The sequence below is a fragment of the Thalassospira profundimaris genome, from assembly GCF_003326675.1.
GTDB lineage: Bacteria > Pseudomonadota > Alphaproteobacteria > Rhodospirillales > Thalassospiraceae > Thalassospira > Thalassospira aquimaris.
In genome coordinates, this window is the sequence record NZ_JPWF01000003.1 from 173,015 (window position 1) to 230,685 (window position 57,671).

Annotated in this window: 45 protein-coding genes and 1 tRNA gene (1 of these 46 cut by a window edge); 32 read left to right on the forward strand and 14 right to left on the reverse strand. The window is 53.6% G+C overall.

Features of this window, described 5'->3' with window-relative positions:
- The 8 genes from TH19_RS05670 to TH19_RS05705 form a co-directional block, all read left to right on the forward strand.
- Window positions 1-291, forward strand: the 3' end of a protein-coding gene (locus TH19_RS05670) for a methyl-accepting chemotaxis protein (protein WP_114101372.1). The gene continues 1,671 nt to the left of window position 1, outside the view; the window shows 291 of its 1,962 coding nt (coding positions 1,672-1,962); its start codon lies off the left edge, out of view; it ends in the stop codon at window positions 289-291.
- Window positions 292-428: 137 nt separating this feature from the next.
- Complete coding sequence (locus tag TH19_RS05675) at window positions 429-938, forward strand: winged helix DNA-binding protein (RefSeq protein ID WP_114101373.1); 510 nt, start codon at window positions 429-431, stop codon at window positions 936-938.
- Between the two features lie 353 nt (window positions 939-1,291).
- The gene (locus TH19_RS05680) at window positions 1,292-2,266 is read left to right on the forward strand and encodes a TRAP transporter substrate-binding protein (protein WP_114101374.1); all 975 of its coding nucleotides are present in this window, start codon (window positions 1,292-1,294) and stop codon (window positions 2,264-2,266) included.
- A 133-nt stretch (window positions 2,267-2,399) separates the two neighbouring features.
- Window positions 2,400-2,912, forward strand: coding sequence for a TRAP transporter small permease (locus TH19_RS05685; protein ID WP_114101375.1), 513 nt, complete (start codon window positions 2,400-2,402; stop codon window positions 2,910-2,912).
- A 9-nt stretch (window positions 2,913-2,921) separates the two neighbouring features.
- Window positions 2,922-4,223, forward strand: a complete 1,302-nt coding sequence (locus TH19_RS05690; RefSeq protein ID WP_114101376.1) for a TRAP transporter large permease — start codon at window positions 2,922-2,924, stop codon at window positions 4,221-4,223.
- Between the two features lie 67 nt (window positions 4,224-4,290).
- Entirely contained in the window at window positions 4,291-7,932 is a 3,642-nt protein-coding gene (locus tag TH19_RS05695; protein ID WP_114101377.1) for a hydantoinase B/oxoprolinase family protein, read from the forward strand.
- A gap of 310 nt (window positions 7,933-8,242) precedes the next feature.
- A complete protein-coding gene (locus TH19_RS05700; protein WP_114101548.1) occupies window positions 8,243-9,916 on the forward strand; it encodes an FMN-binding glutamate synthase family protein in 1,674 nt (557 codons plus the stop codon).
- A 14-nt stretch (window positions 9,917-9,930) separates the two neighbouring features.
- Window positions 9,931-10,284: a VOC family protein gene (locus tag TH19_RS05705; RefSeq protein WP_114101378.1), complete on the forward strand. Its 354-nt coding sequence runs from the start codon at window positions 9,931-9,933 to the stop codon at window positions 10,282-10,284.
- A gap of 32 nt (window positions 10,285-10,316) precedes the next feature.
- Here TH19_RS05705 and TH19_RS05710 read toward each other — a convergent pair whose 3' ends face one another.
- The 4 genes from TH19_RS05710 to TH19_RS05725 all read right to left on the reverse strand — a co-directional run bounded on the left by TH19_RS05710 (window position 10,317) and on the right by TH19_RS05725 (window position 13,952).
- Window positions 10,317-10,574, reverse strand: coding sequence for a YjhX family toxin (locus tag TH19_RS05710; protein WP_114101379.1), 258 nt, complete (start codon window positions 10,572-10,574; stop codon window positions 10,317-10,319).
- Window positions 10,575-10,796: 222 nt separating this feature from the next.
- Window positions 10,797-11,273, reverse strand: coding sequence for a GNAT family N-acetyltransferase (locus tag TH19_RS05715; RefSeq protein WP_114101380.1), 477 nt, complete (start codon window positions 11,271-11,273; stop codon window positions 10,797-10,799).
- A gap of 165 nt (window positions 11,274-11,438) precedes the next feature.
- Window positions 11,439-12,434, reverse strand: a complete 996-nt coding sequence (locus tag TH19_RS05720; protein ID WP_258547839.1) for a sensor domain-containing diguanylate cyclase — start codon at window positions 12,432-12,434, stop codon at window positions 11,439-11,441.
- A gap of 75 nt (window positions 12,435-12,509) precedes the next feature.
- On the reverse strand, window positions 12,510-13,952 hold the full coding sequence (locus tag TH19_RS05725) for a branched-chain amino acid ABC transporter permease (protein ID WP_147250719.1): 1,443 nt from the start codon (window positions 13,950-13,952) through the stop codon (window positions 12,510-12,512).
- 174 nt (window positions 13,953-14,126) lie between these two features.
- Between TH19_RS05725 and TH19_RS05730 the strand changes: the two genes are divergently transcribed.
- Entirely contained in the window at window positions 14,127-14,834 is a 708-nt protein-coding gene (locus TH19_RS05730) for a TIGR00266 family protein (protein WP_114101382.1), read from the forward strand.
- A 53-nt stretch (window positions 14,835-14,887) separates the two neighbouring features.
- Here the strand turns inward: TH19_RS05730 and TH19_RS05735 are convergent, their stop codons facing one another.
- Complete coding sequence (locus TH19_RS05735) at window positions 14,888-17,731, reverse strand: glycine betaine ABC transporter substrate-binding protein (RefSeq protein WP_114101383.1); 2,844 nt, start codon at window positions 17,729-17,731, stop codon at window positions 14,888-14,890.
- A gap of 254 nt (window positions 17,732-17,985) precedes the next feature.
- On the opposite strand from TH19_RS05735, the gene TH19_RS05740 reads away from it, so the two are divergent.
- Window positions 17,986-19,389 (forward strand): FAD-linked oxidase C-terminal domain-containing protein, encoded by a 1,404-nt coding sequence (locus TH19_RS05740; protein ID WP_114101384.1) that lies wholly within the window; start codon window positions 17,986-17,988, stop codon window positions 19,387-19,389.
- Between the two features lie 60 nt (window positions 19,390-19,449).
- Here TH19_RS05740 and TH19_RS05745 read toward each other — a convergent pair whose 3' ends face one another.
- Window positions 19,450-20,478 carry a lipid A deacylase LpxR family protein gene (locus tag TH19_RS05745; protein ID WP_258547840.1) on the reverse strand — a complete coding sequence of 343 codons (1,029 nt, stop codon included), beginning with the start codon at window positions 20,476-20,478 and terminating at the stop codon, window positions 19,450-19,452.
- A gap of 322 nt (window positions 20,479-20,800) precedes the next feature.
- Window positions 20,801-21,637, reverse strand: coding sequence for a DUF2189 domain-containing protein (locus TH19_RS05750; protein WP_114101386.1), 837 nt, complete (start codon window positions 21,635-21,637; stop codon window positions 20,801-20,803).
- Window positions 21,638-22,097: 460 nt separating this feature from the next.
- Between TH19_RS05750 and TH19_RS05755 the strand changes: the two genes are divergently transcribed.
- The 10 genes from TH19_RS05755 (at window position 22,098) to queG (ending at window position 36,780) form a co-directional block, all read left to right on the forward strand.
- Window positions 22,098-25,691, forward strand: coding sequence for an AsmA family protein (locus TH19_RS05755; RefSeq protein WP_114101387.1), 3,594 nt, complete (start codon window positions 22,098-22,100; stop codon window positions 25,689-25,691).
- Window positions 25,692-25,862: 171 nt separating this feature from the next.
- The gene (locus TH19_RS05760) at window positions 25,863-27,389 is read left to right on the forward strand and encodes an inorganic phosphate transporter (RefSeq protein WP_181846324.1); all 1,527 of its coding nucleotides are present in this window, start codon (window positions 25,863-25,865) and stop codon (window positions 27,387-27,389) included.
- Window positions 27,390-27,621: 232 nt separating this feature from the next.
- Window positions 27,622-28,167 carry a VUT family protein gene (locus TH19_RS05765; protein WP_114101550.1) on the forward strand — a complete coding sequence of 182 codons (546 nt, stop codon included), beginning with the start codon at window positions 27,622-27,624 and terminating at the stop codon, window positions 28,165-28,167.
- A 90-nt stretch (window positions 28,168-28,257) separates the two neighbouring features.
- On the forward strand, window positions 28,258-29,310 hold the full coding sequence (gene queA, locus TH19_RS05770) for a tRNA preQ1(34) S-adenosylmethionine ribosyltransferase-isomerase QueA (protein WP_114101389.1): 1,053 nt from the start codon (window positions 28,258-28,260) through the stop codon (window positions 29,308-29,310).
- Window positions 29,311-29,316: 6 nt separating this feature from the next.
- Window positions 29,317-30,459 (forward strand): tRNA guanosine(34) transglycosylase Tgt, encoded by a 1,143-nt coding sequence (gene tgt / locus TH19_RS05775; protein ID WP_114101390.1) that lies wholly within the window; start codon window positions 29,317-29,319, stop codon window positions 30,457-30,459.
- A 4-nt stretch (window positions 30,460-30,463) separates the two neighbouring features.
- A complete protein-coding gene (gene queF / locus TH19_RS05780; protein WP_114101391.1) occupies window positions 30,464-30,931 on the forward strand; it encodes a preQ(1) synthase in 468 nt (155 codons plus the stop codon).
- Window positions 30,932-31,146: 215 nt separating this feature from the next.
- Window positions 31,147-31,671, forward strand: a complete 525-nt coding sequence (locus tag TH19_RS05785) for an RNA polymerase sigma factor (protein ID WP_114101392.1) — start codon at window positions 31,147-31,149, stop codon at window positions 31,669-31,671.
- Between the two features lie 151 nt (window positions 31,672-31,822).
- A complete protein-coding gene (locus tag TH19_RS05790) occupies window positions 31,823-32,824 on the forward strand; it encodes a FecR family protein (protein WP_181846325.1) in 1,002 nt (333 codons plus the stop codon).
- 161 nt (window positions 32,825-32,985) lie between these two features.
- On the forward strand, window positions 32,986-35,502 hold the full coding sequence (locus TH19_RS05795) for a TonB-dependent siderophore receptor (RefSeq protein ID WP_258547841.1): 2,517 nt from the start codon (window positions 32,986-32,988) through the stop codon (window positions 35,500-35,502).
- A gap of 123 nt (window positions 35,503-35,625) precedes the next feature.
- The gene (gene queG, locus TH19_RS05800) at window positions 35,626-36,780 is read left to right on the forward strand and encodes a tRNA epoxyqueuosine(34) reductase QueG (RefSeq protein WP_114101394.1); all 1,155 of its coding nucleotides are present in this window, start codon (window positions 35,626-35,628) and stop codon (window positions 36,778-36,780) included.
- On the opposite strand, the gene TH19_RS05805 is transcribed toward queG, so the two are convergent.
- Entirely contained in the window at window positions 36,781-37,566 is a 786-nt protein-coding gene (locus tag TH19_RS05805) for a phosphodiesterase (RefSeq protein WP_114101395.1), read from the reverse strand. It abuts the gene before it with no gap.
- A 75-nt stretch (window positions 37,567-37,641) separates the two neighbouring features.
- Here TH19_RS05805 and TH19_RS05810 point away from each other — a divergent pair, with 75 nt between their 5' ends.
- A complete protein-coding gene (locus TH19_RS05810; RefSeq protein ID WP_114101396.1) occupies window positions 37,642-37,914 on the forward strand; it encodes a ribbon-helix-helix domain-containing protein in 273 nt (90 codons plus the stop codon).
- Window positions 37,915-37,919: 5 nt separating this feature from the next.
- Complete coding sequence (locus TH19_RS05815; protein WP_114101397.1) at window positions 37,920-39,830, forward strand: asparagine synthetase B family protein; 1,911 nt, start codon at window positions 37,920-37,922, stop codon at window positions 39,828-39,830.
- Here the strand turns inward: TH19_RS05815 and TH19_RS05820 are convergent.
- On the reverse strand, window positions 39,798-40,892 hold the full coding sequence (locus tag TH19_RS05820; protein ID WP_114101398.1) for a response regulator: 1,095 nt from the start codon (window positions 40,890-40,892) through the stop codon (window positions 39,798-39,800). The genes TH19_RS05815 and TH19_RS05820 overlap by 33 nt on opposite strands.
- Before the next feature lie 278 nt (window positions 40,893-41,170).
- Between TH19_RS05820 and TH19_RS05825 the strand changes: the two genes are divergently transcribed.
- The 9 genes from TH19_RS05825 to TH19_RS05865 all read left to right on the forward strand — a co-directional run bounded on the left by TH19_RS05825 (window position 41,171) and on the right by TH19_RS05865 (window position 51,220).
- Window positions 41,171-42,046 carry a MurR/RpiR family transcriptional regulator gene (locus tag TH19_RS05825; RefSeq protein ID WP_114101399.1) on the forward strand — a complete coding sequence of 292 codons (876 nt, stop codon included), beginning with the start codon at window positions 41,171-41,173 and terminating at the stop codon, window positions 42,044-42,046.
- Between the two features lie 23 nt (window positions 42,047-42,069).
- The gene (locus TH19_RS05830) at window positions 42,070-43,446 is read left to right on the forward strand and encodes an aspartate aminotransferase family protein (protein ID WP_114101400.1); all 1,377 of its coding nucleotides are present in this window, start codon (window positions 42,070-42,072) and stop codon (window positions 43,444-43,446) included.
- Window positions 43,446-44,276 carry a beta-keto acid cleavage family enzyme gene (locus tag TH19_RS05835; RefSeq protein WP_114101401.1) on the forward strand — a complete coding sequence of 277 codons (831 nt, stop codon included), beginning with the start codon at window positions 43,446-43,448 and terminating at the stop codon, window positions 44,274-44,276. The genes TH19_RS05830 and TH19_RS05835 overlap by 1 nt, the downstream gene beginning before the upstream one ends.
- Before the next feature lie 205 nt (window positions 44,277-44,481).
- On the forward strand, window positions 44,482-45,459 hold the full coding sequence (locus tag TH19_RS05840; protein ID WP_114101402.1) for a TAXI family TRAP transporter solute-binding subunit: 978 nt from the start codon (window positions 44,482-44,484) through the stop codon (window positions 45,457-45,459).
- A 197-nt stretch (window positions 45,460-45,656) separates the two neighbouring features.
- Window positions 45,657-48,260 carry a TRAP transporter permease gene (locus TH19_RS05845; protein ID WP_114101403.1) on the forward strand — a complete coding sequence of 868 codons (2,604 nt, stop codon included), beginning with the start codon at window positions 45,657-45,659 and terminating at the stop codon, window positions 48,258-48,260.
- A 14-nt stretch (window positions 48,261-48,274) separates the two neighbouring features.
- On the forward strand, window positions 48,275-48,703 hold the full coding sequence (locus TH19_RS05850; RefSeq protein ID WP_114101404.1) for a universal stress protein: 429 nt from the start codon (window positions 48,275-48,277) through the stop codon (window positions 48,701-48,703).
- 40 nt (window positions 48,704-48,743) lie between these two features.
- Window positions 48,744-49,118 (forward strand): hypothetical protein, encoded by a 375-nt coding sequence (locus TH19_RS22695; protein ID WP_181846326.1) that lies wholly within the window; start codon window positions 48,744-48,746, stop codon window positions 49,116-49,118.
- Between the two features lie 299 nt (window positions 49,119-49,417).
- Entirely contained in the window at window positions 49,418-50,290 is an 873-nt protein-coding gene (locus TH19_RS05860; RefSeq protein WP_114101406.1) for a formylglycine-generating enzyme family protein, read from the forward strand.
- Window positions 50,291-50,479: 189 nt separating this feature from the next.
- On the forward strand, window positions 50,480-51,220 hold the full coding sequence (locus tag TH19_RS05865; protein ID WP_114101407.1) for a DUF6969 family protein: 741 nt from the start codon (window positions 50,480-50,482) through the stop codon (window positions 51,218-51,220).
- A gap of 79 nt (window positions 51,221-51,299) precedes the next feature.
- Here the strand turns inward: TH19_RS05865 and TH19_RS05870 are convergent, their stop codons facing one another.
- Window positions 51,300-51,698, reverse strand: a complete 399-nt coding sequence (locus TH19_RS05870) for a c-type cytochrome (RefSeq protein WP_114101408.1) — start codon at window positions 51,696-51,698, stop codon at window positions 51,300-51,302.
- 357 nt (window positions 51,699-52,055) lie between these two features.
- On the opposite strand from TH19_RS05870, the gene spbR reads away from it, so the two are divergent.
- Entirely contained in the window at window positions 52,056-53,192 is a 1,137-nt protein-coding gene (spbR, locus tag TH19_RS05880) for a SpbR family protein (RefSeq protein ID WP_114101410.1), read from the forward strand.
- Window positions 53,193-53,341: 149 nt separating this feature from the next.
- Here spbR and TH19_RS05885 read toward each other — a convergent pair whose 3' ends face one another.
- From TH19_RS05885 to TH19_RS05905, 4 genes are all read right to left on the reverse strand, one after another.
- On the reverse strand, window positions 53,342-54,733 hold the full coding sequence (locus TH19_RS05885) for a TRAP transporter large permease (RefSeq protein WP_114101411.1): 1,392 nt from the start codon (window positions 54,731-54,733) through the stop codon (window positions 53,342-53,344).
- A gap of 21 nt (window positions 54,734-54,754) precedes the next feature.
- Window positions 54,755-55,339, reverse strand: coding sequence for a TRAP transporter small permease subunit (locus TH19_RS05890; protein ID WP_114101412.1), 585 nt, complete (start codon window positions 55,337-55,339; stop codon window positions 54,755-54,757).
- Window positions 55,340-55,450: 111 nt separating this feature from the next.
- Window positions 55,451-56,512 (reverse strand): TRAP transporter substrate-binding protein, encoded by a 1,062-nt coding sequence (locus TH19_RS05895; RefSeq protein ID WP_114101413.1) that lies wholly within the window; start codon window positions 56,510-56,512, stop codon window positions 55,451-55,453.
- Between the two features lie 554 nt (window positions 56,513-57,066).
- A tRNA-Pro gene (locus tag TH19_RS05905) sits at window positions 57,067-57,143 on the reverse strand.
- Window positions 57,144-57,671 lie beyond the last annotated feature (528 nt).

Genomic DNA, 57,671 nt, shown 5'->3' on the forward strand with positions numbered 1-57,671 from the left:
TCAATCGACGAGATCGTTACCATGATTGCCGAAATCAGCGAACGGGCCGCCGCAGTTGCAGCCGCCGTTGAAGAACAAACCGTCGCCACCAGCGAGATTTCGCAAAATGTTGAACAGGCCGCGGCCGGGACCGAAGAAATCTCGTCTGCGATGCAAGGTGTGTCTACTGCCGTTGGTGAAACCAACAATGCGGCGACCGATGTGCATGTTTCGGCAGACAATCTTGGTCGTCAAAGTGGTGATCTGCGGGCCCAGATTGACGGGTTCCTTGAACGGATGCGCTCACTTTGATGACGAATTGTCGATAACGGAAAGCAGTCAGGGCTTTACCTGACTGCTTTTATCGCGATAAAATCCCGACAAACTTGCGGCGTTTTACAGAAACTGGACCGCGAAAATATAACAGTTATGTAAGCAGGAAATGTCGGATGGCAGATAAACCACGTATTGTTTCATCATCGCACCTTGTCTCGGAACGTGCGGCTGAACTCTCGGAACTTGAATTTGCGCTGATCTTGTCAGGAAACGCCTTCAACCGCTGGATGGTGCGTTGTATGCGTGCGGCCGGGATGCCGGACGTGTCTGTCCTTGATATTCTGGTTCTGCATAACGTCAATTCCCGCGAACGTGAAAAAAGCCTGTCTGAAGTCTGCTTTGTTCTGAATGTCGAAGACAGCCATCTGGTGAACTATTCCCTTAAAAAGCTGCGCAAGCTTGGCTTGGTCGAAGGGCTCAAACGCGGCAAGGAAGTTCATTACGGGACCACTGTCGATGGTCGCGCCATGTGCGAAAAATACCGCGAAGTCCGCGAGGCTTGCCTTGTCGAGACGTTCCAGCGGCTTGGTGTGAACAGCCAGGAAGTCGGCGATGTTGCTAAGACGCTCCGCGCCATTTCGGGCGTTTACGATCAGGCATCCCGCGCGGCAAGCGCGATGTAAGTCATATTTCTGAATACGGTTGCGGGTCGCCATGCAAAGGCGGACGAACGCAAGAAAACAGGCAGAATCGAACGGGTGGTGGTTCTTTTGAACGACCGCCCGTTTTTGTTTTTGGCCTCTGGCGACGGAAGTGTGGGGAAGATGAGGGCAAAATCCTCGGTCGAAATTCACACCATTTCAGCGGGTTACGTCGTTCTTGAGGAGGCGTGATTTATGCGCCTTGCGCATTTTGCATGGTAGTTATGAAATTACATTGACAATTTGTCAGTAAAATGTGATCAAGATGTCGGGTGATTAATTTGGAGTCTCTGATATCCTGACTCCACACCTCAACACACAGGGAGACTTAACCGATGCTCAAAAAAGCACTTTCGACCGTCGCAGTTGCGGCAATTACCTTGTCCGCTGGTCTGGCTGCTGCGGCAGAGAAATGGGATATGGCAACCCCGTATCCGGACGCGACTTTCCACACCCAAAACATTATTGAGTTCGCCAAGGACGTGAATGACGCGACCGGTGGTGAACTGACCATCACCGTGCATTCCGGTGGTTCGCTGTTCAAACATGCTGACATCAAACGTTCGGTTCAGCGCGGCCTGGTTCCGATTGGCGAAACCCTGATTTCGCTGCTGGCCAACGAAAACCCGATCTACACCGTTGATGCGATCCCGTTCCTTGCGACTTCTTACGAAGATTCCAAAAAACTTTGGGAAGTTTCGCGCGCTGGTATCGAAGCCGCCCTTGCGAAAGACGGTCTGAAAGTTCTTTACGCTGTTCCGTGGCCGTCTCAGGGTCTTTACACTGCAAATCCGGTCAACACCGTTGAAGACCTGAAAGGCATCAAGTTCCGTGCCTATAACTCGACCACTTCGCAGCTTGCTGATCTGACCGGCATGGTCGCGACCCAGGTTGAGGTTCCGGAAATCCCGACCGCCTTTGCAACCGGCATTGTCGAAGCAATGATCACGTCGCCCTCGACCGGTGCGAACTCCAAGGCTTGGGACTTTGTTTCGAACTTCTATGACGTTCAGGCATGGCTTCCGAAGAACATGATCATCGTGAACGCCAAGTCGTTTGACGGTCTTTCTGCTGAAACTCAGAAAGCGGTCATGGATGCTGCTGCCAAAGCCGAAGCACGTGGTCTGGAAATGAGCATGGCCGAAGCCGAAGCCAAAAAGAAAATCCTTGCTGACAACGGTATGAACGTTGCTGCGCCGAGTGCTGAACTGAAAGCTGGTCTTGCCAAAGCTGGTGAAACCATGGTTGCCGATTGGCTCGAAAAAACCGGCGATGAAGGCAAAGCCATCATCGACGCTTTCAAGAACTAAGGTTCTTTCGTTCCTCGGGATCGGGCAGGCGTCGTCCCCTGTCCGATCCCGGACAAGCCCCACATTTTAATGTTACTGTCCGTATGGATCGTTCAACCACCATCGCGACTTCGCGGGCGGAAAGGGGACTGCTGTGCGCAGATTACTAGATTATCTTTTCAAATTCAGTGCCGGGCTGGCTGCATTTTTCCTGGTGGCAATCGCACTTCTTATTCTGGCCCAATCAATTGGCCGCCTGATCGGCATCGCGGTTCATGACGCCAACGAACTTGCCGGTTTCAGTTTGGCGGCGGGAACGTTTCTTGCCCTTGGTCCGGCACTTCGGGCCGGGACCCATATCCGGGTCATGATCGTTCTGTCCCACCTGCATGGTGGTCTGCGCCGGACGCTTGAAAGTATTACGCTTCTGGCTGCGACCTTTCTGGGCGGTTACTTCGCCTGGTGGATGGCGGTTCTGGCCCAAGAAAGTTTTTCATATGGCGATACTTCGCCCGGTGTTCTGGCCTTCCCGCTTTGGATACCGCAATCGGCCATGGCCTTTGGCCTGATCGTCTTTACCATCGGCATGATCGAAGCACTGGTTGATACCATTGCCGGTCGCGAAGCAGCTTTTGCCGCTGGCGAAGCCAACGAATTGAACGAATAGGGGAAGGTCATGGAAGTACTTGAAATTGGCCTGATCCTGATGGGGCTGTTGTTCCTGTTCCTCGGGGCAGGTTTGTGGGTCGCGCTGTCACTGTTTGCCATTGGTGTTTTCGCACTTGATTTCTTCACCAGTGCGCAGACCGGTCCGATCATCGCAACGACCGCATGGTCAAGCCTTGCGACCTGGTCGCTGGCACCGCTGCCGCTGTTTATCTGGATGGGTGAAATCCTGTTCCGTTCGCGTCTGTCCGAAGACATGTTCACCGGTCTTGCACCGTGGCTGAACAAACTGCCGGGGCGTTTGTTGCATGTGAATATTCTGGGCTGCGGCATCTTTGCAGCGGTCTCTGGATCGTCTGCGGCAACGGCGGCAACCATCGGCCGGATGTCGATCCCCGAATTGCGCAAGCAGGGCTATGCCGACAAACTGATCCTTGGCACGCTGGCAGGATCGGGCACACTGGGTCTTTTGATCCCGCCATCGATCATTCTGATTGTTTATGGTGTGTCTGCCGAACTGTCGATTGCCCGTCTGTTCATTGCCGGTGTCTTGCCCGGTGTCATGTTGATCATCCTGTTCATGAGCTTCGTTGGCATCTGGGCCACGATGAATAAGGACAAGATGCCGCCTGCTGCACCCAGCATTCCGTTTGGCGAAAAAGTCCGCGCGTCGGGCCGTCTGATCCCGGTAATCCTGCTGATTTCGGCGGTGATCGGGTCAATCTATGGCGGTATTGCCACCCCGACCGAGGCCGCGGCCTTTGGGGTTGTCGGTGCATTGATCCTGTCACGCCTGAGCGGTTCCTTGACCCGTGAAAGCCTGATTGACGGGATCATGGGGGCAACGCGCACATCCTGCATGATCTGCTTTATCCTTGCAGGCGCGGCTGTTCTGACCGTTGCCATGGGCTTTACCGGTATTCCGCGTGAACTGGCCGCCCTGATCGCACAGATGGATTTGTCGCCCTATGCGCTTTTGGCGGCGCTGACCGTGTTCTTCATTGTTCTTGGTTGCTTCCTTGACGGGATTTCGGTGGTGGTTCTGACCACCTCGGTCATCCTGCCGATGGTTCAGGCAGCTGGGATCGACTTGTTGTGGTTTGGTATCTATGTGGTGCTGGTGGTCGAGATGTCGCAGATCACTCCGCCCGTCGGTTTCAACCTTTTCGTTTTGCAAGGCCTGACAGGCAAGAACCTGTTTGCCATTGCGCTGGCTGCTTTGCCGTTCTTCTTCCTGCTGTTGTTCGCTGTATTGCTGATTACCGTATTCCCGGAAATCGCAACATGGCTGCCCCAGCAAATGAATGGCTGACCGGCTTGTAAATCGCTGATCTTTCGCACCGAATTTTATGACTACAGATGCCCAAGGAGTAAGCATCATGGCTTCTCACGACCAAAATTCACAGGTTTCGCAGACGTCGGGACAGCCGAAATGGCAGTTCTGGATTGATCGCGGCGGTACTTTTACCGACATCGTGGCCCGCAAGCCCGATGGGACGCTTGTTACCCACAAGCTGCTTTCGGAAAACCCGGAACGCTATCGCGATGCCGCCATTCAGGGCATTCGTGAACTTCTCGAAGTTCCGGCAGGCGAAAAAATCCCGGCCGAGAAAATCGAGGCCGTCAAGATGGGCACCACGGTTGCGACCAACGCGCTTCTTGAACGTAAAGGCGACCGCACGGTTCTGGTCACCACCAAGGGCTTCCGCGATGCGCTGCGCCTTGCCTATCAGAACCGCCCGCGTCTGTTTGATCGCAATATCAAACTGCCCGAAACCCTTTATGAAAGCGTGATCGAAGCTGATGGTCGTTTCGACGCCCAAGGGACGGAACTGACCCCGCTTGATCGCGACAATCTGCGCAAGGACCTTCAGGCGGCATTCGACAGCGGCATTCGTGCCTGTGCCATCGTCTTCATGCACGGTTATCGCTATACCGCCCATGAAAACGCAGCGGCTGAAATTGCCCGTGAAGTCGGCTTTACCCAGGTTTCGGTCAGTCACGAAGTCAGCCCGCTGATGAAGCTGGTTTCGCGTGGTGACACGACGGTTGTTGATGCCTATCTGTCGCCGATCCTGCGTCGCTATGTCGATCAGGTTGCGTCCGAACTGGGCGGCGTGAAACTGATGTTCATGCAGTCCAACGGTGGCCTGACCGATGCCGCCAAGTTCCAGGGCAAGGACGCAATCCTGTCCGGTCCGGCGGGTGGCGTTGTTGGCATGGTCCGTACTGCTGAAATGGATGGCTTCAAACAGGTCATCGGTTTTGATATGGGCGGCACATCCACCGACGTTTCGCATTATGACGGCGAATATGAACGCGATTTCGAAACCCAGGTTGCTGGCGTTCGTATGCGCGCGCCGATGATGAAAATCCACACCGTTGCGGCAGGTGGCGGTTCCATCCTGCATTTCGATGGCGCACGTTTCCGTGTCGGCCCTGACAGTGCGGGTGCAAACCCGGGTCCGGCGGCTTATCGCCGTGGTGGTCCGCTTGCGGTTACCGATATCAACGTCATGCTGGGCAAGGTTCAGCCGGACTTCTTCCCGAATGTCTTTGGTCCCGAAGGTAACGAGCCGCTTGATGCCGATGCAGTTCGCACCGGCTTCGAAGCCATGGCCGCCAAGATCAAGGAAAGCACCGGTCAGGCCCGCACGCCCGAAGAAGTCGCCGAAGGCTTCCTGCGCATTGCTGTCGAAAACATGGCGAACGCGATCAAACAGATCTCGGTTCAGCGCGGCTATGACGTAACCGACTATATCCTGCAATGCTTTGGCGGTGCTGGTGGTCAGCATGCCTGCCAGGTGGCTGACACCCTTGGTATGACCAAGGTCTTTGTCCATCCGTTCGCCGGCGTTCTTTCGGCTTATGGTATGGGTCTTGCCGATATTCGTGCGATGCGCGAACAGGCGGTCGAGGCAAAACTGGCCTCTGACGCGCTTGCCGGTCTGGATGAACAGCTTGATGCGCTTGCTGTTGATGCCCGTGCAGAATTGCACGAACAGGGCATTACGGATGCCAAGATCACCATGCTGAAAAAGCTGCATCTGCGTTATGACGGCACCGATACGCCGCTGATCGTTGATTTCGGCGATGTTGATGCCATCAAGTCGCAGTTCGAAGAACAGCACAAGCAGCGTTATGGCTTTGTCATGGACGAGAAACCGCTGGTCGTCGAAGCCGTTGCGGTCGAAGCCATTGGTGAAACTCAAAGCCTGCCGGATGCCGAAGCCGAAGCAACCAACGATAATGTTGCGGTCACCGCACTGGCATCACGTCCGGTTGTGTTTGATGGCAAGACCGAAGACACCCCGTTCTACAAGCGCGAAGACCTGAAGCCGGGTGCGACCGTGCGTGGTCCGGCTGTGATCGTCGAGCCGGTTGGCACCACCGTGATTGATCCGGGCTGGGAAGCCAAGGTCAATGGCCGTGACCATCTGGTCCTGAACCGTGTTGTCGCCATGAAGCGTTCCGAGGCCATCGGCACCCAGGCTGATCCGGTGATGCTTGAAGTTTTCAACAACCTGTTCATGAACATTGCCGAACAGATGGGCGTGACCCTTGCCAACACCTCCTATTCGGTAAACATCAAGGAACGTCTGGACTTCTCGTGCGCCCTGTTTGATCAGGAAGGTCAGTTGATCGCCAACGCACCGCACATGCCGGTCCATCTTGGATCGATGGGTGAGTCGGTTCAGGCGGTTATGCGCAACAATGTCGGCGTCATGAAGCCGGGCGATGTCTATATGCTGAACGATCCGTATAACGGCGGAACGCATTTGCCTGACATCACCCTGATCACGCCGGTCTTTGGTGATGATGGCAAGGACATCTTGTTCTATGTCGCATCGCGTGGTCACCATGCCGACGTTGGCGGCATCACCCCGGGTTCGATGGCCCCGAATTCACGCATTCTCGAAGAAGAAGGCGTTCTGATCGACAACTTCAAACTGGTTGATCAGGGCAAGTTTGATGAAGCCGGCCTGACGGCCCTTCTGGAAGGTGCGAAATTCCCGGCCCGTAACCCGTATCAGAACATCGCCGATCTGCGCGCACAGATCGCCGCCAACGAAAAAGGCGTGCAGGAACTGCGCAAGATGGTCGATCACTTTGGCCTTGATGTTGTTCATGCCTATATGGGCCATGTTCAGGACAATGCCGAGGAAAGCGTCCGTCGCGTGATCGATGTTCTGAAGGATGGCGAGTTCTCCTATGAAATGGACAATGGCGCGGTTGTTAAGGCCAAGGTCACCATCCATAAGGAAACCCGTTCGGCGACGGTTGATTTCACCGGCACGTCCGATCAGCTTGATAACAACTTCAACGCGCCGTCGGCTGTGACCCGTGCAGCGGTTCTTTATGTCTTCAGAACGCTTGTTGATGATGACATTCCGCTCAATGCCGGTTGCCTGAAGCCGGTCAATCTGATCGTGCCCGAAGGTTCGATGCTGAACCCGCGTTATCCGGCCGCGGTTGTTGCCGGTAACGTTGAAACGTCCCAGCATGTCACCGACACCCTTTATGCCGCGCTTGGCGTCATGTCAGGTGCGCAAGGCACCATGAACAACTTCACCTGGGGCAATGATACCCATCAGTATTATGAAACCATCTGTGGCGGTTCGGGTGCCGGTCCTGATTTTGACGGAACCAGCGGTGTTCACACCCATATGACCAACTCGCGTCTGACCGACCCGGAAGTTCTTGAATGGCGCTTCCCGGTCATGCTCGAAAGCTTTGAAATCCGCAAGGGTTCGGGCGGCAACGGCAAGTTCAAGGGCGGCGATGGCACGACCCGTCGTGTCCGCTTCCTTGAAGACATGACCGCATCGATCCTGTCCAACCACCGTCGCGTGCCGAACCAGGCCGTTGCCGGTGGCGAACCGGGCAAACTTGGTCGCAACGCCATCGAACGTGTCGATGGGACTGTGATCGAGCTTAAGGGAACCGACGGTGCAGAAATGCATCCGGGTGATGTCTTCATCATCGAAACCCCGGGTGGCGGCGGTTACGGCAAGGCCTAAGGGCCATTTGCCAACCCCGTTTCCCGGCCAGACCAGAAACACCGGTTTCCCCCAAACCTTCGGTGTTTCTGGTTCAGGGTTTTAACCCTGATCACCCTGCTAAACTTTGCGCCGCCTGTGAGATTGCCTCATGGGCGGCTTTTTCTTGATGTTGGCAATATTGTTCCTACATGGATGGGGTTGGGGACTTCATTAAAAATCAACGACATTGCCATATGTTGCCTTCAAGGACCGGGTTGCCAAAGCCTTCCCGCAAAGGCCGCAATCCGGGATCAATCAGGTCGACCTGAACAAACAGGATGAGAGAGCCGTGAAATTCTTCATTTTGAACCAGCGCTATTTTGTCATTACCGGCGTTGCGCTTTTGACAGTTGTTTCGCTGATCTGTGCCGGGGCGGTGGATAGCTGGTTCTGGGTGCCAGCGGTGATTTTCGGATTGCTGTTTGTGGTCGGTCTGCATGACCTGCATCAGACCAAGCATTCGATCCTGCGCAACTATCCCATCAGTGCGCATATCCGCTTTATCCTTGAAAGCTTCCGCCCGGAAATCCGCCAATATCTTCTGGAAAGCGATCAGGACGAAATCCCGTTCAGCCGTCAAGCCCGCGGCCTTGTTTATCAGCGCGCCAAGGGCGTCGAAGATAAACGCCCGTTTGGCACCATCGAAGATGTTTATAAATCGGGTTATTCGTGGATCACGCATTCTGTCGCCCCGACCCATATCACCGATACCGATTTCCGGGTGCGTGTTGGCGGCCCGCATTGCAAACAGCCCTATGATTGCAGTCTTTATAACATCTCGGCCATGAGCTTTGGCGCGCTGTCGGGCAATGCGATCCTTGCGCTGAACAAAGGTGCGAAAAAGGGCGGTTTTGCCCATGATACCGGCGAAGGCAGCATTTCACGCTATCACCGCGAAGGTGGCGGCGATCTGATTTATCAGGTGGCCTCGGGCTATTTCGGGGCGCGTAACGACGACGGCACTTTCTCCGAAGAAAAATTTGCCAAAACGGCTGCTGACCCACAGGTCAAAATGATCGAGCTGAAACTCAGCCAAGGCGCAAAACCCGGCCATGGCGGCATGTTGCCCGCTGCCAAGATCACAGCCGAAATCGCCGAGGCACGCGGCATTCCGATGGGCAAGGATTGTGTATCGCCTTCGGCGCACAGCACGTTTTCAACCCCGATTGGGTTGATGGAGTTCATCGGCAAGCTGCGTGATCTTTCCGGTGGCAAGCCGGTCGGCTTCAAGCTTTGCATTGGTCATCGCCGCGAATTCATGTCGATCATCAAGGCGATGCTGAAAACCGGCATCACGCCGGACTTCATCGTGGTTGATGGCAAGGAAGGTGGCACCGGTGCAGCCCCGGTCGAATTCGCCAACCGTGTCGGCATGCCGATGCAGGAAGGCCTGACATTCGTGCATAACGCGCTTCGTGGTGCGGGCCTTCGTGATCAGATCAAAATCGGTGCAGCGGGTAAAATTGTCTCGGCTTTTGATATCGCACGGACGCTTGCACTGGGGGCGGACTGGTGTAATGCCGCACGTGGCTTCATGTTCGCGCTGGGGTGTATTCAGGCGCAAAGCTGTCACACCAACTGTTGCCCGGTTGGTATCGCGACACAGGATAAAATCCGTCAACGCGCCCTCGTGCCCGAAGACAAAAGCGAACGTGTCGCCCGTTTCCACAAAAACACCATGCATGCGCTGGCCGAAATTACCGGGGCTGCTGGCCTGACCGATCCACGCAATTTCATGCCATATCACTTCATGGTCCGGCAAAAGGACAATGAATTCCTTGATGGCAATGAAGCCTATCCGTATCTGCCTGAAGGCTTCCTTGTCGCCGAAACCGAAATCCCGGAACTGGCCGAATGGCATTCCCGCTGGGGCCGTGCATCGGCGGAAACCTTCGCACCCAAGGAAATCCCGTTTGGTCCCTATAAACGTCAGGCGGACGATGCCAGCAAGGCCGCGCAATAGGATCGGACAACCCCATGACTGTTAAACGAATTGTCGCAAATTTCGCGGTCGACGACATCGCCAAGGCGGTCGCCTTTTACGAGGACATCCTTGGCCTTGATACCGTGATGGATCATGGCTGGATCAGGACTTTTGCCGTTGCCGGTCAAACCATGACCACACAGGTCAATTTCGCCACCGAAGGCGGGTCAGGCACACCCGTGCCCGACATGTCCATCGAGGTCGATAATCTTGATGAAGTGCTTGGTAAAATGACCGATGCCGGGATCACCATCGAATATGGCCCGGTCGATGAACCTTGGGGTGTCAGGCGGTTTTACGTCCGTGATCCGTTTGGCAAGCTGATCAATATCGTCATGCATAAATAAGGAAAGCCCGGCCAAGTCGGCCGGGCTTTTTGTTAGCGTTGAAACAGTTCGGCGCGGACTGCGACCAACCCTTCACGAGTGATGCGATAGGGGGCACCGGCGCGGGATCGGATGAAGCGCCGTTTGCGCAGTTTTTTGAAAACTTCAATTGTGCAGTCGGTCAGAAACCAGCCGTCACGTGTGATGCAATCTGCTTCGAGGATATGGTTCTTGTCGTCCTTGATCACTTTGATCAGGCCGCCTTGCGCAAGTGCATGCAGCACGCGCTGTTCATTTTTTGAGATATTCACTGTCAGAGTCCGAAAACCAGTTTGAAAAGTGGTTTCCGATCGGGACGGGCACAAAGGTACCGGTCACGCACAGCCGTTCAAAGGACGGTCATGCGATCCGATCTGCTGATCAGCGGTCTGGAAAGGAAGGCTGTCAAACCGCGATCAGCGGCTGTGCCGGGTCTCTAACATAAAAGCTCCGAATAAGGTTCGCCGCCAAATTGCCAATCTGGCGGCGTTTCGTCAAGCGGCGCGCTGCATTTCGACAGTCGGGATATCGCGATCAGGCACCGGGCCGGTCACCAGGAAGCCGAACTTGCGATAAAAGGCCTTGGCGCGTTCGTTATGGGCAACCACGGTCAGGCGTACATTGCTGCGTGCGCCCTTTTCCGCCAGTGCATCAAGGGCCGCAATCATAAGCGCCTTGCCAGCACCACTGCCATGCGATGCCGGATCAACCATGATCCAGTCGATTTCCGGTGCATCGTGGATGGCAATCACATAGCCCAAAAGGGTTTCGTCACTGGTCGCGACATAGACAGTGTGGTTTTCACTGCCAAGGGCGGTTTCAAAAACACCGGTCGATTTATCGACATAGTGCGCAACCAGTCCGGTTGCGGCATCGCCCATGCCTTCGATGAAATAGGTTGAATCTGTTGCGCGCTTGGTAAGGTCGCGGATGAAGGGAAGGTCTGCGGCAGTGCCTTTGCGGATCTGCATTTTTTAAGCTCGTGTGCGTTATTCTATTAACGGGCTTTTTGACGCCCGGCGCCAGTTTGCGCCAAAAACCATACCATGTCGTTAATGACCGGTCTGCGCGTGTGATGATTTTTGATTTGGTCGGGGCACACATCAAGAAACGATGGGCGGGGCAGGGACTTCTTTCTATTTCTGGCGGCTGCGCTTGTCGCGATACATTTCAAGATCGGCAACTGCCATCATGTCTTCGAGACTTTTATCAAGCGGTTCAAAAAAGACCGACGCACCCGAACTGATTTGCGGGGTTTCGCGGATTGGCGATTTTGAGGTCGGTACTGTCAGTTTGACCTGGCCAAGCGCATTACGTACCCGGGAAATGATCGTGGTCAGATCGCCGCGGTTTCGCACATAGCCAAGCACGGCAAATTCATCGCCGCCGATCCGCCCGCAAATGTCCACTTCGCGAATGCTTGCCGTGATGGCGTCACCCACCGCACGCAGGGCAGCATCCCCGGCGGCGTGTCCGTAATCGTCGTTCCAGTGTTTCATATTATCAAGATCGATAAAGATGATCCCGATATTATGGTGATAGCGTTTGGCAATGCGGATTTTCTGATGGGCAAGCAATTCAAACCCGGCACGGTTGTTCATGCCGGTCAAGGGATCGCTCATTGACAGCGTGCGCATGATCTCGAACTGCTCATAAAGGCGCAAGTCGGCCTCGATCAGATCGCGAAAGACCTCCATCAATTCCTTTTGGGTTTGATCATACCCGGTCGGTTTGGTGTCAAAAACGCAAAGGGTTCCGAACACAACACCGTTCGGCCACAAAAGCGGCAGACCGAAATAGGAGATGTAGCCATCCTCGATCAATTCGGGATTGTCGGCCCATTCCGGTTTGCCCCGTGCATCACTTTCATAATGGTTGGCCTTGGATTGCACGACCTTGCGGCAATAAACGTTCGAATCAAGTGACTGGGGTTTGCCAGAAACCGTGGGATAGGGGTTTTCCGGGTTGCGGCTGGTAAGGGCGGCGCGATATCCGAATTTTTCGTTATATTCGACAACATAGCCGGCCGTGGCGCCCAAAAGGTTGGTCATCAGATCGACCACACGCTGCCACTTGTCGAGGGATACCTGCATCGCCTCGTCCTGTGTAAGCCAGTCGATTGTTTTCAGCATGACCATTCTGACCGCCTTCGTCTTTCACCCGGTTATGCCCTTAGCATAACGTGTTTTTGTTTTTTATTATGTTTTTCATATTTGTCCCGTGCGTGGCGAGAACAAGCTGTCTTTTCCATCATTTACGCCCAAAAGACCACCGGGGCGCAGGACAAGAATGGCGGCAAGCAATCCAAAAACCGCAACATCGCGATAGGCCCCGCCGAAATATCCAGACCAGTATGCCTCGGTCAGGCCGATGACAAAACCACCAAGCCAGGCACCGCGCATTTGTCCAATCCCGCCCAATATGGCCGCGACAAGCGCCTTGAACCCGAACAGGGTGCCGGAATGAAAATTGATCACGCCATATCGCAATGCCATCACAGCACCGGTAATGCCACAGAGAAAACCGGCCAGTGCAAATGATTGTTGTTCGATACGCTGCAACGATACGCCGCAAAGCCCTGCGGCAATGCGGTCCTGGCTGATCGCGCGCCACTGGCGTCCGAACCGTGTTCTGGTCATCAACCAGATCAGGCTAGCCCCGATAATCAAGGCCATCGCAATGGACAGAACATCAAAACCAAGAATGCGGACGACAAAATGATCGCTGCGCAGGACGGGAAAGGAATATTGCCACAGGGGCGGCAAATTGAAATTGCGCGCCGAAATGACAAGGCGCACGAACTCCTGAATAAACAATACACAACCAAGCGATGCGACAATGATCGCCCGACCACCGGCAGCCTTGCGGCCCAGCGGGCCAAACACATTATGCCATGTCAGATGACTAAGCCCAGTACCGACAAAACAGGCCGTCAATGTCGCACCGATCACGATCAGGATGATGTTCCACCCCAAAAGGGACGAAAGAAACATCCCCATGATCACGGTTGAAAGTGCCGCTGTCATGACGATTTCGCCAAACGCAAGGTTGATGCGCCCGATCAGGCCGTAAATCAGGGTAAAGGAAAGGGCAAGCAATCCATAAATTGCCCCGCGCGACAAACCATTGATGGCAAGTTGAATAGCATAGGCCAGGTTTGATCCGATTTCGGGGACATCGGCAATCAATCCATGCTGATCAGGATTTTCATAGTGATCCAGTGCCGCGCGACCGACCCGATCAAGCCAGAAACGTTTCAGGATCGACAGATGGGTCGGGGAAACGGGGCCAAACCGGCTGGTTTCGATCCCGATCAATATTCCGGGTGTATTGGGTTTTTCCGATGCAGAAAACACGCAGGTCAGGCTATGGATTGGTGATGCCGGTTCGGGCGTGCTGCCTGTAACTGCACTCGCATCCTGACCCGATATAATCTGATAGTGCAAAGTGATATGCGTCTGATCGCTGATCTCGTCAAATCGGGTCAGAAGCCTGATTTTTTCGGCGTCATCTTCGATACCGGGAAGGGCAATGCGACAGATATTGAAGTTCCAAGGGTTTTCAACCTGACAGCCCGCAAGGCTGATGGCCAGTAACGGCATCAACCAGATGAAATGCCAGCGATGCAAAATCCTGAACAACTGACGCAATGCAAGTCCCCCGACGGAGTTCCTGATGCCATATCCTGCTTGATTTTCAGGTTTTTACAAGAATGGGATCACATTCCTGGCCTGATTGTTGCCCCTTTTTCTTGCGATTACAGGCATCTGGTTTCAGACTTGCGCCAGATAACGAGATCAAAACCCTAAACAGGAGACGCCCGCATGGCAGATGTGATCGATTACGCGATCCATGGCGAAGAAATGCAATTGGTCGAGATTGAACTGGATCCGGGCGAAGGTGTTCGGGCCGAAGCCGGCGCCATGATGTATATGGGCGATGGCATTGCCATGCAGACCGGGACGGGCGGTGGTCTGTTTTCCGGGTTCAAGCGGATGCTGACCGGCGAAGGGTTCTTTATCACAAGCTTTGTCCATGAAGGATCGGGCAAGGGGCATGTTGCCTTTGCCGCACCCTATCCGGGCAAAATCGTCGCCCTTGATCTTGCCGAACATGGCGGGGAAATCATCTGTCAGAAAGACGCATTTCTCTGTGCAGCAGCCGGGATTGATATCGACATCGCCTTTTCCAAGAAACTTGGCGCGGGCCTGTTTGGCGGCGAAGGTTTCATTCTTCAGCGTCTTAGTGGCGATGGCATGGCCTTTATGCATGCGGGCGGCACCATCATCCGCAAGGATTTGCAGCCCGGCCAGACATTGCGCGTTGATACCGGCGCGCTGGTGGCGATGACGCCATCCATCGATTATTCGATCAAATTTGTCGGTGGCTTCACCAACGCGCTGTTTGGTGGCGAAGGTCTATTTGTGACAACGCTTAAGGGGCCGGGCACCGTCTGGCTGCAAAGTCTGCCATTCTCGCGCCTTGCCGATCGTATCGCTGCTGCCTTGCCGCAAGACCGGAACAAGGGTTAAGTAGGGACGGTACATGCAACAGGGACGCTGTGGCGTCCCTGTTTTTGTTTACGCTACTCTGCTTTTGGTGGCGTCGGGTTTCTAAGGTTAAATCCGGTCAACCATTCAAGGATCAGGTCGCCATTTGTATCGACCCACTGACGGGCAAGGGCGCTTGCGGTTGCGCCATCGCGAAGCCGGGACAGAAGTTCGACCAGTTCATCATTCGGGATCACGAAATTCTCAAGCAGGTTGGAAAGCTCGGGAAGGTCATGTGCCAGTGCCTGACGATAGGCAAGGCGAATATCCGTGTCAGGCCAGCTTGTCCCGGCCCGGTTCAGGGATGTCTGATCACCATTCATGATCTGTTGCCAGATTTCGGGATCATGTGTGTCGGACTTGATAAAGGTTACATCGGCACGGGTGAAAATCGTGTCGGGATAATAGCAGAAGAACAGGGACGGGCGCTTGGTCAGGTCATTACGCTGCACCAGTGTACTGAGAATCTGATAATCAAATTCCCTAAAATCATACAGCTCGTTCAGGCCATAGGCACCAAGGCGTTCGCGTTCAATTTCCGAAGAAGCCCATCCTTCATCGCCGACCCAGATATCGCCTTTGCCGTCACCGGACATGTCAAACTGTGCCGAAATTGCCGGGTTTTTCAGGTCCTTGATGGTCAGGGGGCCGAATGATGCCTGATCGAACCCGGCATAACACAGGCCCTGTTTGCCGATGACGCGGTTGGTGCTGAGTTTGACGGTACCAAATGCCCGGACATAACGGCGGATCAGCTTGGGATTGTTTTGAACCCAGATTTCCGGATGGATATCGATGCGGCCATCTGAATCACTCATCTCACGGAAAGCTTGGTCATTCGCGCTGCTGATCAGGTTTGCCGATCGGTGAATATATTCCTCGACAATGTTTGCAAGAATATGAGCCTTGATTTCGGCCGAGGGCCAGTCCAGCAGCGCAATATCAATCTCGTTGCGTCCCTGTGTTCCAAGAATGGCAAGCGGGGAAGTTTCAGGCATCGGGTTCTTTTCAAAGGATTGATACAGGAACCCGTACCCAAATCCGCCAACCAGAAATGAAAACACGGCAAAGACCCAATAGATTGCGGGGCCTGCATCAACATCAAAGGACTTTGATTTCAGCGTGCTGATGATCTGCTGCGACAGATCGGGTTTTGCGTCGGGATTTTCCGGTGCTGTGTCTGCGGGAACCCCTGCTAGCGTATTGATGTAACTCAGGATGCTTCTGCATTGCAGGGCATGGTCGCGGCGGATCTGTGTGTATTTGTCGCGGTCATGAATGATCAGCAAAAGATAGATCATTGAAGTCGCAACGATCATGGCAAACAGTGATGCCGACAATGTTTCAGGTCGGAAAATCAACGAAAACAGAACGTTGGTCGCACCCAGCAAAATCAGGATCACATATTCGCCCGGTGTGATCCGGTCACTTTCAAGGGTCAGCATCTTGTCGCCGATCCGAAACAGTTCAAGAACCTGTTCGCGATCTTCATCGGACTTTGCATAGGCCGGAAGAATGGAAGATTTCAGCGTCTCGGTATGTTGCTGGGTCTTTCCCAGCACACGAACGTCATCAAAGGCGCGCAAGAATGTATGAAGATGAATCAGGCTGTATTCACGCAACAGGCTGAAATGGCTTTGTTCGACCACTTTGTGTTCGTTCTGTTCGCATATCGCCATCAGTTTCTGGCGGAAATCCCCCAGAAGGTCTTCGCGCTCCCGATTAAGGGACGTGGTTCTTTCAAGGGCGAATGTCGCCAGCAACACAAAGAAGACGGTCGATACCGCAAGCAGATCGTAATAATTGTCAATGGTGGCTGCTGGAACCACCAAAAGCCAGATGCCGATCAAACAGATGGCAATAAACAGAAACAGCAGTGACGATTTGAGCGAATATTTCAGAGCGAGGAAAATATTCGATGAGACGATCAGCACAGACGCCACTGCCTCGTATTGGGTCAGAAGCCTGCTATCAACAAGTGCCAGAATGATGACTGAACCAATTGGCATCAGATACCAAAGGATGCCAACAGACGCGTTATCGGCCTGAAATACCGAAAGGTCATAAAGCAGGCTGCCAATGGCAAGAATGAAGATGCCAACGCAAGCAATTTGCAACATGTTGAACAGATCGACATCGACAATCTGTGGTTCACTGACAAACAAAGCCACAAGGAACAAAGGTGCCGCGATGCTTCGGGCAAAGGTTTCTGTCAAAAGACCTTTCTTGAAGTTGCTAAGACCAAGATTTTCTTCTTCGGAAACCTGTTTCCAGCCATCCATGCATTTCATACGAAACAGGCAATTGGTCGCCATCGCGATGCCGCCAAGGAAGGCAAGGCCAATGGTCTTGAACATTTCACCTTCAAGTAAAATCCAGTCGGCAAAATCCATATTTGGTGCTGTCAGAAGGACAAAACCGGCAAACGCAGCACCCGAAAAAATATAGTCATTTACCGTGATTCTGCCGGTTTTGTTCCGGTATGCCGTGTCGATGTAAAGAAACAGGATCGGCCAGGTTTCAAAAACCAGAATGGCAACCACGTCGAAATCAGACGACGACTTCAAAGCTCCGTACAACAAAAGATGATTTAGGCAAATCATCAATCCCGAAGTCAGAGTAGGCAGGGCAAGCAAACGGAAACGGGCGCGGGAAAACAAAGCGCTTCCGAGATGGGCTATTTGACGGCGAAAGACAATAACCGCGAACAGAAGGGTCGAAGCAGCGGCAAAGCTGTGTGCCATCGCCGCGACCTGAAACATTCCGATCTGATCAACAAGATGGTTGACCACCGGGGGATACAGCATCCAGAGGCCGACCGACAGAATCATCAGAACAACGGGTTGCTTGTATGTCCATTTGGCAAATTGCCGGACCATTGAGTTCTCCTGACGGTATCGGATGCTAGATCGCTGATTTCATTTCGATCGTCCAAAATATTGGATTGCCCGTGTGGCTCAACCCCCATGGGCAAAAAATGTCAAAATTGTCAGAAAACGTAAAAGGTAATACCAATTTCGGATATCTCGGCGTAAGGTAGCCACCCCATATCGCAGGGGACTGGATTGGACCCCACATAGACAAACCGGTTTTCCGACTGCCACCAGGAACTAAAAGGCCAAAGAGTTACATCATGTCAGATCGCAAATATGAACGCATCGAAACCCCCGAAAGCCTGATCAGCGCCTTGCGCGAGATGCTTGGGGATCGGCTGTCAACCGCGCAGGCAGTGCTTGAACAGCACGGCAAGGATGAAAGCTGGCACGAGGCATCGCCGCCCGATGCCGTCGTTTTTGCGACCTCGACCGAGGAAGTGGCCGAAGTCGTCAAACTTTGCGTTGCCCATGATGTTCCAATTGTTCCGTTCGGAACGGGATCATCGCTTGAAGGACATGTTGCGGCCCTGCGCGGCGGGATTTGCATTGACGTATCGCGGATGGATGCGATCCTTGAAGTCAATAACGAAGACCTTGATTGCCGTGTTCAGGCTGGCGTGACCCGCGAACAACTTAATGATCACTTGCGCGATACCGGTCTGTTTTTCCCGATTGATCCGGGTGCGAATGCCTCGATCGGTGGCATGACTGCAACCCGCGCATCGGGCACCAATGCGGTGCGTTATGGCACCATGCGCGACAACGTTTTGAGCCTGACCGTGGTAACCCCGGAAGGCAAGATCATCAAAACCGCCAACCGTGCGCGCAAATCATCGGCCGGTTATGACCTGACCCGCCTGTTTGTCGGGTCCGAGGGTACGCTTGGTGTGATCACCGAAATCGCTTTGAAGCTTTATGGCATCCCCGAAGCAATGTCGGCCGCTGTTTGTGCCTTCCCGACGGTCGAAGCCGCAGTTGATACCGTGATCCTGACCATTCAGGCCGGTATTCCGGTTGCCCGTATCGAATTCCTTGATGAATTGCAGGTTCGCGCGGTCAATAACTATTCCAAGCTTGATCACAAGGAAGCCCCGACCCTGTTCTTTGAATTCCACGGCACCGAAGCCGGCGTGAAGGAACAGGCAGAGTTTGTTCAGTCCGTCGCCGAAGAATACGGTGCCGAGGAATTCCAGTGGGCAACCCGTCAGGAAGACCGCAACAAACTTTGGGCGGCGCGTCACAAGGCCTATTACGCATCGCTTCAGCTGGAACCGGGCAAAGCCGGTATGCCGACCGATGTGTGCGTGCCTATTTCAAAACTGGCCGAGGCGATCACCGAAACCCGTGCCGATTGCGATGCCAGCCCGCTGACCTGCACGATCATCGGTCATGTCGGCGATGGCAACTTCCACACCTTGATCCTGCTCGATCCCGAAGACCCGGCACAGATGGAAGAAGCCAACCGTCTGCACAAGCGCATGGTCGAACGCGCCCTGAAACTCGGCGGCACCTGCACGGGTGAACATGGTATCGGCTATGGCAAGCTGGACTTCATGGTTGCCGAGCATGGCGAAGATACCATTGCCATGATGCGCGCCATCAAGGCAGCGATTGATCCCAAAGGTCTGATGAACCCGGGCAAGCTTATTCCGGGCCTGTGATTTCATCATACAATTTCGAAAGACACAGCAAAACGGGGCCATTTGGCCCCGTTTTCTTTTTTAGAACCGGAAGGACAGGGACAGGGACCCGAACTGGTCAGCACCGCTTTGCGCGGTGAATTCCGGGGTGCGATAAACATGGGTGTAGGTCAGGCGTGCCTGGCCGATAATGACGGCAAAGCCGATTTGAAGATCACCGACCAGCGGTTCCTTGTCGACCGATGCGCTATCGGCAAAGGTATTGCCATCAAGGGTGATGTCACGCAGCACATAGCGCCCGGCAAAACCGGCAAACAGATAGCCGCTTATCGGGAAGCCGTCGGTATCAGGGACAAAGAAATCCGATCCCGGAAGGCTTGGGCGAATGCGCGGCGGGCCGTAATCGGCCGGCAAGTCAAAGCCCATCCGGAACATGGTGCCAAGCTCGGCATTGGTGAATGCGTTGCCAAGGGTGACAGCCCCGTGCGGGGTGGCATCAAATTCGATCCCGGCAATATCGGCTTCAAACCAGCTGCGATATTTCCGTTCATAGGTTAGGCCAATGATCGGCTCGTTCTTGATCTGGTTGTCCCAGCCTTCGGGGTGGGGGCTGTTGATTTGTTTATGGACAAAGGATTGCGTTTTATCGGCAAGCGATGCCGGACCGACCACACCAAGCGTCAGTTCAAGCGTATCAATGCGGGAATAGTTGCTTTCACCATCACTCGATTGAAGTCCGGTATCAGACAGAAGCCCCGCCGTCCCATAGAGCATCCCGGCCCAGGGACGTTCATTTGGCTGGGGCTCGGAAATGGTGATGTCATCGGGGGTATACATGGTTTGGCCCAGCGAATAGCTGGTGCGAATGCGGCCCTCGGATGCAAAGAACGGCACCTGTTTGGCAACATTCAAAAAGGCGGCCGGTGCACTGTCTTCTGGTGAAACAAAGGCCAGCCGGACACCGTTGGTGTAGTGCTTGTCTGTATTGGTGGGGGTGAACAGATCGTTCTCGACCGACAGCGATATTCCCCATTTGTCATCGGGGGTGCGGGTCGATTGCGGGCCGCTTGCGGTATTGGTTTGCGCATGCAGATCACCCGTTCCAGCCATAAGGGCCACCAGTGACACGGATAGAACGAAAAGATGCCGAACTGCCGGAGCCTGATACATAAGAATTCTATCTCATAAATGCTGTTGGTTGGCTGAAACTGAAGCAAAGTCATACTGTTGACCACCAATTTTGGATAATTTGTGGCGGCTTTTTCAAGGGGTTTTGTAATGGTGTGATCACACCATGCCGTGATGATGAAACATCCGGCTGTTCCAAATGTTCCCGAAACTGGAAAAATGACAAGTTGGAGTGTGGTGACAGCAAAGCAAACGCCGCCTCAATGGGCGGCGTTTGTCTTGGTCGGATGTCATAAGGTCGTGATCAGGGCACCTGACGACGCAGCCGCGCAACATCGGATTGGCTGGTATCGATGATCCCGCGATAGGCATGCCAGCTTGAATAGCCAAGCAATGGCATCATCACCGCCAGGCCGAACATAAAGACCACCATGCCGCAAGCCGCAAGAATGGCGATGACCGCCGCCCAGCCAACAAGGACTTTCCAGTTCTTCCGGAATGCTGCCACGCTGATGATCACAGCGGTAATCACATCAACATCGCGATCAACCAGAAGCGGGATCGAAACGACAGATATGGCGAAAACAATAAGCGCCAGACCACCACCCAGAATGCTTCCGGTAATCAGGAAGGTGATGGCATCACGGGAAAAGAAAGTTTCCCAAATCAAAACATCAAGGGATGGCATCGATCCATTGTAAAACAGCGCAAACAGCAACATTGCAATGCGCGTCCAGGCCAGGAAGAACAGCATCAAAATAACGCCAATCGCCCCGATTTGCCCGGGATTGCGCCGAAAACCGTTCAGGCTGTGCCAGATGGTAACATTTTCGCCCATCTCGAGGCGGCGGCTGGTTTCATAAAGGCCGACGGCCACCAGTGGTGCCAGCAACATGAACCCCGCAGCAAGCGGCAAAGTCAGATAGGGCTGCCCGGTTCTGAAAATGCTGAGAATCATCAGCCACCCGGCCAGAACACACATCGCACCGTAAATCAGGCCGATTGCCGGGGTTCGTTTGAAATCGCGCCACCCGGCTTGTAACCATGCGCCGGATTGATCCGTGGTGATTTTGCGGATGGTGATGCCATGCAGGCTTGGTTCGACCGTATTTTCTGGCGTTTGTGCAATTGTCTCGGTCATTTAATCCTCCCTGTCGCTGTGAAGCGCTCCGATCTTTCGTCGGTGATGAAAGTCAGGATTGAATTTCTTGTTTTCTAAAATGTATCATTTTAATCAGCGATTTCCAGTATCCAGTTGATTCTAAAGTCGGTCTTTGGAACTGTTCAAATTGTTGGGAATGGAATTATGATTTGATTTCTGATTGTTCAGGTCTTGTTTTTATTTATTAAAAATTGTGGAATTTCAAACGGCTGCTTGATCCCGGCCTTCGGGCCACTCACATGATAGGAACGGTTGTGGATGGGCGTGTTGAAAGCAATCTCTGTCGCTGGACATGATGCAAAGTGAAGAATGCAACATTCTCTCGCCATTTTCTGTTGCGACAGCTATCACGAGCCTTATTCTTTTGGACTTAAAATCAAACCATTAAAGGTCACAGCCCACGGGCAGAATGATCTTGCGAGCGAGCGGAGCCTGACTGTTGAAAAAGATCCTTGCCGTAATTGGTGCGTTAGTTGTGGTGCTGGTGGCCGCATTGTTGATCATTCCGTCATTGATTGACTGGAATGGCTACAAGGCCCAGATCAGCAAAGCTGTACGGGATGCCACGGGGCGGGAACTTGTTCTGAACGGCGATTTGTCTATGTCGCTGATCCCGTCACCATCCCTGTCTGCAAGTCAGGTCATGCTCAGCAACCTGCCCGGTGCGCAGGATGCCCAGATGGTGTCGATCGAGGAAGCCCGGGTTTCGGTTGCCCTGATGCCGCTTCTGACCGGCAATGTGCAAGTCACGGAAGTCAGCCTGATCGATCCGGTAATCGCGATTGAAACATTTGAAGATGGCAGCAATAACCTTGTCTTTAATCCGGGCGAGGTCGCGCGATCAGGACCGGATGCAGGCACGATCACCACGCCTGAAACCGGAACGCAGGCACCGGCCACGCCACAGGAAGGTGCGAATGACGCCGAAAGCGGCACAGGTGGCGATTTCGCCAGCACGATCAAGATCGACCGGCTTGAGATCGAAAATGCTACCATCATCTATCGTGCGCCGGGCTCCGAAGAACGCATTGAAGGTCTGACCATTGGTGTATCTGCCGATAGCCTGAATGGGCCGCTGGATGGCGAAGGATATGTTTTCTATCGCGGTATTCCGCTGACCTTCGGGTTTGATGTCGGTCAGATCAGTCAGACCGCGCCGTTCCCCGTCAGCCTTAAGGTTGGTATCGACAAGGTTGATGGCGGCGTAACCGTTGCTGGCCGTGTTGACCTGTCATCGGATAATCCGGGATTTGATGGCCAGATAAAGGGCAATTTTGACGATCTGCGCAAAGCGGCTCTTCGGATTGCCGGTGATGGCGCGGATATTCCCGATATCGCCGCCAAACCGCTTGATCTTGGCGGGCATATTGCCGCCAACGCCAAATCCATCACATTGAATGACTTGTCGATCCGCTTTGGCGAGACCCGTGGATCGGGCGCAATTGCCATTGATCAGGAACCAAGCATGCGTGCCGATGTCGCATTGCGGTTCAATCAGCTTGATCTTGATAGCATCCTTGTCCTTGCCGATGTCGGCGATGGTGCGGCAAAGTCTGCGTCCGCTGGCAACGGTGATGTATCGGGTGCGGCTTCGCCTGCCACCGGCAACAATGGTGCGACAGGTTCAGACGGCGCGGCACAATCCATCCCGTCACAAAGCTCGGTCAAGAAGGGCGCTGCAAATGCGCCGATCATTCCGTCCGACCTGACGGCATCCATCGATTTCGAAGTCGAAACCCTGATTTACAATCAGACACCTGTTCATAACGCACGCATCAATGCGGCGATTGCCAACAGCAAAGTCACCCTGAACGAAGTTTCGGCGGGGCTTCCGGGCGGAACCGATGTGGCTGTTTTTGGCAGCATTTCGGGCGAAAAACCGGAACTTTCAGCCGCACTTAGCTATGAAGTGGCTTCGGAAAACATTCGGGCAGTGATCCGTTGGCTTGGTGCGGATGTTGACAGCATCCGGGCAGACCGTCTGCGTCGTTTCTCGCTAACCGGCGGGATCAAGGGCACACCCGATCAGCTCAATATTTCCGATCTTGATCTGCGCATTGATGATACGGCCATTCGCGGCGCGGTGATTGCCAATCTGAGTGGTTCGGGGCTTCCCGCCCTTGGCATCGGGTTGAAGCTTGATCGCATCAATCTTGATCAGTATCTCGCGGCGGCCCCGGCCGGGGAAGCGGCTGCGTCGGCAACATCGCAAAGTGCAGGTGCGTCATCTGGTGGTGGTGGCGCGACTGGTGGTGCATCTTCGGGCGGCACAGCACAGACTGCGGCGGTTGCCGAAGATATGGTCAAGGTGATCAAGGATGCCTTGGCACCGCTTGATGGTTTGGCGGCCAATTATCGTCTTGCCGCTGACGAGATCATTTCATCGGGCGTTGCTGTTCGCGGTATCCAGATTGATGGCAACATCAATGGCCGTGACATCACACTTAGCAACTTTGTCGTTGCTGATGCCGCCGGACTTGCTGCGTCGGCCAAGGGAAGTTTCAACGGCAGTGCAGATGTTCCGGCCTTTGACGGTCTGTCGGTCCGTGTGACCGCCAAAACGCTGGAGCCACTGGCGAAGCTGACCGGTATCACGCTTCCGGCACCGGCAAGCAGCTATAAGTCCATTCAGGCCAATCTTGGTTTGAACGGTCCGATCACCGGCCCGACCTTGAAACTCGATGTTTCAAACCCGTTGATGCAGGTCGCACTTGATGGTGTGGTTTCGCAGATGCTGGGGGCAAATCCGGGGCTTAATGGCAAGCTTGCGGTACAGGCATCAAGTCTGAACCGTGCGCTTGATTTGGTGGCGCCGACTTATACGCCATCGGGCAATCTTGGCCGTCTTGCTGTTTCAAGTGCGATCAAGGGCAATGCACAGAACATCACGCTTGATGACCTGAAACTTGTCGTTGGTGCATTCGAAACTGCGGGCAAGGTGACATTCGACGGATCGCAGGCGCAGCCGAAACTGGCGGTCAGTCTGTCGGGCGGGAAACTGGTTGTTGATCCGTTCTTGCCTGCTGAAAAACGCGCCGGTCTGCTGCCAGGTGTTGGTAGTGGTCCGCGCAAAGCTGCATTCAATCTTCCGGCAACCATGAAAGTTACCCGTGTTGATGCCCGTGACGGTACGCCGTGGGATGACACGGTGATTGATGTTTCGGCCCTGCGGTCGATTGATGCAGATATCGCCATCGCACTTGATCAGCTTGATTTCGATGCCTACAGCCTGGTTAAACCGGATTTGAAAGCAACACTGGTGCAGGGGCTTTTGACGATTTCGAACTTCAAAGGTCTGCTGGGTGACGGTGATCTTGGTATCAATGGCACCTTTGATGCACGCAATAATGACGTGCCGCAATTGGCCCTGACCGGGAGCCTTGCCGATGCCCGGATTGAAAAGCTGACACCGATCAAGGTTGCCAATGACACCATCCTTGGTGGTGCGGGTCTTAAGTTCGATGTCAAGGCATCGGGCAATACGTCGCGCCGTCTGGTGTCGGCCCTGAACGGGACGGCCAATCTGGTTCTGACCGAAGTCCGGTTTAGCAATGCAAGCAAACGGTCAAGCGATCCGAAACTGAATATTCAGGCATTGCTGAGCCAGGGGCCGCAGGCAATGGTGGTTGAAGGCGTTGGCAATAACGATCTTCTGCAATCGCTTGAAGGCGATATCACCATCACCAACGGCATCGCCAAAACCACCCGTGTCGAAGCGATTTCGCGTGTCGGGACGGCGGATGCTGACGCGACCCTTGATCTGCCGAAATGGGTGATGGATACGACGGCTGATTTCGATTTCTCCAAGAAGATCGAAGAACTGCCGCCATTCAGTGTTTATGCCAAAGGCAAGATTGATGACCCGGTGATCACCGGTCGCATGGACAAGGTCGCCGTCAAGGTTCTTGATAACATCCTTGATAAGGCACTGGGCGGAAGCGGTTCGAGCAGTGAGTCCGGATCAAGTGGTGATTCCGGCAAAGACGCTGCCAAGGGTCTATTGAAAGGTCTTTTGAATCAATTCGGTCGCTGATTGTTGACAGAATTTCGAATGAAGGAAACGGCTCCACCATGTGGGGCCGTTTTTTCTTTGTCCCCAGATAGTTGTCTGAGGGGTGTCACATATTCGCAAAAAAACCTTAACAAACGGGCTCGTCTTCGACATGATCCGCCCGTCGATTCCCTTTGGTGGTAACGGTTGATTATGTCAGTTAAAAAAACTGCTCTGGATAAGGATCTCAAGTGGCAGAAGCGCATGGATGCGGGGATGGGTCCAACCGCCTCGATCAGTGCAAAGCTCGGTCTTGCCATTGTTTTTCTGATTGCCTGTAGTGCGTTTGTCGCCTTTCACATGGGTGGCCTGCCGCAAAGTGGCTTCCTGATCGCAGCTGCCGTAATCGGTGGTTATATGGCCCTGAATATCGGTGCCAACGACGTTGCCAACAATGTCGGTCCTGCGGTGGGTTCCAAGGCGCTGACCATGGTTGGCGCCCTGTTGATTGCAGCTGTTTTCGAGGCAGCGGGCGCGATCATCGCCGGTGGTGATGTTGTTGGTACAATCAAGAACGGTATCATTGATCCCAACCAGATGCCCGATGCACAGACCTTTGTCTGGGCGATGATGGCGGCTTTGCTTGCCGCGGCATTGTGGTTGAACCTGGCGACCTGGCTTGGTGCGCCGGTATCGACAACGCATTCCATCGTTGGCGGTGTGATGGGGGCCGGTATGGCCGCCGTCGGGATTGATGCGGTTAACTGGCCGACCATGGGCACGATTGCTGCCAGCTGGGTGATTTCCCCGGTGCTGGGTGGTTTGATTGCTGCCGGGTTCCTGGCCTTTATCAAGTTTCGTATCATTTACACCGATGACCGAGTTGCTGCGGCCCGCAAATGGGTTCCCATTCTGGTCGGTGTGATGGTTTCGGCCTTCTCGATTTACCTGATGATGAAGGGTGTGAAGAAGATCTGGAAGGCGGATACATCGGTTATCATCGCCATCGGGATTGCTGCATTCTTCGTAACGGTTGTTCCGGTGCGTAAGGCCGTACATCGTGCATCGGCGACCATGACCGGACGCCGCAAGGAAATCGCATCGCTGTTCCGTATCCCGCTTGTGGTGTCGGCTGCTCTTCTTTCCTTTGCCCATGGTTCGAACGACGTTGCGAACGCGATTGGTCCGCTGGCCGCGATCGTATCGGGTGTCGATAGTGGTCAAATCGTGACATCCGCACCCATTCCGATCTGGGTTATGGTGATTGGTGCACTTGGTATTTCTGCCGGCCTGATCCTGTTTGGTCCGAAACTGATCAAAACGGTCGGTTCGAAGATCACCAAGCTTGATCCGATCCGTGCCTATACGGTTGCACTTTCAGCGGCCCTGACCGTGATCGTGGCATCGGCACTTGGCTTGCCAGTTAGCTCGACCCATATCGCGGTTGGTGCGGTGTTTGGTGTTGGTTTCCTGCGTGAAAGCCTGTCGCACCGTCGTCGTCAGGTGGCATCCCCGATGCTGGTTGATGCACCGGAAGACGAAGAAACCGACGAACATATTCAGGCGCTGCGCCAGATTGACCCGAACGAGGCCGAAAAAGCCGAACAGAAACTGCGCAAGCGTTTGCTGGTCCGTCGTCGTTATGCGGTGACGATTGCAACCGCATGGGTGGTGACGGTTCCGGCGGGTGCGTTCCTTGGTGCGCTTCTGTTCTTCACCATTCGCGGCATCATGCTGTAATCGCAAAAGAATAAAGCTTCGCGGCACGGCGTCCCAATTTTCCCCGGGACGACATGTGGCGATCTGCAGCGGCGGTCAGGGACACCTGGCCGCCGTTTTTTCTTGACCCCCGGTTGGGGGAGGCGTAAACACCCGTCCCAAAGCTGAACAAAACCCGGACTTGATCGTCGCCCAGTTAAGGTGGGCCGCGAGATTTGTTATGCGCGGGTTCATTTTTCTGAAGGACAAGAAGATGAAAGCAATCATTTTCGGCATTCTGGCAATGGCTGCGACCGTTGTTGCATCGAACATTCTGGTCGAATATCCGCTTCCGGGTGTTTTGGCAGACTGGCTGACTTATGGTGCTTTCACCTATCCGGTTGCTTTCCTTGTGACCGACCTGACCAACCGCGCACGTGGTGCGGGGGCGGCACGTGTTGTCGTTCTGGCGGGCTTTGCCCTAGCTGTTGTGTTGTCGCTGATCCTTGCTGACACGCGGATCGCCATCGCATCCGGGACTGCTTTCCTGATTGCCCAGATGCTTGATGTCACCATCTTTGACAAACTGCGTCAGGCAACCTGGTGGAAAGCCCCGCTGGTTTCATCGGGGATCGGTTCGGCTGTTGATACGGCATTGTTCTTTTCCATCGCGTTTGCCGGTACCGGTCTTCCGTGGGATACTTGGGCGCTGGGTGATTTTACGGCCAAGGTCATCATGGCGCTGACCTGCCTTGCACCTTTCCGCCTGTTGATGGCTGTGGTAACGCCGCGCCTGAATGCGGAACCGGCACAGGGCTGATATGTCGCGCCAAGCCTTGTGATTTGATATGAAGGGGCGCATAAAACGCCCCTTCAATTGTTTCTCCCAGAACCGGAATATTCCCGACCCATGAAAGTCGATCTGTTCGATTTCGAATTGCCACGCGAACGCATTGCCGAACATCCGGCAAACCCGCGTGACGCGGCCCGTATGCTTGATCTGTCTGCTGGCGGAATGAGTGACCGTATCGTGCGCGAACTGCCTGATATCCTGCGTCCGGGCGATTTGCTGATTTCCAATGATACCCGTGTGATTCCGGCGCGCCTGTTTGGCAAGCGCGGGGACGCAAAGGTCGAAGTCACCCTGCACAAGCAGGAAGGTCTGGGAACCTGGGTGGCGTTTGCCAAACCTGCCAAAAAGCTTCGGATCGGTGAAACCTTCAAGGTCAATGACGAGTTTGAGGCCGAGGTTCTTGATAAAAAAGACGGCGGCGAGGTTACGCTTAAATTCAATCGTTCGGGTGCGGACCTGATTGCGGCACTTGAAAAATACGGTGTGATGCCGTTGCCGCCCTATATCCGTCGTGAAACCGGTGGCGATGATCAGGACAAGTCCGATTACCAGACCATCTTTGCGCAAAAGGACGGTGCGGTGGCAGCCCCGACAGCGGGCCTGCATTTTACCCCGGAACTTTTGGCAAATCTTGATGCGCGCGGGATTAATCGCCGGACCATTACCCTGCATGTCGGGGCGGGCACGTTCCTGCCGGTCAAGGTTGATGATACCGAAGACCACAAAATGCATGCGGAATGGGGTTCCATCAGCAAGGAAATCGCTGATCTGATCAACGAAACGCGTGCCACTGGTGGACGTGTTGTTGCGGTCGGAACAACGTCGCTGCGCCTGCTTGAAAGTGCGGCACGTGAAGATGGTGTGGTTGAACCGTTCGAAGCGGAAACCGACATCTTTATCACGCCGGGTTACAAGTTCCGCGCGGTCGATATGCTTTTGACCAACTTCCACCTGCCGCGTTCGACCCTATTCATGCTGGTGTCGGCCTTTGCCGGGTTTGACCGGATGAAGGCGGCCTATAACCACGCGATCGAAAACGAATACCGTTTTTATTCATATGGCGATTGCAGCCTGCTTGAATGCGCCAGTAAAATTGATGCACGGACATAATTTGTCATGACCGAATTTCGCTATGAATTGCTAGCCCAGGATGGCAAGGCCCGTCTGGGGCGCATCCACACAGCCCACGGCGTTATTGATACGCCGACCTTCATGCCGGTTGGTACGGCTGCCACGGTTAAGGGGATGTTGCCGGAAAACGTGGCCGATACCGGTGCGCAAATCCTGTTGGGGAATACCTATCACCTGATGCTGCGTCCGGGTGCGGAACGCATCGCACGTCTTGGTGGTTTGCACAAATTCATGAACTGGGACAAACCGATCCTGACCGACAGTGGCGGGTATCAGGTCATGTCACTGGCGAAACTGCGCAAGATCACCGAAGAAGGTGTGACATTCAAAAGCCACATCGACGGTCGCAAGTTTAACCTGACGCCGGAACGCTCGATGGAAATCCAGCATTTGCTGGGCTCGACCATCACCATGGCCTTTGATGAATGCACGCCATTCCCGGCAACGGAAAAGCAGGCGGCGGAAAGCATGCGCATGTCGATGCGTTGGGCAAAGCGTTCCAAGGATGCGTTTGTCGAACGTGAAGGCTATGCGCTTTATGGCATTCAGCAGGGCAGCGTTTTTGAAAACCTGCGTCGCGAAAGTTCCGAAAAGCTGGCCGAGCTTGATCTTCCGGGCCATTCGGTTGGTGGCCTTGCGGTTGGCGAAGGCCAGCAGATCATGTTTGATACGCTTGATTTCTGCGTTGATATGTTGCCGGCCAACAAGCCGCGCTATCTGATGGGGGTTGGCAAGCCATCTGATCTTGTTGGTGCAGTGATGCGCGGGATTGATCAGTTCGATTGCGTTCTTCCGACCCGTTCGGGCCGCAACGCACAGGCCTTTACCCATCGTGGGACGCTGAACCTTAAGAACGGTCGTCATCGCGATGATGATCGTCCGCTTGATGATCAGTGCAATTGCCCGGCTTGTACAAAATATTCGCGTGCCTATCTGCATCATCTGATCAAGGCTGGCGAAATTCTGGGTGCAGTTCTTCTGACCTGGCATAACCTTGCCTATTATCAGGATTTGATGCGCGGCATGCGCGAAGCCATTGCCGAAGGCCGGATGGAAGCATTTGCGCGCGATTTCCATGCCGGACAGGAAGGCGGGGATATCGATCCCGTGCCAATTATCGAGGATTAATTCCATGGCCGATCAGACCATTTACGACAATCTGACCATGCTGGGCGGTGACACCGTGCAGCCCGCTTCCCCGGAAGAAGCCGTTCTTGAACGTGTTCAGAACCCGCAGGCCGGAACAGATTACTGTGTGCGTTTTGTCGCACCGGAGTTTACATCCCTTTGCCCGATCACCGGGCAGCCCGATTTCGCCCATCTGGTGATCGACTATGTACCGGGTGACTGGCTGGTCGAAAGCAAGTCTTTGAAGCTGTTCCTGACGTCGTTCCGTAATCATGGTTCATTCCATGAAGATTGCACGATCAAGGTCGGGAAACGCATTGTTGAAACGCTTGATCCGAAATGGCTGCGCATTGGTGGATACTGGTATCCGCGCGGTGGTATTCCGATTGATGTGTTTTATCAAACCGGTGCCGCACCCGAAGGTGTCTGGATCCCTGAACAGGGCGTCGCCCCTTATCGCGGACGTGGCTGATAATGCACTGCGGTCTGGTCATCCGGGCCGAGGGCAAGAATTCAAAGGGGCTGCCTTGTTTCGCAAGGCAGCCTTTTTTGTTGCTGATCGTGGCACTGGCATGACTAGTAATTGATAATTATTCGCATTGTCATTTTCAATTGATCCTGCTAAATCAGGAGCCAGACAGGGGGAGCCTGTCAGCTTTGTGTTACTGGCTTGGTTGGAAATCGGCGATGGCGCGGCAAAGCGCATCTGTCCTAATTGCAAGTTTTCAGGAAAACTATGAACAGCTTTTGCGGTTTCTGACCCGAAAGCTGAATGGTGATTCCGAACGTGCTGCGGACATTGCCCAGGACACGTTTGTCCGTCTTGCCAGAACGCCAGAAACAGACGACGAGATCGATAATCCGAGGGCCTATATCTATCGCGTGGCCGGTAACCTTGCTATTGACCAGATCCGAAGCGACCGCCGCCAATCGGCCCATCATGATGGCGACGACGGTGCATCAGAAATCAGTGACCCGAAACCCGGCCCGGAACGAATTTACCTGTCGCGTGAACAGGTCAAACTGCTTGATCAGGCCTTGAACCAGTTGCCGGAAAATGCCCGCGCAGCATTACTGATGTTCCGGGTCGAAGGATTATCCCATACCCAGATTGCCGAGAAACTTGGTGTTTCCAACAGCATGGTGGCTAAATATATTGGCCGTGCCTTAAAGCATTGCCGTGACGCGCTTTTGGCTGGGGGAGAAAAATAATGTCAAAAAAAATGGCATCATTTGATCTGCTCACTCGTCTTAATAATAGGAAATGCCGTTTGTCGAAAACGGAACAGGATCGGGGACGGTTACTTTGAATTCGGGTGCATCCGCACATCCGCAGTCAGCACTGCAAGATTATGACGATGACATGGTCGCCTTAAGCGATCAGGCCATCGACTGGCTTGTGCGTCTGCAATCCGATGAGGTGACTGATCTTGACCGTCAGGCATTCGTGGATTGGTCCGGGCAAAGTGATGACCATATGCGGGCCGCGCGCGATGCGCAGGCGCTATTTGGTGCTGTGAGCCAAACGGAAACAGCGCAGGACTGGACCGGCCAAGAAGCGGCATTGTCGCCAAATGCAACGATACCCATCAATACTGCGCGAAATACCCGGCGCAGGATGCCCGGTTCCATGGCGAGGTTTGGGACGCGCCGGTTTGCACTGAGCATTGCATCGCTTTGCGCACTTGTTCTGGCGATCATGGCCGGTGCCGGGGTGCCGACCGATATCTGGGCACGGTGGACCGCGCAATACAGCACGGATATCGGTTTGTTCAAAACCGTGAACCTGCCCGACGGGACGGTTGCGCACATGAATACGGCGTCGGCCTTCTCCATTGATTTTTCCAACGGCGTACGGCGCGTTGATCTGGCCGCGGGCGAGGTGATTTTCGATGTGGCCAAGGATGCACAACATCCGTTTATTGTATCAGCCCAGGGCGGCGAGGCGATGGCGGTTGGCACGGTCTACGGTGTTCGCATCACGGATGATCATGTGAATGTAACGGTGCGCGAAGGTGTTGTCGAAGTCAGTACCGGCGTTGGCAGCAGCATGCGCCTTCTGGCAGGGGATCAAGCCGTCTATCACGATGGACGTGGGCCACAGACAGGCGGGCATGTTGATCTGGCTGCCTATGGAAGCTGGCAGCGCGGCAAACTGATCTTTAATAACCGTCCTTTGGGGGACGTGATTGATGAAGTTCAGCGTTACAAGACAGAACGTATCGTCATTGCCCGTGATGCCGTCCATGACTTGAAGGTCACCGGTGTTTTTGAAATCGCCGAACTTGATGACCTTCTCGATACGCTGGAACAGGCAATGAATGCGCGGGTTGTCAGGTTGCCGCTTCTGACTGTGATCTATTAAATCCTTGTGCTGACAGGCCGTTTTCCGGGCTATTTCCAAGAAAATTGAAAAAAATTGAAAAATCCGGTGCAAATCGCGTTGGGTCAGATCGTCTTAAGGTCAAAAGCGAATGATTTCGGTTCTTACAATCATTCGCAAATAGGGGAATGACCGGAAGGCTTATGATGAATTCGATGAATATGAAGGCGCAGACCGCAGTCAGTGAAAAAACTGCGCGGCAGGGTGGGAATGTACGCAATGCTTGGATGCGCCGTCTGGCTGCAACCACGGTGATTTCGGGGATCGCTGCAACAAGCCCGATCATTGCACAGGCGGCGACACCAGCAGTATCGATATCGGCAGATGCCGAAATCGCCCAATCTGTTGTGGTGCGTCTTGATATCCCGGCACAGGAACTGGACCGTGCCCTGACAAGTTTTGCCGATCAGGCCGATCTTAAACTGCTTTTCCCGTCTCAGGGACTGAACGGATTGCAAGCCCCGGAACTGAAGGGCGAAATGACGGTTGATGCGGCCCTTGATCGCCTTCTGAGTGGGACCGGTCATTACTGGCGCTATACCGATGGTGGGACCATCACCATTGAAGCACTTTCCGAGACTGGCGAAAACGTCACCGATGCCATCCGCGTCGAAGCCAACAGTGTTGGCGAAACCGCAGACGGCCCGGTCGAGGGTTATATTGCTACCCAATCACTGGCGGCGACCAAGACCGGAACACCGATCCTTGAAACATCGCAAAGCATCACGGTCGTGACACGCGATCAGATGGAAGACCAGGGATCGCAGACCATCATGCAGGCGATGCGTTATACTCCCGGTGCCTTTACCGGACAGGTCGGGGCATCCAATCGTTATGATTATGTGATCCTGCGCGGTTTGGTCGACCGGTCGATTGACAACATCTATCTCGATGGTCTCAAGACCATGAGTGATGACTCGACTTATAGCTCGATGCAGATCGATCCGTATTTTGTCGAGCGCGCAGATGTCGTCAAAGGCCCGGCATCGGTTCTTTACGGTCGCAGTTCCCCGGGCGGGCTTGTGGCACTTTCAAGCAAAAAGCCGCAATTCGAACAGCAGGGCGAAGTCGAAGTTTCCTATGGCAACCGCAATCAGCGCGGTGTCGGGTTTGACCTGACAGGGCCACTTGATGAAGCGGGCAAGTTTGCCTATCGCGTGACCGGCAAGGCCGATGCCGCCGATACCCAGTTCGAGGGAACGGAAGAAGAGCGCTATGCCATTGCGCCGTCGCTGACCGCGAACCTGTCAGATGATACGCGCATCACCCTGAACGCTTACCTTCAAAAAGACCCGGAAGGCGGAACCCATAACGGTCTGCCGTCTGAAGGCACCCTGTTCCCGCGCAACGGCAAGTATATTTCGACCGGGTTCTTTGATGGTGATCCGTCGCTTGAGGCCTATGAGCGGACTCAGAACATGGTAGGGTACCAGTTCGAACATGATTTTGACGATACCTTTACCGCCCGCCAGAATTTCCGGTTTGTTGATGCGGATGTGCATATCGATCAGATTTATCAGACCGGCTGGGACGGCACGTCAGATGAGCTGAAAAGAACCTATGGCGGCGGGGATGAAACCTTGCGGGCCTATACTGTTGACAACCAGCTGCAAGCTGACTTTGCGACGGGGGAACTTGATCACACGGTGCTGATGGGATTTGATTATCAGCATCGCCGGACACAGAATACGTGGCAGTTTCCCGGGGCAAGCAATATCAACGCATTTACGCCGGTTTATGGTAGTCCGGGTGTCACCCTTGGCGCACCGACGACAAGCAATGTCAGAACCCTTGAACAGGCAGGGCTTTATCTTGAAGATCAGTTTGCCTATGAAAACTGGCGCTTCTCGCTTGGCCTGCGTCAGGACTGGGTGGAAACCACCAAGCTTGATCGTCTGACCAACAAGAAAACTGGCGAAGATCGCGAAAAACTGACCAAACGTGCGGGTGTTCTTTATCTGTTTGATAACGGTATCGCACCTTATGTCAGCTATTCGGAATCCTTTAACCCCAGCCTGTCTTCGGATGTGGCGGGCAATCCGATTGAGCCGTCCGAAGGTACCCAGTACGAAGCGGGTGTGAAGTATCAGCCGGAAAACGGCAATCTTTTGCTGAGTGTGGCGGCGTTCTATCTCGAACAGGATAATGTCGCGGTCTACAATTCCTCGACCTTTGCGTATGATCCGGTTGGCAAAATCGAAAGTCAGGGGCTTGAACTTGAAGCCCGGGCAAACCTGAGCGAAAACCTCAGCGTTATTGCGTCCTATACCTACACCGATGCGTCCTATGACGCGCCGGGCGATGCCAAGGATGGCAAACGCCCGATGCAGGTGCCTGAACATATGGCGTCGGTTTGGGGCGATTACCGTTTCAATGCCGGCGCGCTTAGTGGCCTGAGCATCGGAGCGGGGGCGCGCTTCGTCGGGGAAATGGCGGGTAATGAAAGCAACACGATTACCGTGCCTGATTACACCATCTTTGATCTGGCCTTGAATTACGACATGGCAAAGGTTGGTCTTGAAAACACGGACCTTCGTTTGAATGTGAACAACCTGTTTGACAAAGAATATGTCGCGTCATGCCTGATCACCCAATGGTCGGACAATTGCTATTACGGTGAAGAACGCTCGATCCTTGCAACGCTGCGCTATCGCTTCTGATTGCAAACCAGATCTGCTTACAAGGCCGCAGCTTCGTGCTGCGGCCTTTTGCGTTTTGACGGTAAACCTATATAAGGCACGATAAAGAGAGATCATTGTGCACTGAAGACCGACCCGCAAAACATGAAGGCCAAAACCCGACAAATCCTCACATTCGAGATGTTGGAGGCCAAAGCCCGTGAAATCGGCTTTGATGTCTGTGGGGTGGCGCGTCCGCAAATTGACCCGCGCAACCAGCAACGTCTTGATGAATTTGTCGCTGCGGGTGAATACGGATCGATGGCCTGGATGAATGATCCTGAACGTCTGCCACGGCGCCGCGATCCGGAAATGCTGTGGCCGGATGTCAAATCAGTGATTGTTCTGGGCAGCAATTATGGCCCGGCCGAAAACCCGATGGCGCTGCTGGATCACCCGGATCGGGCGATGATTTCGGTCTATGCCCGTAACAAGGATTATCACGACCTGATCAAGAAACGGCTGAAACAGCTGGCCCGCTGGCTGGTTGAACAATCCGGCGGGACCGAGCAGGTCAAGGTATTCGTTGATACCGCACCTGTGTTGGAAAAGCCGCTTGGCCAGTCATCGGGCATTGGCTGGCAAGGCAAGCATACCAACCTTGTGTCACGTGAATTTGGCAGTTGGCTGTTTCTGGGCGAGGTCTTTACGACCATCGAATTTTCCGAAGCAACACCGGAAATCGACCATTGCGGGTCCTGTTCGAAATGTTTGTCGGCCTGCCCAACCAATGCATTTCCCGCACCCTATAAGCTTGATGCGCGTAAATGCATTTCCTATCTGACCATCGAACATGACGGACCGATCCCGCATGAATTCAGAACGGCAATGGGGAACCGGATTTACGGGTGCGACGACTGTCTTGCCGCCTGTCCATGGAACAAGTTCGCCAGCCGTACCGAAGAACTTGCATTCATCGCGCGTGACGAGCTGACTGCGCCAAAACTGGCCGATTTCCTTGATCTGGATGATGACGGATTTCGTGCCTTCTTTGCCGGCTCCCCGATCAAACGGATCGGGCGGGCAAAGTTCCTGCGCAATGTATTGATTGCTGCGGGCAATAGTGGCTCAGATCAACTGGTTCCCAAAATTACTGCGTTGCTCGGTGATGAACATGCACTGATCCGGGCAAGTGCAGTTTGGGCATTGTCGCAATTACTCGGTGGCGATGCGTTTGATCAGGCAAGAAAAGATCATCTGGTATCGGAACAAGACCCGGTTGTCACCAAGGAGTGGAACCGGGTTTTGCCGATATCTTGATCAGGCATCCATATCAAATTTCACAAAATCGAAGTGATAGCGAAGCCCGCCTTTGGGGTCGCAAAAGGCAATGCCATATCCCGGGCCAAGCGGGTTGCGATCTTCGAGTTCTTCTTCTTTCTCGTGGCGGAAGTCAAGCGGTTCACCGCATTGGGTGCTGTTGGCCAGAACAAAGGGCACGCCAAGCCATGTGCCGGTCGCAGGGCGGTGAAGATGTCCAAAGAACAGATGTTTGATCTGCGGGTTGGCCTGCACGATTTCACCCAGTTCCTGTTCCACATCAAGCCGGATGGTGTCCATGAACGGCAGCCCCATTTCAAAGGGCGGGTGATGCATGAACAGGAAGGTTGGCGTATCGCGATGGGCGGCAAGTTCGTCACGCAACCAGGCAAGGCGTCTTTCGCATAATGTGCCGTGATGGTGATCGGGGACGATGCTGTCCATCATGATGAAACGCACCCCGTTAAAGGTCTGACCGAAATTGACAAAGCCGTTGGCATCAACCCCGGTTGTCGGAAATGCATCACGGAATGCTTCGCGGATGTCATGGTTGCCCGGAATGATCAGATAGGGGATGGCTAGTTCGGACAGAATATCAACGGCCTGTTCGTATTGTGCCGACGTGCCGCGATGGGTGATATCCCCGGTGATCACGCAAATTTCCGCATCCTGATGCTGGGCATTGATTTCGCTGATCACCTTGCGCAGGGTCGCGGCCGCATCGGGCTTTCGCGACATATCGTTGCGTGCAAGAATGTGCAGATCGGAAAGATGTATGAATTTCATGACGATGCCCTATCATGGCGGAAAGTATTTGAAATCATGTTCGTTTTTCCCAGACATGAAAAGATATAAACGTCGATGGATGACACCGTTCGTAAAAGATCAGTGACAATTGCGGGGCATAGAACCAGCTTCTCGCTTGAAGAAGCCTTTTGGCAGGAGCTGGTCGGGATTGCCGAACGCCGCGCGATCACCTTGGCGGAACTGGTAGTCGAGATTGATTCCGAGCGAGAAGGCAATCTTTCAAGTGCCCTTCGATTATACATTCTCCGTGACTTGCAAAACCGGTTGGACGGTCAAAAGGATGGCGACCACTTGATGGATGGCGCTGATCCCGAAGTGGCGGTGTAAGACGTATGTGCGCAATCGCCGGGCTGACAGCATCGGACGACCAGACCGCACTTGCGCGCATCTTGCAAAAACTGGCCCATCGTGGCCCGGATCATACCGGGATTTGGCAAGACCCGGATGGCTTCATATCCCTTGGTTGTGCCAGATTGATCACAACCGATCCCGATCCGGTCGCGCATCAGCCATTGGTGTCCGAAGACGGCCGGTTTGTGCTGGTGTTTAATGGCTATATTGCCGGTCATCGACGCCTGATCGATGGAATGGCAGGTAGTGGCACTGCATTGCGCAGCCAAAGCGATGCAGAGCTGGTTTTGCATCTTTTGGCGTGCGCTGTTTCCAAGGACAATGACGTTGCCGGGGTATTGGGTGGGCTTTCCGGCCAATATGCCCTGGCGTTCTGGGATGTGGTTGAAAAACGGCTTTGGCTGGCCCGTGATCCGCTGGGGATAAAGCCGCTTTATGTTGCTTGGAATGGCGAGGGGCAGGGCAATCTGGCGTTTGCCTCGGAACTGATCGGGCTGACAGAGTTTGGCAACCATCCGTTTGATGAAGATATCCAATCAAACTACCTTGCTCATCTTTTTGTACCTGCGCCGCAGACCGGCTTTGCGGGCATCGAGTTGTTGGAGCCGGGGACGGTTTTGCGTTGGCAGGGCGGCACAGTAACCCGAAGCAAGATCAATGATCCGGGACAGGTCAAGCAGCGGTCCTCTGGCCCGATTGATGATGTGCGCTTGCTGGTTCGGCAATCGGTTGCTGATGCGATGGATGTTGATTGTTCGCTTGGATGTCTGGTGTCGGGCGGGTTTGACAGTGCGGGTGTGTCGGCCATTGCCTGTGATATCGCCCGCGCACAGGGAAAGGCTCTGCCACCTGCATTTGTGATGGGCTTTGAAAACTCAACACGCGACGAAACCGGAGCAGCCCGGCGACTGTGCGATCATCTTGGCCAGGATCTTTGCGTTGTGCCTGCGCCGGAAACGGCATCTGAAATTTATGACGCGCTGATTGCTGGCCTGCACGGCGTGGGTGCCCCCTTTGCCAATCCGTCACTTGTGTTGATGCACAACCTTTCAAAGCGGGTGGGGCAGGATGTGCGGGTTTGTTTGACAGGTGATGGCGGGGACGAGATTTTTGGCGGTTACCCGCGATATCGTGCCGCGATGCTGTATGACCGGTACTGGCAATACCTTCCATCCCCAATCCGCCATCTGTTGGCGGGACTTGGGCAACGGTTTGGATCGCGCAGGATTAACCGGTTTTTGCAAGGGGGCCGATTTGATCGGGCAGGTGTCTTTGGCTTCTGGAATAATCGATGTGTTGTGCCGGAATTGAGGGCGCGCTTGGCGGGCGCAGTCGATGTGCCAGTGGGAAGAAAACAAGGAAATCTGCATGATCAGATGATGGCATTTGATCGCGATATTACCTTGCCGGGTAATCAGCTTGTCATGGCAGATCGTTGTGGCATGGCATTCGGGGTGGAATATCGACCGCCACTCTTGGGGCATGACGTGGTTCAGGCGGCGGCAATGATCCCGGCAGCCACGCATATGAAAGATGGTCCCAAATCCGTCTGGCGTCAGGTCATTACGCCCTACCTGCCGGACGGGCACCTTGATCATCCCAAGGTCGGTTTTAATCCGCCGGTCGCGGAATGGCTTGTTAAGCTTGGTGAATATCTGTGGGGCAATGAAGACCGGGTTCTGAACGCCATATTCGAACAATCCGGCCTTACACATGATCAACAAAAAGCATGTTGGCAGCGGGCGAAATCCGGGGATGATTTCGACATGTCACTTACGGTCTGGGCATTGCTTGTCTGGCAGGTTTGGCAAACGCAGAAACCCACCAAGATCGGCGGTGAAGATATGGCGAAACCTGTCCTAGACCGGGCTGTTGCTGCTGAAATTACGTGATCGGCGATACAGGTTAAGTGCGGTCAATGCCGTTGGTGCAAGTTGGACGACCTGTCGCGACAGGGAAAGGACATGGTCCTCGTCAAACTCGCCATCTTCGAAAATTGACTGGGTCGTTTCGCAAAGTTCGGACAGTTGCCGCAGGCCAAATGTCCCGGATGTGCTTTTGAGGGCATGAACTTCGTTCCGTACCGTTTTCAGGTCATCTTCCGACAGTGCCTTGTCGATCTTGACCAACCGGGTTTCTGTTTCATTGATAAAGATATCAATCCCGCATCGGGCACCCTCATCACCGGCATCATTGTAGAGTTGTTCAAGCACCCGGATATCAAGCACCGGGCTTGTCGGCGATTCCGGACGGGGCGGGCGGCCAAGACGCGCACTTTTGCTTCGCAGATGCGGTGGTGGCACATGCTTTGGCTTCGATGACAGACTTGCGACGCTGCCCCGCGCAATCAGATCCTTCATCGTCTGAACAAGCTTCTCGCGCTGAATCGGTTTGTTGATAAATTCGTCGACACCCGATTGACGGGCAATGATGTTCCAGTCCCGCGACTGGTGGGCGGAAAGTGCGATGATGGGGGTTTGCGATACGGGGCCCGGCATATGGCGGATACGGCGCGTGGTGTGCAGGCCGTCCATGTCCGGCATTTCGACATCCATCAGGATCAGGTCGGCATCAACGCCCCGACGCAGCATGTTTAATACGGTTTGCCCGTTGCTGGCTTCGACAACGCTGTAACCCTCGGATTGAAGGATGCGGCGGGCAACCATGCGGTTGCTTTCGCTGTCATCGGCAATGATGATCGTACCAATCTTGGCATCATTGGCAGAGTTTGAGAAATCGGCTTTGTCAAAGGGAAGAAGCTGGGGTTTGACGAAGCAGATGGAAATCATCCCGCCGTCAGAAAGCTGGGTTTCGTTGAAGATCAAATCTTCTTCGGCCACGCCGGTAATCAATTGTTCCCACGCCGGATTGGCAAAGACAATCCGTTCGTCCGCGTCAAAAAGCGCAACGCCGACTTGCGTTTGCGCCAAAGCTTCAATGATCCGATTTTCCATTGGCCACCTACCGATTCGGTGCCCAGTCCCTTACCAAGAGGCACAAATAGTCTTTTTATGTGAAACGCAAAGGTCTCTGTAATGACTCTTATTATTTTTACAGTTTTTACTAATAAGTCCACGTTTTTTCAAACCTTCAGTCTTTTCAGTCCCCTGACAGTGTGAAACAGATGAATGAAACAAGTGTTTCATTGTTGTGTAATTTGAAACAAGTGTTGCGAAGTGCGGCTTCGTATGGCGTAATTTTACCTGTCCTGTTGCACAAAGGTGCCTGATTGATGGGTTTGTATTCTGATCTGCGCGAAAAGCTGATTTCGGACTATGCCAAGCTTAGTCCGCAAATGCAGAAAGCTGCGCGCTATATCCTGGATCACCCCAACGAGGTTGCCCTGCGATCCATGCGTGCGCTTGCCGCTGCAGCGGGTGTCCCGCCCAGCACCATCACCCGTCTGATGAATGCCATCGGGGTCGAGACCTGGCAGGAATTCAGAGATCATTATCAGACCAGATTGCTTGATCAGCCGACAAGCTACGCCCAGCGCGCGCGTGAAACCCAAAGTACGGAACACGATGCCAATCGGGACGAACATCTGCTTGAAAGCATTGCGCGCACCGAAATCGATAATATCGGTGCGGCCTTTAGCCCCGAGCTGGTGGCAGGCATGATCCAAGCATGCGGGGCCATCGAAAGTGCGCGTAACGTCTATATCGTTGGCCGCGGTGCTGCTTATCCGGCGGCTTATCAGTTTGCCTATGCCTATCGGCTGTTTCGCGATAACGGGGTTTTGGTTGACGGCCATTCGGGCGCGTTCGGTGACGAATTGCGCGGGATCGGGCGGCGTGATCTGATGATTGCGGTGGGGGCCAAACCCTATATTCGTGACACTGTGCGCGCGGTGGATTTTGCACGGGCCCAGCATTGCCCGGTCATTGCGATCAGTGATTCCGATGTTTCCCCGATTGCGCTTGATGCCATGACCAAACTTGTTGTGCGCGATACGTCGCAATCCTTTTTCCAAAGTTTTACTGCCGCTTTGTCGGTCATGCAGGCTCTTGTTGCCCTGCTGGTCGCGCGCGGCGGTCATAAGGCCCTGCAACGGATTGCCGCTGCAGAAGAACAACTTGCTGCCTTCGATACATATTTCGAAGATTAACGCCCCATACGGACATTCCGATCATGACAACTGCGTCAAATACATCTTCTGTTCCCAATGCATCAACGCACGTCCTGCACCGGACGAGCCTTGCGACACCGCCGCGTGCGGTGCGTGGTGAAGGCATCTATATCTTTGACCAGAACGGCAAAAGCTATCTGGATGCCTGCGGTGGTGCGGCCGTGTCCTGTCTTGGGCATTCGGACCCGGATGTTCGTGCGGCAATGCATGCCCAGATCGATCAGATTGCCTATGCCCATTCCGGGTTCTTTTCGTCGGATGCGATGGAAGAACTGGCTGATGAACTGATTGCCAATGCACCGGCCGGTATGGACAAGGTTTACTTTGTTTCCGGCGGTTCCGAGGCAACCGAAGCCGCCCTTAAAATGGCGCGCCAGTATTTTCTGGAAATCGGGCAGCCGGATCGTAAATATGTGATCGCACGTCGCCAGTCCTATCATGGCAATACACTTGGTGCCCTTTCGGTTGGCGGCAATATGTGGCGTCGCAAGCAGTTTGAACCGCTTTTGATCACAGCAAGCCATATCGCACCGGTTTATCAATATCGCGATCAGCGTCCTGATGAAACGCCGGAGGCCTATGGTCTTCGCGTTGCCAATGAACTGGAAACCGCGATCCTTGAGCTGGGCGCGGATAATGTCGCGGCCTTTGTTGCCGAACCGGTTGTTGGCGCGACCGCAGGTGCCCTTGCGCCGGTGCCGGGCTATTTCAAACGCATTCGCGAAATTTGCGACCAGTATGGTGTGTTGTTGATCCTTGACGAAGTCATGTGCGGCATGGGCCGTACCGGTACGCTTCATGCGATCGAGCAGGAAGGCATTTCCGGCGATCTACAGACGATTGCCAAGGGACTTGGTGCCGGTTATCAGCCGATTGGTGCGGTTCTGGTTTCCAAGAAAATCAATGATGCGATTGCAACCGGATCAGGTTTCTTCCAGCACGGTCATACCTATCAGGGGCATGCGACGGCCTGTGCCGCGGCATTGGCGACCCAGCGTGCGATCAAGGACCGCAATCTTTTGGCCAATGTCTTGAAACAGGGTGAAAACCTTGTTGATGGCTTGCAGGCCCGTCTTGGACAGCATCCGTTTGTGGGCGATATTCGCGGACGCGGTCTGTTCCGTGGCGTCGAACTGGTGGCTGATCGCGAAACCAAACAGCCGTTTGATCCGTCCCTTAAGATCAATGCCAAAATCAAGAAAGCGGCCTTTGCCCGTGGTCTGATGGCCTATCCGATGGGGGGCACGATTGACGGTGTTCTCGGTGACCATGTGTTGTTCGGACCTGCCTTTATCGTGACCGAGGATGATGTTGCCAAGATCGTCGATCTGTTTGCGTTGGCCCTCGATGACGTATTCGCAGCCGAGGGGCTTTCGTAATGGCGTATGGCGAAACCCCGTTTCTGATTGCATCGGCACCCAATGGTGCACGCAAAACCAAGGCGGATTTGATCAATATTCCGATCACACCCGAAGAAGTCGCCCGCGAAGCCCTTTCCTGTAAGCAGGCCGGGGCGGCGATGATGCATCTGCATGTTCGTGATGAGGATCAGAAGCACAGTCTGGATGTCGGGCGATATCGTGAAATGCTGACCGAAGTGCGTCGCACTGTCGGGCCCGACATGTTGCTTCAGGTCACCACCGAGGCAGTCGGGATGTATAGTGCAGAGGATCAGATGGCGATGATCTGCGATCTGGTTCCCGAAGCTGTATCCATCGCGGTTCGGGAAATTGCGCCAGAGAATGCCGATCTGAATGAGTTGAAAGGCTTTTTCGCCTTCATGCGTGAAGCAGGCATTTTGCCGCAATTGATCCTGTATGCGCCTGAAGATGTGGCGCGGTTTAACCAGCTGGTCGAGACCGGCGTTTTGCCCGGTGAAAAGTTCCCGGTTCTGTTTGTTTTGGGGCGTTATACCGCAGGACAGGTATCAGATCCGGCCGATTTGTTGTCATTCATGGGAACGAGTTCCTATATATCCGAATGGATGTTGTGCGCGTTTGGCGCATACGAGAATGCCTGCGTGCTGACCGGGGCCGGGCTTGGCGGGCATGCCCGCATCGGGTTCGAGAATAATCACCTGAATGTCGATGGTTTGCCCGCGTCCAGCAACGCTGAACTGATTGCCCAGGCCCGCGATGGTTCCAGACTGTTGGGCCGGAAAATCGCAACAGGCGAACAGGCAAAATACCTCATGCAACCGGTATGGTAGGAGGCGCATTTAAAACGCATATCATAATGAAATAATCAGCGAAATATCAGGAGCTTCGGGGTTATGGGCTTTTAATTCGGTTAACCGGAAAGTATAATCCCGGCGTCAAAACATCTGCGAAGGCGGATGTTTGCAAGAAATTCTTCTGTTCTCAGGACGAATAGAAGAATGCCTTATAACAGGGTGTACAAGGGAGCTAATCCTAATGAAAAAACTTATTGCAGTAGCGGGTGCCGTCGCAGCGATTGCTGGCGCAGCGCTTTTTGCTGGTCAGGCATCAGCACAGGAAAACCGTTTCATCACCATCGGTACCGGTGGCGTAACCGGCGTTTACTACCCGACCGGTGGCGCGATCTGCCGTCTGGTGAACAAAGATCGTAAAGAGCACGGTATTCGTTGCTCGGTCGAATCCACCGGTGGTTCGTCCTACAACATCAACACCATCCGTTCCGGCGAACTGGATCTTGGTGTTGCCCAGTCTGACATTCAGTACTATGCGCTGCATGGCGAAAAAGCATTTGCTGAAGTTGGTCCGTTCGAAGGCCTTCGTGCTGTCTTCTCGATCCATCCGGAGCCGTTCACCGTTGTTGCCCGTGCAGATGCCGGCATCAAAACCTTTGACGATCTCAAAGGCAAGCGCGTGAACATCGGTAACCCGGGTTCCGGTCAGCGCGACACCATGGACATCGTTATGGCAGCCAAAGGCTGGACCCTTGACGATTTCGCACTGGCATCCGAACTGAAGCCGGCTGAACAGTCCCAGGCGCTTTGCGATAACAAGATCGATGCAATGATCTACACCGTTGGCCACCCGTCCGGTTCGATCCAGGAAGCAACCACTGCCTGTGATTCCGTTCTGGTTGAAGTTGCTGGCGAAGCCATCGACAAGCTGGTTGCTGACAACCCGTATTACCGTGTAGCCACCATTCCGGGCGGCATGTATCGCGGTAACCCGGACGACGTCAAAACCTTTGGTGTTGGCGCGACCTTCGTATCTTCGACCGCAACCGATGCGGACGTTGTTTACCACGTTGTTAAAGCAGTCTTCGACAACTTCGACGATTTCAAAAAGCTGCATCCGGCTTTCGCGAACCTCGTCAAAGAAGAAATGGTCAAAGACGGCCTTTCGGCACCGCTGCATGACGGCGCTGTCAAATACTACAAAGAAGCTGGCCTGATGTAATTCAGGTGGAAACGGAGGGCAGAAATCTGCCCTCCGTTTTTCTTTCTTTCGCCCGTCGGGTACGTTCTAATAAGTTCAAATAATCGGTATCTTTGACTGATACCAATGTACTCCGTGGGTGACCGGGTGTGTGTCGGCGGAGATTTTTTGATTCTGGATACCGGAACATAAATCTGCGCTTAGACCGGGAGTTTATAATGACCGACGTGAAAAACGCCAACCAGGCTGCGTCTGATCAGGACCTGCAAGACCTGATTGCCGAAAATGATACAGGTGCGCGCCAGCCGACCGGTATGACAGCAAAGGTCTTGCTGTATGTTGCGGTGGCTTGGTCGCTGTTCCAGCTGTGGCTGGCATCGCCATTGCCCTACATTGTCAGCTTTGGTGTGTTCAACTCGACCGAAGCACGGTCGATCCATCTGGCCTTTGCCGTATTTCTTGCGTTTCTGGCCTATCCGGCCTTCAAGAATTCGCCGCGCAGTTATATTCCCGTCATTGACTGGATACTGGCAGCCGCTGCTGCGTTCTGTGCTGCCTATATTTACATCTTTTATCGTGATCTTGCCGGGCGTCCGGGCCTGCCGATTACGCAGGACCTTGTGGTTGCCGGTGCCGGTCTGGTGCTGTTGCTTGAAGCAACCCGTCGTGCACTTGGCCCGCCCCTGATGTGTGTTGCGGTGATCTTCCTGGTCTATGTGTTCTTCGGGAATGCTGCCTGGGTTCCTGAAGTTCTTCAGTGGGCCGGGGCGAGCTTCTCCAAGGCGATGTCGCACCAGTGGATCACGACCGAGGGTGTCTTCGGGATCGCACTTGGCGTTTCGACCAGCTTTGTTTTCCTGTTCGTTCTGTTTGGCTCGTTGCTCGACAAAGCCGGGGCAGGGAACTATTTCATCAAGGTGGCGTTTGCAGCCCTTGGTCACATGCGCGGTGGTCCTGCAAAGGCAGCCGTTCTGTCATCGGCAATGACGGGTCTGATTTCCGGTTCGTCGATTGCAAACGTTGTGACCACCGGGACCTTTACCATCCCGTTGATGAAACGTGTCGGTTTCTCGGGCGAGAAGGCCGGTGCGGTTGAAGTTGCATCGTCGGTCAATGGCCAGATTATGCCGCCGGTTATGGGGGCTGCGGCCTTTTTGATGGTCGAGTATGTTGGCATTCCGTACCCGGAAGTCATCAAGCATGCCTTCCTTCCGGCGACGATTTCCTATATCGCGCTGATCTATATTGTTCACCTTGAAGCCCTTAAGGCGAACATGAAGGGTCTGCCGAAACGGGTGACCTCGACCCTTGGTCAGACATTGATCAGATCGCTTCTGTTCGTGCTGTCGCTGGTTGTTCTGTCGGGTGTCGTTTATTACGCCATCCTGTTCCAGAAACAGATGTTCGGTGCGGCTGTTGGTTGGGTTGTCGCGATTGAATGCGCGATTATTTATCTGGCCGGTCTTTATTATGCGGCCAAATATCCTGATCTGGAAATGGACGACCCGAACAAGCCGGTGGTGGAATTGCCGCAGCTTGGCGAAACAGCAAAAGCTGGTTTGCACTATCTGTTGCCGGTTGTGGTTCTGGTCTGGTTCCTGATGATCGAACTGAAATCACCTGGTCTGTCGGCCTTTTGGGCGACGGTTCTGATGATCTTCATCATGCTGACCCAGCATGCTGCCAAGTCCTATTTCCGCAAGGCCCCGAATTTCGCAGCCGACCTGAAACTTGGTTTTGCGGATGTTATTGACGGGTTTGCGACCGGTGCGCGTAACATGATCGGTATCGGGGTTGCGACCGCAGCGGCCGGTATCATTGTGGGTACTGTATCGCTGACCGGTATCGGGCAGGTGATGGTTGAATTCGTCGAATTGATTTCCGGCGGCAACCTGATGCTGATCCTGATCTTTACCGCAGTTATCAGCCTTATTCTTGGCATGGGCCTTCCGACCACGGCGAACTACATCGTGGTTTCAAGCCTGATGGCGCCGGTGATTGTGGAATTGGGTGCGGAAAACGGTCTGATTGTGCCGTTGATCGCGGTTCACCTGTTCGTGTTCTATTTCGGGATCATGGCAGATGTGACGCCACCGGTTGGTCTGGCATCCTTTGCCGCGGCCGCGGTGTCCGGTTCTGATCCGATGAAGACAGGTGTGGTCGCATTCTTCTATTCGATGCGTACCGCGGTTCTGCCGTTCCTGTTCCTGTTCAACACCCAGCTTCTGATGATCGGTCTTGATCATCCGGTTGATGTGGTGGTGGTGATCATCATATCGATCATAGCCATGCTGGTCTTTGCCGCGGCAACGCAGGGGTATTTCTTTGCCCGTTCGAAGCTGTGGGAAAGCGCGGCACTGCTTCTGGTTGCCTTTACGCTGTTCCGTCCGGGCTTCTGGCTTGATCTGATGGAACCGCCCTATGACAACCTTCCGGCGACTTCAATCGTTGAAGATGCCGCAGGCATGCCTGCCAATTCCAGCATCCTTCTGGATGTTGAAGGCATCAATATCGAAGGTGAGGAAGTCTCCAAATCCGTGATGCTGCCGCTTGGTCCGGAAGCTTCGGGTGAGGATCGCCTTTACAATGCCGGGATCGGTATTCGCAATGAGGATGGTCGTATCTTCATTGACGATCTGGTCTTTGGCGGTCCGGCTGAAAAGGCCGGTCTTGATTTCGATTTTGAAATCACGGCTGTAAAGGTCGAAGCAGATCGTATGCCCAAGGAAGTATTCTTCTTCCCGGCATTCTTGCTGTTGGGTGCGATCATTGTTCTGCAACGCCGTCGCAAGCGCAACGAAGATGCGCTTGAGGCAACCTGACAGGGAGTATGAGCATGTATAAGGATATTCTGGTTACAGTAGACCTTGATCATGAGTCTTCCTGGAAGAAGGCGATACCGGTTGCGATCAAGCAGGCGCAAAGCTTTGGCGCGCGTTTGCATGTTCTAACCGTTGTGCCATCTGTCGGCATGTCGATGGTCGGTCAGTTCTTCCCGAAAGGTTACGAGACCAAAGTTCTCGATGCCTATAACGAGCGCCTGCACGAATTCGTGTCCGAACATATTCCGTCGGACATCAAGGTGCAGCACATCGTCGGGCAGGGAACGGTCTATGAAGTGATCCTGAAGATTGCCAAGAAAACCAATTGCGATCTGATCGTGATCGGCGCGCATCGTCCGGAGCTTAAGGACTATCTTCTGGGGCCGAACGCCGCACGCGTTGTCCGCCATGCCGATTGTTCGGTTATGGTGGTCCGAGACTGATTTCGCCTTGTGATCAAACACAGGCAATAGCAAAGGGGCGATGCATTGCATCGCCCCTTTGGCTTTTTGGATCGTCGGGACGCGAAGACGTTATTTCGGTGCGCAGGGGTTCGCAGCTGCGCATGGATTTTTTGCAGCACACGGATTGGCCGCACACGGGTTGCAGGGATTAACCAGTTTTTTCGCCGCACACGGGTTTGCAGCGCATGGATTTGCGGCACAGGGATTGGCCGCGCAGGGATTTGCAGTGCAGGTTGCGACCTCGGCCGTTGGTGACGGCAAAGGAGCTGCCATTGCCATCGGAGTTGCCATGGCAAGGCCGGTTCCGATTGCGAGGGCCGGCAGCAAAGCGGTTCTTACGAAATTCTTGGATGTTTTGGTCATTCTTGCCTCTCTGAAGGTCCTGTACTATTAAGACCGGCGCACATCTGGCAGCGGTCGGTAAAGGCACTATGGGGCAATTTTCCTTGGTCGCGGCGTCACATGGTTTCACTGTTATGTGAGAGGCCGGTGTAGCCAAAAGCCAGTTAAAGTGCGGCAGTTATCAGGGGATCGGTAAAGAATTGTCATCAGGCAACAGGATTTAAATCCGCAAACCGATTGAAAGAACGGTCCTTTTTACTCATCTTGATGGTAATAAAGACATTCGGGCAAATTCATCAACGCGGTTAAAGAAACCGTGAGAACCATATTCGATCAGGACGGAAATCGTATATGAGAGTTGGGGACAATATCGCTTCCATCGGGAAAATCTCGGCTTTTGCGCTGCTTTTTGGACTCTGTGCCGCAAAGCAGGTGCTGGCAGATGATGACGTTATTCCGCCTGTGGTCGAAGTGCCCGCGGGCTGGTTCTGGCAGGGGTCCGATGCCGTTGAACGGCAATATGCCTATCAGATCGATGAACAGGTTTATGGCCATGATCTGAGCCGCCGAAATCGCTGGTACGATATCGAAGGCGATAAATGGCGTGTGCATTTGCTTGATTTCAATATCGGCAAAACGCCGGTAACGAACGAACAATATGCCGCCTTCATCAAGGATACCGGTCATGATGCGCCAGAAATGACCAAGGATGAATGGAACCGTCAGGGCCTGATTTACAATTACGACACCATCCAGCCTTTCCTGTGGTCCAATGGAACCTATCCCAAGGGGCGCGGAAATCACCCGGTTGTTTTGGTTTCCTGGCAGGATGCCGAGGCCTATGTTCAATGGCTTAGTCAGAAAACCGGCAAGGAATGGTCACTTCCCGATGAATTGCACTGGGAAAAAGCAGTGCGTGGATCAGAAGGAACATTTTACCCGTGGGGTAATATTTTCGAACCCGACCAGCTTAATAGTGGTGATCGCGGGCCTTTTGATACGACACCGGTTGGACAGTTTGAAGCTGGTCCCTTCGGGCTATATGACGGGGCTGGCCAGGTGTTTGAATGGACAGCAACCTCTGCGCAGGCCGGATACCGGATCGTTAAGGGTGGCTCATGGGATGACCGGGGATGCGGCGTTTGCCGACCGGCGGCCAGACATGCCCGCCCGGAACATCTTAAGCATATTCTGATCGGCTTTCGGGTGATGTCCCGGGATTAGGCGACGGTGATATTTGGATGCACCGAAACAGGTATCCGTTGCTAAAACGGCTTGTTTTGACGGAACATTGTTGCAAACCTACGTGAAATCACTAAGTCTTGATCGGTGTTCATTCGCATGACCGGATGAATGCCGATAGTTCTGCCTTTGCGCACATTCTGAGCGGATCGCAAACAGGCTGGTGAGTGTATGACTGCTATTGAAATCGACTGGACGTCTGTCCCGACCGCCCAACTGGAAAAAATGTTGGCCGCCGGTCGCGATGTTATGGAATGCCATCGCGTTTTGACGGCGACCGGCGATAACATTGTTGGCGAACTGATCAAAGGGGCCGGATCATTTTATGAATGGTCGCATTACCCCGAAGGCGATGTCTATGACCGGCAATCCCATGCCCAGTTTTATTATCATGCCCATCCCAAGGAAGAGCGTCGTGAATGGGATGAACATGGTCATTTCCATACCTTCATGCGTCCGCGCGGCATGCCTGACAATTGCCAACCCAAACAGCTAGATGGGTTTGAATTCCCCGAAGGACCAAACGATGCGCTTTCGCATCTGGTGGCTTTTTCGATGGACGAGTTCGGTTTTTGCCAGCGACTTTTCACAACAAATCGGTGGGTAACCGGCGAAGTCTGGTATGACGCCGATGATGTGATCAGTATGCTTGACGGATTTCTGATTGATCACGCCCAGCCGTCCTGGCCGGTTAATCGATGGGTTTCGGGGATGATGGTTTTGTTCCGTCCGCAGATCGAGGAACTGGTTCGCTTGCGCGATGTGGCGGTCACCAATTGGCAGGAAAAGTATCCGGACCGTGACGTTTATGAAGATCGTGACCTTGAAGTAACATCGACAGAAGATGTCACAGTTGTCGATCAGATGCGGGCAATTGGCGAGGAATTGGGACGCAGGCGTCAGACAGCCTGAGGTAAGCCTTGGGCAGCTTCGATAATGTTATATGAAAATGGCCGGTTTCGATGAAACCGGCCATTTTTGAATTCGGACGTTACTTCGTTTTCAGATACTCAATGACATCTGCGATTTCGTCATCTTTCTTGAGTTTGAAGGTCATTTTAGAGCGCTGTTTAGAACCCGCAACTTCGCTGAGCTTTTCTGACGGATCTTTAAGGTATTCAGTCAGGAATGCTTCGTCAGCGACAAAGCCCTTTTCACAAGCGGCCAGATAGCCCTTGCCGTACTTATAACCGTCAACAGTGCCGCATTCGCGGTTAACCGCGCCAGCCAGACTCGGTCCAACCTTGTTCACGCCTGCATCCGTGCTGTGGCAGGCCGCGCAACGTTTGAACAGCTTTTCACCATTTGCCGCATCGCCGGCAATGGCCGGTGCCGTTGCAAGGATGACCAGAGAACTGGCGACAAAAGAAAGTTTGCGCAAATAGGTCATTATGGGTCTCTCTCTTGGTTCTTCATTAAACGGGGCTCTTTGCCTCAGGCTATCACGCTATCAGGTAAACGCCAGGTCAACGAGCTGACGCCATTTCGAAAAAGAGCATTCGCATCCGGTATTGGAAAATCGCAATGACATTTACCATATCAGATGTATCTGGCTCTTGAGCTTCATCAATTCGCAGTGATGATGTTCTTATTTGATCTTGTATATAGGGACGGAAAAGCTCAGGACGTATGAAAATCAGGAACTTGTCGCCTGTTTTGGGAAAATGTGTTTGTCGATTTAATGCCAAAAGTATAATCTGCTTGTGCGAATTGGCAGCCAGTTGAGAAGCGTGCCAGGAGATATCTATTGCCACGTATCACAAAAGACGATCTGAACAAGCTGGTTCAGGACCCTTCGGGGCAAAACCGTGCTGAGACAGCCGACAAGATTAGCCGCGAGTTTTCCACGGATGCGCTCTCTGATAGTGAACGTGTTCTGGCCGAAGATATCTTTCGTCTGATGATCCGCGACGCCGAGGTTCGGGTGCGTAAAGCGCTTGCCAAGAACCTTGCGCAGACACCACTTGTTCCGCATGACGTTGCCGCAACCCTTGCCCGTGACGTGGACGAGGTGGCACTTCCGGTTCTTGAGTTTTCCGAAGTTCTGAATGACGACGATCTGGTCGATATCATTGGGGATAACGCCGATAGTGTCGAAAAGCAGCGTGCGATTGCATCGCGTGCCTATGTCTCCGAAGTCGTTTCCGCGACACTTGTTGATATCGGCCACGAAGATGTGATGGTCGACCTGATGTCCAACCAGGGGGCGGAGATCAGCGAGATTTCGCTTCAGAAGGTTGTGAATGATTTCGGTGATAACGAACGTATCCAGAAACCGATGATCGAACGTAACCATCTGCCGATTACCATCGCAGAACGTTTGGTCACCCTGGTTTCCGAACGCATGCGTTCCCAGTTGATTTCGCGCGGCCACATCCCCGAGGGGATTGTTAATGCCGTCATCACCCAGTCGCAGGAAAGTGCCACAATTGGTCTTCTTGGCGATGGTGTCGAGGATCGCGATGTCGAGTTGCTGGTCGAGCATCTTTACACGAATAACCGTCTTACCAGTGGCCTTATCCTGCGTGCCCTTTGTATGGGCGATGTTTCCTTCTTCGAGGCTGCATTGGCAAAGCGGGCAGGTGTTTCGCTGATCAATACACGCATTCTTATTCATGACAGCGGGCCATTCGGGCTTGAAGCCATCTACAAAAAGGCCAAGCTTCCGGAACATTTCTTCCCCGGTGTGCGCGCAGCGATCGAGGTTGCCCGTGAAACCACCTTTGATGGTGGCGAACAGGACAAGGAACGTTATTCGCGCCGGATGATCGAACGGGTTCTTACCCAGTATGGCGATCTTGGTGTCGAGTTCGATTCCGATGATGTCGATTATCTGATGGGGCGTATGTTGCAGCTGCCAAGTGAACGGGCACTGCATAACTAAGCTGATCTGATTATCACCCGAACACTTTCGGAGCCGCCCGATCATTGATCCGGGCGGTTTTGTTTTGTCTGTTGCGGTCGTGACATGCCATGTGGATAAAAAAAGAGGCGCTGTTTGAAACAGCGCCTCTTTGTCAGATCAGAGATCATTTATTCGAGGAACGTATTTGGCATCCACAATGCCAGTTCCGGGAAATACATGACCAGCAGCAGTCCAAGAACCTGAAGCAGGACAAAGGGAATGATGCCTTTGTAAATCTGCTGGATCGTGATGGATTTTGGCGCCACGCCTTTGAGATAGAACAGGGCGAACCCGAAGGGGGGCGTCAGGAAGCTTGTTTGCAGGTTAACCGCCACAAGAACAGCAAACCATGTAAGAACCTGAGCCTCGGTTGCATCAATGCCACCGATATCAAGGTGATGACCGAAATCAAGCTGGGCAATGACCGGGGCAAAGATCGGAAGAACGATCAGAGTGATTTCGACCCAGTCAAAGAAGAAGCCAAGGATGAAGACGATCAGCATCAGCAGAAGCAAGATGCCCCAGGGACCCAGACCAGCACTATCGACCAGATCAATCACAAGATCATCGCCGCCAAGCGAACGGAAGACATAGGAAAAGACCGTTGCACCGGCAAACAGGAAGAACAGCATCGCACCGGTCAGGGCAGAGCGTTCACAAACATCCTTCAGAACCGGCCATTTCAGGCGACCTTTGACCAATGCCAGGAATGTCGAGCCAACGGCACCAACGCCTGCTGCTTCGGTCGGGGTGGCAAAGCCGGCAAAGATAGAACCCAGTACCAGAACAATCAGGAAGACCGGCGGCAGGAAGCTGCGCAGCATCATCTTGACCAGCTCCATGCCGTGAACGGCTTCGCCTTCCGGCAGGGGCGGGGCAAGAGACGGGTTAATCTGGCAACGGACAAAGATGTAAACCGTATACAAACTTGCCAGAAGCAGGCCCGGAATGATTGCGGCAAGGAACAGGTTGCCAACCGATACGGACAGCAGGTCGGACATCAGAACCAGCATGATCGACGGCGGGATCAGAATGCCTAATGTGCCCGATGCGGCAATTGTCCCGGTTGCAAGGGACGGATCATAGTTGCGACGCATCATGACCGGCAATGCCAGCAGCGTCATCATCACAACCGATGCGCCAATAATGCCGGTGGTGGCCGCCATGATGGTGCCCATCAGGGTGACAGACAGTGCAAGTCCACCCGGAACCTTGCGCAGAAGCATGTTCAGGCATTCCAGAAGATCTTCTGCAACGCCACTTTTTTCAAGCATCGTGCCCATGTAAATGAACATCGGGACCGCGACCATCACCATATTTTCAGAGATGCCGCCCCAGATACGGGAAACGATGTTGAAAAATTCAATAAAGGAGAAAACGTCATAGGCCATGCCAAGGAAGCCGAAGGCGATCCCGATGCCCGAAATGACAAAAGCGACCGGAAGTCCGGTGAAAACCAGAATGCCCAACGAGGCAAACATGATCAGCGGAAACCAGTCTTCGATATAGAAGTTACCCATTTGGATTGATCCCCGTTCGGCTTAGTCGTCGAGCTTGGCGCTGTCGCCAAGGTCTGCGTGGTGAGTGCCAACATAGTAACCGGCACGGCTGTGCAGGTTGGTCGGACCAAAGACAAAGACGAAGCATTTCAGGAAAATCGAAAGCCCCGCCATGGCGAGAAGGCCAAAGCCGATGGGAATCGCGGATTTGATGATCCAGCGATGGGTAAGTCCGGTCGTTGACGCAGACACTTCGTGGCTTTCGAAGGAGCGGGCAACAAAATCAAAACCGAAATAAAGTACCAGTGCACAGAAAGGCAAAACGCACAAAATGCCGCCAAGCATTTCAATGATTGCGCGCGTACGTGGCCGCAAATTATCGCGGATAAGTTCGATGCGAACATGTGAATCGCGAACATATGCGTAGCCAAAGCACAACATGAACAGGCCGGTATGCAGGTGCCATTCAAGCTCTTGCAGCTTGATGGAGCCCTGACCGCCAAATTTGCGCTGGATCACGTCATACATGATGACAATCATCAGGGGGATGGCAAGCAGGGAAGCAAGTTTTCCCACGCGGGTAACAACATTATCAATGCCGTCACTTAATTTAAGTAGTGCTTCCATAGAAGGTCTCCCGGGTCTTTTCTTTCGCGGTCAAGGCCGGGGCGCGGGGGACCCGGCCTTGCCGAGACTTGTTTTTATTGACTGTTTTAACAGTCAGTCAGACCTGTCGGATTAGTCGAGATAACCGATGTCTTTCCAGATTTTGTAGTTCGCACGGAACTCCTGGAGGCTGTCATATGCCATTTTGAAGTTGGCATCTTCAGCCGACAGTTCGGTCGCGACTTCTTCCCATGCACCGCGCATTGCAGACAGCATTTCAGGCGACCATTTCTTGATGTTGACACCTTTTTCTTTGAGCTCTTTCAGAGCTGCAAACTGGATGGCTTCACCTTCGGCGAAACCGTATGCAAGGTTGTCGTTACAAACGGCTTCGATCTGTGCCTGCTGGGTTTTGTCCAGGCCATCCCACTTTTCCTTGTTCATCATCAGATCAAACAGGGTCGACTGCTGGTGCCAGCCCGGGAAGTAGTAGTATTTGGCAACCTGGTGGAAGCCAAGTTTCAGGTCAATCGCCGGCATCGAGAATTCGGTTGCGTCGATGGTGCCCAGTTCAAGCGCCGGATAGATATCGCCGCCTGCAAGGAGCTGGGTCGATACGCCAAGCTTTTCCATGACCTTTGCGCCAAGGCCGAAGAAGCGCATCTTCAGGCCCTTAAGATCTTCAACACTGTTGATTTCCTTGGAGAACCAGCCGGAAGCTTCCGGTGCGATCAGGCCGCAGAACAGCGACTTGATGCCATGTTCGGCATAGAGCTTGTCAAAGATTTCCTGACCGCCGCCAAACTTGACCCAAGCAAGGTATTCACCTGCCTGCGGGCCGAACGGAACGGCACCAAACAGCTGAAGTGCAGGAACTTTACCAGCCCAGTAACCCGGGGTGGAGAAAGCGGCATCGATCGAGCCGGTCGAAACAGCATCGAAAACTTCAAGAGCAGGAACAAGAGCACCTGGCTCATAGAACTTGATCTGGATGTTGCCCCCGGAAACTTCGTCGATCTTGTCATCAACGCGCTTACCAAGCGTACCAAGCTGGGTCAGGCTACCCGGGTAGGTGGAGCCCATTTTCCAGCGAACACGTTCCTGAGCATTTGCATCAGACGGCGCAGCAGAGAATGCAGCTGCGGCAAGAACAGCGGCACAGGTTGCCGACTTGAGCAATTTAGAAAAAGTCATTCGTCTTCCTCCCTAAGAAGTCCGAAATTGGTAATACCACGTGAGGTCGACTACCGCCTTTTGCTTTTATTATTAGGGCGGTTTTCTCCCCGATCTTTATGTTGCAGGGCGAAGCATAAGCGTATTTCGCAAGTATGAGCAAGTTTGTTTCGCCGTTCGCGCAAGAAAATATCTTTTGGGTTGGGTAAAAAACAACTTGCATAACCGAACAAAAGTAGGAAATGCGCACGAAAATGCGCATTTTTCTGCGCCGTGATGCTTTAGTCTTATATCGCTCAAAAAGTTACGATAATTTCGAACCTTGGCCGAATTTCATCGGGCGGGATCGTCATTTCACCATATGGAATCGCGTATGCGATTTTGGTGTTAAAGGGGAAATTTCTGGCTCGAGGTCAGATGGAGCCTGGGTCGATGAAACCCGGCTGGCATGTTTGCAGGTGCAAAATGTTTCGGGAAATATCTGGCCTGAGGGTTCTGTGCGATGACGTCGTTTGGTTCAGAAAACAGGCCAAAATGAAAACGGGCGATCTTTCAGTGAAAGACCGCCCGACTGATGGTCGGAGCGAGAGGATTCGAACCTCCGACCCCTGCCTCCCGAAGACAGTGCTCTACCAGGCTGAGCTACGCTCCGTCAGTGGGCGGATGTTTATCCCTTCTTTCCGGGGGGATCAAGCATAATCCGGCTGCTTCCGGTGAAAAAATTCGATGAAATGTTTTTGCATCGCATAAGGGTTGCCCGGTGGCGAAATACAATCGCCTTTCAGATGTGATTTTCCGCAAGTGCGGTCGCAAAAAGCCGTTCTCAAGGCCCGCAGACGTCAAAACTATCCCCGCAAGGCGTGAATTGATCGGCAAGGATACAGGAAATTTGTAAGGACCGGTCTTGGCGAAGCAGTAATGGCAAGGGAGTGTTTGAGAAGGGGGGAAGCGGAATTTTTGTTAAGTATTTTAATGAGATAGAGAGTGCGTGAGCATTTGTTGATATGGGGATATGCATTGTTTTTTTGAGTAAGGTGCTGAACTGCAACAAAAAAGTCCCCAAGTACCAATAAGCATCACTGGCGCATTCCAGAATGCTCGCCTAATATCTAATATTACGTATCCATTATGTTCCGGGCTGTTTGGCAAGGGGCTGAAATAATTGGGTGACAGATAGATT

What these genes read in the sequence shown, in the direction of transcription:
- TH19_RS05735 (WP_114101383.1), bottom strand. Translation starts at nt 17,731, where the DNA reads ATGGTCCGGCAATTTGCCAAATGGACATACAAGCAACCCGTTGTTCTG.
- TH19_RS05830 (WP_114101400.1), top strand. Translation starts at nt 42,070, where the DNA reads ATGACAACTGCGTCAAATACATCTTCTGTTCCCAATGCATCAACGCAC.
- TH19_RS05805 (WP_114101395.1), bottom strand. Translation starts at nt 37,566, where the DNA reads ATGAAATTCATACATCTTTCCGATCTGCACATTCTTGCACGCAACGAT.
- TH19_RS05815 (WP_114101397.1), top strand. Translation starts at nt 37,920, where the DNA reads ATGTGCGCAATCGCCGGGCTGACAGCATCGGACGACCAGACCGCACTT.
- TH19_RS05840 (WP_114101402.1), top strand. Translation starts at nt 44,482, where the DNA reads ATGAAAAAACTTATTGCAGTAGCGGGTGCCGTCGCAGCGATTGCTGGC.
- TH19_RS05720 (WP_258547839.1), bottom strand. Translation starts at nt 12,434, where the DNA reads ATGCTGAAAACAATCGACTGGCTTACACAGGACGAGGCGATGCAGGTA.
- TH19_RS05760 (WP_181846324.1), top strand. Translation starts at nt 25,863, where the DNA reads ATGTCAGTTAAAAAAACTGCTCTGGATAAGGATCTCAAGTGGCAGAAG.
- TH19_RS05695 (WP_114101377.1), top strand. Translation starts at nt 4,291, where the DNA reads ATGGCTTCTCACGACCAAAATTCACAGGTTTCGCAGACGTCGGGACAG.
- TH19_RS05790 (WP_181846325.1), top strand. Translation starts at nt 31,823, where the DNA reads ATGGTCGCCTTAAGCGATCAGGCCATCGACTGGCTTGTGCGTCTGCAA.
- TH19_RS05835 (WP_114101401.1), top strand. Translation starts at nt 43,446, where the DNA reads ATGGCGTATGGCGAAACCCCGTTTCTGATTGCATCGGCACCCAATGGT.
- TH19_RS05820 (WP_114101398.1), bottom strand. Translation starts at nt 40,892, where the DNA reads ATGGAAAATCGGATCATTGAAGCTTTGGCGCAAACGCAAGTCGGCGTT.
- TH19_RS05895 (WP_114101413.1), bottom strand. Translation starts at nt 56,512, where the DNA reads ATGACTTTTTCTAAATTGCTCAAGTCGGCAACCTGTGCCGCTGTTCTT.
- TH19_RS05810 (WP_114101396.1), top strand. Translation starts at nt 37,642, where the DNA reads ATGGATGACACCGTTCGTAAAAGATCAGTGACAATTGCGGGGCATAGA.
- TH19_RS05860 (WP_114101406.1), top strand. Translation starts at nt 49,418, where the DNA reads ATGAGAGTTGGGGACAATATCGCTTCCATCGGGAAAATCTCGGCTTTT.
- queA (WP_114101389.1), top strand. Translation starts at nt 28,258, where the DNA reads ATGAAAGTCGATCTGTTCGATTTCGAATTGCCACGCGAACGCATTGCC.
- TH19_RS05705 (WP_114101378.1), top strand. Translation starts at nt 9,931, where the DNA reads ATGACTGTTAAACGAATTGTCGCAAATTTCGCGGTCGACGACATCGCC.
- queG (WP_114101394.1), top strand. Translation starts at nt 35,626, where the DNA reads ATGAAGGCCAAAACCCGACAAATCCTCACATTCGAGATGTTGGAGGCC.
- TH19_RS05785 (WP_114101392.1), top strand. Translation starts at nt 31,147, where the DNA reads ATGGCGCGGCAAAGCGCATCTGTCCTAATTGCAAGTTTTCAGGAAAAC.
- TH19_RS05715 (WP_114101380.1), bottom strand. Translation starts at nt 11,273, where the DNA reads ATGCAGATCCGCAAAGGCACTGCCGCAGACCTTCCCTTCATCCGCGAC.
- TH19_RS05740 (WP_114101384.1), top strand. Translation starts at nt 17,986, where the DNA reads ATGTCAGATCGCAAATATGAACGCATCGAAACCCCCGAAAGCCTGATC.
- TH19_RS05890 (WP_114101412.1), bottom strand. Translation starts at nt 55,339, where the DNA reads ATGGAAGCACTACTTAAATTAAGTGACGGCATTGATAATGTTGTTACC.
- TH19_RS05690 (WP_114101376.1), top strand. Translation starts at nt 2,922, where the DNA reads ATGGAAGTACTTGAAATTGGCCTGATCCTGATGGGGCTGTTGTTCCTG.
- TH19_RS05745 (WP_258547840.1), bottom strand. Translation starts at nt 20,478, where the DNA reads ATGGCTGGAACGGGTGATCTGCATGCGCAAACCAATACCGCAAGCGGC.
- TH19_RS05885 (WP_114101411.1), bottom strand. Translation starts at nt 54,733, where the DNA reads ATGGGTAACTTCTATATCGAAGACTGGTTTCCGCTGATCATGTTTGCC.
- TH19_RS22695 (WP_181846326.1), top strand. Translation starts at nt 48,744, where the DNA reads ATGCATTGCATCGCCCCTTTGGCTTTTTGGATCGTCGGGACGCGAAGA.
- TH19_RS05730 (WP_114101382.1), top strand. Translation starts at nt 14,127, where the DNA reads ATGGCAGATGTGATCGATTACGCGATCCATGGCGAAGAAATGCAATTG.
- TH19_RS05680 (WP_114101374.1), top strand. Translation starts at nt 1,292, where the DNA reads ATGCTCAAAAAAGCACTTTCGACCGTCGCAGTTGCGGCAATTACCTTG.
- queF (WP_114101391.1), top strand. Translation starts at nt 30,464, where the DNA reads ATGGCCGATCAGACCATTTACGACAATCTGACCATGCTGGGCGGTGAC.
- TH19_RS05845 (WP_114101403.1), top strand. Translation starts at nt 45,657, where the DNA reads ATGACCGACGTGAAAAACGCCAACCAGGCTGCGTCTGATCAGGACCTG.
- TH19_RS05765 (WP_114101550.1), top strand. Translation starts at nt 27,622, where the DNA reads ATGAAAGCAATCATTTTCGGCATTCTGGCAATGGCTGCGACCGTTGTT.
- TH19_RS05850 (WP_114101404.1), top strand. Translation starts at nt 48,275, where the DNA reads ATGTATAAGGATATTCTGGTTACAGTAGACCTTGATCATGAGTCTTCC.
- TH19_RS05795 (WP_258547841.1), top strand. Translation starts at nt 32,986, where the DNA reads ATGATGAATTCGATGAATATGAAGGCGCAGACCGCAGTCAGTGAAAAA.
- tgt (WP_114101390.1), top strand. Translation starts at nt 29,317, where the DNA reads ATGACCGAATTTCGCTATGAATTGCTAGCCCAGGATGGCAAGGCCCGT.
- TH19_RS05750 (WP_114101386.1), bottom strand. Translation starts at nt 21,637, where the DNA reads ATGACCGAGACAATTGCACAAACGCCAGAAAATACGGTCGAACCAAGC.
- TH19_RS05870 (WP_114101408.1), bottom strand. Translation starts at nt 51,698, where the DNA reads ATGACCTATTTGCGCAAACTTTCTTTTGTCGCCAGTTCTCTGGTCATC.
- TH19_RS05675 (WP_114101373.1), top strand. Translation starts at nt 429, where the DNA reads ATGGCAGATAAACCACGTATTGTTTCATCATCGCACCTTGTCTCGGAA.
- TH19_RS05865 (WP_114101407.1), top strand. Translation starts at nt 50,480, where the DNA reads ATGACTGCTATTGAAATCGACTGGACGTCTGTCCCGACCGCCCAACTG.
- TH19_RS05825 (WP_114101399.1), top strand. Translation starts at nt 41,171, where the DNA reads ATGGGTTTGTATTCTGATCTGCGCGAAAAGCTGATTTCGGACTATGCC.